Genomic DNA, 56330 nt, shown 5'->3' with positions numbered 1-56330 from the left:
GCGGGCGTGCAGATGGCGTTCACCGAACCGATCCGCATCGACGACGTGGTCATCATCGAAAAGGAATGGGGCCGGATCGAGGAGATCCGCCTGACCTATGTCGTCGTGCGCATCTGGGACGAGCGGCGGCTGGTGGTGCCGGTGTCGAAGTTCCTCGAATCGAGCTTCGAGAACTGGACGCGGACCACCAGCGGGCTCCTGGGATCGGCGTTCTTCTGGCTCGATCCGACGACGAACATCCCCCGGCTGCGCGCGAAGTTCGAGGAACTGGTGCAGGCCGATCCGCTGTGGGACGGGCGCGCGTTCGTGTTGCAGGTGACGGATACCAAGCCCGACGCGATCGAGGTCCGCATCCTCGCCACCGCATCGGACGCGGCGCGCGCGTTCGACCTGCGCTGCTCGCTGCGCGAGGGGATGCTGGCGTATATCCGCGACGAGATGCCCGAGGCGCTGCCGAAGCGGCGGCTGGTGGTGACGGATACCGACTGACCGATCCCGTTCGTCCCGAGCGAAGTCGAGGGACGTGCCGCAAGCGCATTGCAGCGTGTCTCGACCTCGCTCGACACGAACGGTCGGTAGTTTCAACCCGACAAAGGCCGCGTTACCCCTTCTTCGCCGCGATGAACGCATCGACGTTGCGGCCGAGCACCGTCATCGGCACCCCGCCGCCCTGCACGACCAGATCGTTGAACGCCTTGAAGTCGTAGCGCGGTCCCAGCGCCGCCTTCGCCTTCTCGCGCAGGCGGACGATCTCCGAATGGCCGACCTTGTAGCCGCAGGCCTGCCCCGGCCATGAGCAGTAGCGATCGACCTCGCCCGACACCTCGTCGACGCTCGATCCGTTGGTGGCGGCGAACCAGTCGATCGCCTGTTGCCGCGTCCAGCGCTTCGCATGCAGCCCGGTGTCCACCACCATCCGGCAGGCGCGGAACGCCAGCGACTGGAGATAGCCCAGCCGCCCGACGGGATCGCCGTCATAGGCGCCCAGCTCGTCGCCCAGCTGCTCGGCATAGAGCGCCCAGCCTTCCGAAAAGGCGTTGAACCCCATCAGCGAGCGGATCAGCGGCAGGCGGAAGGTATATTCGCCCTGCCACACATGGCCGGGGATCGCCTCGTGATACACCAGAGTCGGCAGCGAATAGCGGGTCCAGATGCCGGTGGTGCGCAGGTTGATCCACATGCGGCCCGGCGTCTTGCCGTCGATCGATCCCGCGCCGCCGTATGCGCCGGGCGCGCCCGCTTCCTCGACCGGGGGGATGCGCTTCACCTCGACATTGCCCGGCGCCAGCGTGTTGAACGCGCGCGGCATGCGGGCGCGGATATCGGCGAGGCGGTTCTGCACCAGCGCCATGATCTGCGCCCGTCCGGCATCGCCGTCGGGAAACACGAAGCGCGGGTCCTTGCCGAGCGCGGTCATCCGTTCGCCGACCGATCCCTGCGTATAGCCGAGCTTGCGCAGGATCGGGTCCATCTGCCCCTGCAACCGCGCCAGTTCGTCGCGGCCCTGTGCGTGCACTTCGTCGGGGGTCAGCGGCGTGGTGGTGGAGGCGCGCAGCGCCCATGCGTACCAGCGGTCGCCCTGCGGACGCGCCCACATGCCCGCGTCCGACGTGGCCTTCGCCCGGTCGGCACGTACCGCCGCGATCTGCCGGTCGAGCGCCGGACCCACCTTGTCGCGGGCGATGGCGGTGGCGCGGGCGGTCCAGTCGCCCGGAATGTCCTTCGTCCGCCGGGCGAGCGAGGTCACGATGTCCCAGCCTGCCGGATCGCCCTCGCGCGACTTGGCGAGCTGCACCAGCGTCTTGTCGAGCAGGAAGTCGGGGGCGACCACGCCCATCGCCGATGCCGCGCGCATCCGCCCGGTCTCGCCGTCCAGTTGCGCGGCATAGCTGTCCAGCCGCGCCAGATAGGCGTCGGCGTCGGCCTTGGTCGCGATGGTGTGGTCGCTGTCGAGGAAGCGCGGCACGTCGAGATACGCTCCGACGTTCTGGATCACCACATAAGGGGTGTTGCGCCACCCGCCGACCGCCACGTCGCCATAGGGCAGGGCGAAGCCGTCGAGCGCGGTCTCGAATGCGGTGCGTACCACGTCCACGTCGGTACGGGTCGACGGCGACAAGGCGTCGAGGTCCATCGCCTGCAATGTCGCGACATGCGCCCGCAGATGTTCGGCCAGCCGCCGCTGCCCCGCCGCCGACCGATCGCCAAGCCTTGATTTCAGCGCCGCCCGCCTGCCGGTATCGATTCCGAGGCCGGTCGCGCTCTCGGGCGAATCCTGCAACCAGCTTTCCGCGATGGCGGTCAGCTTGGCCTCCGCCGCGCGATCCCCCGGGGTGCCTGCGGCCTTGGCGGCGGTCTGTGCGCGGGCGGGGAGCGCAGCGGCAAGCGTCGATGCGGCGGCACCGGCGATCAGGTCGCGGCGGGTGAGGTCCATGCGGGTTCCTTCGGGCAAGATCGTTCGCGGCGATACTTGTCCGCCGGACGCCCCGCGTCAATCGGCGGGGGCGACCTGCACCACCGCGCCGCTGACCCCGGTGATCCGCACCCGGCGACCTGCGGGCAGGTCCGGGCCGCGCGCGATCCATTCGCTGTCGCCGACGCGCACCCGGCCATGACCATGCTCGATCGCGACGATCACCACCACTTCCTGTCCGATCAGTCGTGCGCCGCGATCGTTGAGGAGGGGGTCGGCGCTCTCGACCGGATAGTCGGCATACCAGCGCCGCCCGACCAGCACCGTCACCACGCTCCACGCGCCGAACACCGCCAGTTCGACCGGCAGCGTCAGTTCGGGGAACAGCAGCGCGAGCAACCCGGTGATCGCCGCCGCCAGCGCGACGAACACGAGGAACACGCCCGGCACCACCAGTTCGGCCACGCCCAGCGCGACCGCCAGCAACAGCCAGAGGTACCCGCCGTCGATCATCGGTCGAACGGACCGGCCGGGCGCTCGGTGCCGCCGGTCGAAGGCACGCTGCGGGTCGTCGGCGTCGGCCTGGGCGGCGTCGGCGCGGTATCGCCCATCGCTTCCTTGGCAAGCTGGCCGATGCCGCCCAGCGTCCCGATCAGCTGCGTCGCCTCTACGGGGAACAGGATCGTCTTGGCATTGGGGCTGGTGGCGAACTTGCCGACCGCCTCGACATATTTCTGGGCGATGAAATAGTTGATCGCCTGCGTGCCCCCCGCCTCGATCGCGTCGCTGACGACCTGCGTCGCCTTCGCCTCCGCCTCGGCGGCGCGTTCGCGCGCTTCCGAATCGCGGAACGCCGACTCACGACGCCCCTCGGCCTCGAGGATGCGCGCCTGCTTCTGCCCTTCGGCGCGCAGGATTTCGGAGGCGCGGGCGCCTTCGGCCTCGAGGATGTTGGCGCGCTTCTCGCGCTCGGCCTTCATCTGGCGGCCCATCGCGTTGACGATGTCGGCAGGCGGGCGGATGTCCTTGATCTCGACGCGGGTGATCTTCACCCCCCACGGGTTGGTCGCATGATCGACGACGCCCAGCAGCCGCGCGTTGATCTCGTCGCGCTTCGACAGCGTCTCGTCGAGGTCCATCGATCCCATGACCGTGCGCAGGTTGGTGGTCGTGATCTGCTGGAGCGCGACGTACAGGTCGGACACCTCATAGGCCGCCTTGGCGGGATCGAGCACCTGGAAGAACACCACGCCGTCGGTCGACACCATCGCATTGTCGCGGGTGATGATCTCCTGCCCCGGGATATCGATGACCTGCTCCATCATGTTGATCTTGCGACCCACGCGATAGAAGAACGCCGGGTAGAAGTTGAACCCCGGCCGCGCGACCGCGGTGAAGCGGCCGAAATGCTCGATCGTATATTGAAACCCCTGGTTCACGATCTTCACGCTCGCGAACAGGTACAGCAGCACCAGCAGGACCAGCCCTGCGATCACGCCCAGCAACATCGCATCGTCTCCTGCCTTGCCTCTATCGGGTGCAACCTAGCATAGCATGGCCATGGACCAAGCCCTTCCCCCCCGATCGCTGCTGTTCGTTCCCGCATCGCGCCCGCGCATGATCGCCAAGGCGGCGGGGCTGGCCGCCGACCTGATCGTCCTCGACCTCGAGGATGCGGTGCGCGCCGACGAGAAGGATGCCGCACGCGCCGCGCTGGCGGAGTCGCTGGCGCTGCTCGGCGACCGGGCGGCGGGGGTGCGGATCAACGCGCTCGACACGGCACAGGCGGCGCACGACCTTGCGGCGGTGGCGACGCGCGACGTGCTGCTGGTCGTGCCCAAGGTCGAGGATGCCGCCACCCTCGCGCCGCTGGCCGGGCGACGGCTGCTGCCGATGGTCGAGACGCCGAGGGGTATTCTGGCCGCGCCTGCCGTCGCCGCCGCAGCCGGAGTCGTCGGGCTGATGATCGGCACCAACGATCTGGCCGCGACGCTGCGCCTGCCGCCGGGGAATCCGCGCGCGGCGCTCTCGCTCTCGCTCCGGATGGTAGTGCTGGCGGCGCGCGCGGCGGGCGGTTGGGCGATCGACGGGGTGTATAACGCGCTCGCCGATCCGGACGGGCTGGCGCGCGAATGTGCCGAGGGCCGGGCGCTGGGGTTCGACGGCAAGTCGCTGATCCATCCCGATCAGGTCGCAGTCGCCAACGCCGCCTTCGGCCCCGGCGAGGCCGAACTGGCCGAGGCGCGGGCGCTGGTCGCCGCCGCGACCGGGGGTGCCGAACGCTTCCGCGACACGATGGTCGAGGATCTCCACGTGGAAACGGCGCGGCGGTTGATCGAACGCGCGCGTTGACGCTTGCCCGTCACGATTCGCTTCGATAGTGGGGCGCATGTCGCACCGCACGATCTCCGCCGCCGTCGTTGCCCTGCTGGCCTCGACCGCCGCCTCCGCCCAGACGATCACCCCTGCCGACCTGCGTGGCCATGTCGCCGTGCTGGCCAGCGACGCCTATGAGGGGCGCGAACCCGGCACCGCCGGGGGCGAGCGGGCCGAGGCCTATGTGTTGCAGGCGTTCGCCGCCGCCGGGCTGAAGCCGGGCGCGCCGGACGGGCGCTGGCGACAGGAGGTGCAGATGGCGGAGTATCGCGCCGCGACGATCGGCGCGACCGTCACGCGCGGCGGCAAGCCGGTCGCGCTCGCCGCCAGCCAGATCGCGGGCGTGGGCCTGACGCCCCGTACGGCGATCACCGGCGCGCCGCTGGTGTTCGTCGGTCGCGGCGCGCCCGACCAGTTGCGCGGTACCGATCTGAAAGGGGCCGTGGCGGTCGTGATCGGCGGTACCGCTCCCGACGCGCCTGCCGTTCCCCCCGCCGAGCGCAATGCGGCGTTGCAGGCGGCGGGGGTCGTCGGCGTGCTGACGATCGCGCCCGCGACCGCCCCGTGGACCGATATCGCCGAAGCCTATTCGCACCTTACCCTCTCCGGCCCGGTCGTCCGGCCGGGCTTCAGCGGGATCGTTCCCGCCGATCTCGCCCCGCTGCTGCTCGGCCAGAGCGCGGCGGACCTGCGCAAGGCGGCGATCGCGCCCGGCTTCCGCCCGGTGCCGGGCAATGCGACGATCGACATCGCCGCGACCGGCACCGCGCGCCGCTATACCACCGCCAACATCGTCGGCATGATCCCGGGCAGCGAGCGCCCGGACGAGGCGGTGCTCCTCTCGGCGCATTGGGATCATATCGGCATCTGCCGCCCCGAGGGCGCGCCCGACCGCATCTGCAACGGCGCGGCGGACAATGCCAGCGGCACCGCGATCCTGATCGAGGTGGCGAAGGTGCTGGCGAAGCAGGCCCCGCCCAAGCGCAGCGTCTATTTCGTCGCGACCACTTCGGAGGAAAAGGGCCTGATCGGCGCCGACGCCTATGCCGCGGCCGTCGCCGAAACCCCGCTGAAGATCGTCGCCAACCTCAACATCGATACCTCGGCAATCGTGCCGAAGGGCATGCCGGTGGCGATGGTCGGGCGTGGCAACCACCCGGCGATCGACGCGATCGTCGACCAGACCGCGCGCGCGATCGGTCGCGGCGTGGATACCGATACCGAGGCGAACATCATGGTCCAGCGACAGGACGGCTGGGCGTTCGGCAAGCGCGGCATCCCCGCCGTGATGGCCACCGGATCGGTCAGCGACATGAAGCGCCTCTTCGCCTATCTCGACGGGCCGTATCACAAGCCGAACGACGACCTGTCGAACATCGACCTGACCGGCGCGGCGGAAGATGCCGACCTGCATGTGGCGCTCGCCCGCGCGCTCGCCGATCCCGCCCGCTATCCCACCCCCGCCGCCGCCCCGGCCACCCAGAGCAAGTAAAGAAGCGACATCCATGGACATTACCCTCGGCCTCACCTTCGACGACGTGCTGCTGGTTCCGCAGGAATCCGACGTGCTGCCCAGCCAGGCCGATCCGCGCACCCGCGTCGCGCGCGATCTGGCACTGAACATCCCGTTCCTGTCGTCGGCGATGGACACCGTGACCGAGGCGGACATGGCGATCGTCATGGCGCAACTGGGCGGGATCGGCGTGCTCCACCGCAACCTGACGATCGAGGAACAGACCGCGGCGGTGCGCGCGGTCAAGCGGTTCGAGAGCGGGATGGTCGTCAACCCGATCACCATCGCCGCCGACGCCCCGCTCTCCGCCGCGCGCGCGCTGATGCAGCGCCACCGGATCAGCGGCATCCCGGTGGTCGAGGGTTCGGGCAGGCTGGTCGGCATCCTGACCAACCGCGACGTGCGCTTTGCCGAGAACCCGAACCAGCCGGTCGCCGAGCTGATGACGCGCGACAACCTCGCCACCGTCCGCATCGGCGTGTCGCAGGAGGAAGCGCGCCGCCAGCTCCACCAGCGCCGGATCGAGAAGCTGCTGGTCGTCGACGACGCCTACCACTGCGTCGGCCTCATCACCGTCAAGGACATCGAAAAGGCCGTCACCTATCCCAGCGCGACCAAGGACGGCGCGGGCCGCCTGTGCGTCGCCGCCGCCACGACGGTCGGCGAGAAGGGTTTCGAGCGGACCGAGGCGCTGATCGAGGCGGAGTGCGACCTGATCGTCATCGACACCGCGCACGGCCACAACCGGCAAGTCGCCGAAGCGGTTCGGCGGGTGAAGGCGATCGCGCCCGGTGTACAGGTGATTGCGGGCAACGTCGCCACCGGCGAGGCGACGCGCGCGCTGATCGATGCGGGCGCGGACGGGATCAAGGTCGGCATCGGTCCGGGCTCGATCTGCACCACCCGCGTCGTGGCGGGCGTGGGCGTGCCGCAGCTGACCGCGGTGATGGACGCGGCGAGGGCGGCGGCGGGCAGCGGCGTGCCGGTGATCGCCGACGGCGGCATCCGCACCTCGGGCGACGTGGCGAAGGCACTGGCGGCGGGCGCTTCGGCGGTGATGATCGGATCGCTGCTGGCGGGTACCGAGGAAGCACCGGGTGAGACGTTCCTGTACCAGGGCCGCGCCTACAAGAGCTATCGCGGCATGGGGTCGGTCGGTGCGATGGCCAAGGGGTCGGCGGATCGCTATTTCCAGCAGGATATCAAGGACCAGCTGAAGCTCGTGCCCGAGGGGATCGAGGGGCAGGTGGCGTTCAAGGGTCCGGCGAAGGACGTGATCCACCAGCTGGTCGGCGGGGTCAAGGCGGCGATGGGCTATACCGGGTCGCACACCATCGCCGATTTGCAGGAACGCGCGCGGTTCGTCCGCATCACCAATGCGGGGCTGCGCGAAAGCCATGTCCATGACGTGACCATCACGCGGGAAGCGCCGAACTATCCGACGCGGTAACGGGTTGGACGGATAACGCATCGTCGTCATTCCCGCGCAGGCGGGAATCCATAGCCGCCGGCGTTGCGAATGGAATCGCGAGATCGGCGTTTATGGCCTCCCGCCTGCGCGGGAGTGACGTTTTGGGGGCTGTCGCCGCGGCGCGACTGCCGGATTTGAACCAACGTCGAAGCCTTCGCGCGCTGGATTGATCCATGTTATGTTGTTAGCGTCGCGCGCGGTTTATCAGGAAGGAAGACGATGACACCGGCGGCGCGGACCCAGGCGGCGATCGATCTGGTCGATGCGATCCTCGATGCGGCCCGCTCCGGCGGGGCGGCGGGGGATCAGGTCGCCAAGCGCTTCTTCGCCGCCCGCCGCTATGCCGGGTCGAAGGACCGGCGCGCGATCCGTACCCTTGCCTATGATGCGGTCCGTCGCTTCGGCGAGCCGCCCGAGACGGCCCGCGCGGCGATCGTCGCCATGGCGGACCACGACGCGGCATTGGCCGATACCTTCAACGGCGCGCCCTATGGCCCGCCGCCCATCGCATCCGACGAGCCGCGTGCAGCCGAGGCGATCGCCCCGGCATGGTTGCTGAAGGCCTTTGCGGAGTCCGGGCTGGACGAGGCGGAGGCGGCGGCGCTGCTCGATCGCGCGCCGCTCGACATCCGCGTCAACCGGTTGCGCACCACGCGCGACGCGGTGCTGGCGGAGATCGGCGGCACGCCCGCGCCCGACCTGCCCGACGCCATCCGCCTCGCCCCCGACACGGCGATCGACGGCAGCGACGTCCTGCACGACGGGCGCGGCGAGGTGCAGGATATCGGCAGCCAGATCGTCTCGCTCGCCGCCTGCGCCGAACCGGGCGGCTTCGCGATCGACCTGTGCGCGGGCGGCGGCGGCAAGACGCTGGCGATCGCCGCGCAGATGGCGGGCGAGGGGCGCATCCTCGCCACCGATACCGATCGTCCGCGCCTCTCGCGCCTGCTCCCGCGCGCCATGCGCGCCGGGGTGACGATCGCCGAGCCGCGGCTGATCGATCCGGGCAAGGAGGCGGCGATGCTGGCCGATGTCGCGGGGCAGGCCGACTGGGTGATGGTCGATGCGCCCTGTTCGGGCACCGGTACGTGGCGACGCAATCCGGAGGCGCGCTGGCGGCTGACGCCCGAACGGCTGGCGCGGGTGGTACAGACCCAGGCGCGGTTGCTCGACGTCGCCGCCGATCTCGCCGGACCGGAAGGGACCGTCATCTATGTCGTCTGCTCGCTGCTGGATGCGGAAGGGGCGGGGCAGGTGTCGGCGTTCCTCGACCGGCGGCGCGACTGGCATGCGCTGCCGCTTGCATTGCCGCGCGGGCGCGTCCACGGTCCGGGCATGCGCCTCACGCCCGCCCATGACTCGACCGACGGCTTCTTCGTCGCGCGGCTCGGGCAGCGGCAGGCGGCCTGAGACGGGACCACCGGAGATGTTGATGCGCCTTACCTCGCTTTCGGTCGCAGCCGCGCTGGCGCTGGTATGCGCCGGCACGTCGCTCAGCGGCCAGCGCCCGGACAATCAGATCGACCCGCGCTCGATGGCGCTGCTGCAACAGGGGCGCGCGGCGCAAGCGGCGGGCGATCTGGCCACCGCCACGGGCCTGATCGAGAGCGCGCTGGTGATCGACCCGCGCAACCGCCAGGCGTTCGTGGCGCTGGCCGACCTCGCCGGGCGGCAGGGGCTGCCCGGCAAGGCGATCCGGCTGTACCGCGAGGCGCTGGCGCTCGAACCCAATGACGTCGCCGCGCTGAAAGGCGAGGGCGAGGCGCTGGTCCAGAAGGGCGCCGTCACCAAGGCACGCGAGACGCTGGCGAAGCTCCAGAAGGTGTGCGGCACGACCTGCCCGGCGGCGGGGGAACTGGCGGCGGTGATCGCCAAGGGGCCGCCGGTGACCGCCACCGCGCAGCAGGTCCCAGCCGCGGTGCCGGGGACGCCGCCCGCCACGCAACAGTAACGAGCTTTCGGGAGAATGACGATGCGGACGGCGCTGACGATCGGAACCCTGCTCCTCGTCGCGCCGGTCGCCGCGCAGGACGCGCCGGATCGGATCCAGTTCATCCAGGTGGTCGGCACCGCCACCGTCTCCACGCCGCCCGACCGGGCACGGCTGATCTATTGGGTGAACGGCGAGGGCAAGACCGCCGATGCCGCCAGCGCCGCGCTGGCAGCGAAGAACAGGGCGATCGGCGACGGGCTGCGCACCCTGCTCGGCCGCGATACCGAGGTGACGGCGGGCGAGGTCAGCATCATCGAGGTGCGTGCGCCCGAATGCGACAACGGCAACGGCTATAACCGCAGCCCGCGCCTCAGCGAGGGGGCCTGTGCGGTGATCGGCCATATCGCCACCCTCTCCGGTGCGGTGAAGACCCCGGCGGTGGACAAGGCGGCGACCGCTGCCGGTCTGGCGGCCCGGCTCGGCGCGCGGGATGCGCGGGTGCAGGGGTTCGAGCTGAGCGACCGGGCGTCGGCATTGCGCCGGGCGACCGCCGCCGCCGTCGCCGACGCACGCGCGCGGGCCGAAGCGCTCGCGACGGGGGCGGGGGTGCGGCTGGGCGATCTGCTCACGCTCAGCGATCCGAATGCGTCGGGCGACGAGATCGTCGTGCACGGCAGCCTCGCCAACGCGCGCATGGCGGGTCCGCCCGCACCGCCCGCACCCCCGCCGGTCGAGATCGCGATCAAGCCGCGCCCGATCGAAACCCAGGCGCGGGTCAACGCCCGCTTCGCGATCCTGCGGTAGCGGCGCAACCCTGCTTTCCACCGTTCGTGTCGAGCGCAGTCGAGGCACCGGGCGGGACGCGCGGGGCCCGTCCCTCGACTTCGCTCGGGACGAACGGGAAGTCGGGGGCGCGGCCCGCTACCCCAGCGCCCGCGCCAGCGCGACGAATTCGGCGACGCCGACCGTCTCCGCGCGCCGGGTCGGGTCCATCCCGATCGCTTCCGCCGCCGCCAATGCGCCGGGCACCCCCTTCAGGCTCTGGCGCAGCATCTTGCGCCGTTGTCCGAACGCGGCGGCGGTCAGCGTCTCCAGCGTGCGCAGCCGCACGCCTTCGGGCGCAGGCGTCGGCACGACATGGACCACCGCCGACATGACCTTGGGCGGGGGGGTGAAGGCGCTGCGGTGCACCGGCATCGCGATCCGCGCGGTGCTGCGCCACTGGGCAAGGACCGCGAGGCGCCCATAGGCGTCGTCGCTCGGGGTCGCCACGATCCGGTCGGCGACCTCACGCTGGAACATCAGCGTCAGACTCCGCCACCACGGCTCCCAGTCCGCCGACAGCCAGCCGACGAACAGCGCGGTCCCGACGTTGTAGGGCAGGTTGCTGGCGATATGCGGTTGTCCCTCGAACAGCGCGCGCGCGTCGATCTCCAGCGCATCGCCCTCGATCAGCCGCAGCCGACCGGGAAACGCCGCGCCCAGTTCCTCGAGCGCCGGGATGCAGCGCCGGTCGCGCTCGATCGCCGTAACCTTCGCCCCGGCCAGCAGCAGCGCACGGGTCAGGCCGCCGGGACCGGGGCCGACCTCCAGCACCTCGGCGTCGTGCAGGTCGCCCGGCACGCGGGCGATGCGGCCGAGCAGCTGCTGGTCGAACAGGAAATTCTGCCCCAGCGCCTTGTTCGCCGACAGGCCGTGGCGCTGGATGACCTCGCGCAGCGGCGGCAGGTCCGTGACGGGGGCGACGCTCATCGCACGGCGGCGCGGCGGGCGGCGGCTTCCCCGGCCATGCGGATCGCGGCGATCATCGCGCCCGGCTCGGCGCGGTCCTTGCCGGCGATGTCGAACGCGGTGCCATGATCGGGCGAGGTGCGCACGATCGGCAGCCCCAGCGTGATGTTCACCCCATCGTCGAAATGCAGCGTCTTGATCGGAATCAGCGCCTGGTCGTGCGTCGGGCACAGCGCCGCGTCGTACCGGGCACGCGCGCGCGGGTGGAACATCGTGTCGGCGGCCAGCGGCCCGACGATATCGAGCCCCTCCTCGCGCAGCTGCCGGATCGCGGGGGCGAGCACGTCGATCTCCTCGCGCCCGATCGCGCCGCCTTCGCCCGCATGCGGATTGAGGCCCGCCACGACAAGGCGCGGCGTGGCGATGCCGAAGTCCTGCATCAGCCCGCGCGCCGTGGCCCGTGCGCGGGCGACGACCAGTTCGACGGTGAGCAGGCGCGGCACATCGGCCACCGCCTCGTGAATCGTGATCGGTACCACCCGCAGCGTCGGCCCGGCCAGCATCATCACCGCATTTTCCCGCGCGATGCCGCAGCGTTCGGCGACGAATTCGGTCTGCCCCGGATAGCTGAAGCCGATACGGTACAGCTCGCCCTTGGCCACCGGTCCCGTCACCAGCCCCGACGCCGCATCGGAGCGGGCCAGCCCCGCCGCCAGTTCGAGCGATTGCAGCGCGCAGCGTGCGCCGTCGATATCGGGCGTCCCCGGCACGATCGTGCCGCCGTCGACCACCGACACCACCGGCAGCGCGCGGGCGAACACGGCCGCCGCGTCGCGCGGATCGTCGATCCGCTCGACCGGGCCGTCCCATACCGCCGATACCGCGCGCACGTCGCCGACCGCGAAGAAGCACGGCAGCCGATAGGGTTCGCGCGCGGCCCATGCCTTGCCGATGATCTCCGGGCCGATCCCGGCAGGATCGCCCATCGATACTGCCAGCGGCGGAAGCGCGGCGCCCGTCATGTCAGCGATATTCGATCACCGCGTCGCGCCGCAGGTCGCGCATCATCCGCTGGGCGCGCAGGTTGACGCGCTCCTGCTGCAACCCTTCCTGGATCTGGTCGGCGCTGGGGATGCCCGCGCTGCGCGGATCGTCGCGACCGCACACGATCAGCACGCGGATGCCGTCCTTGGGCGAACCGAACGGCGGCGTCGCCTGTCCGACGTTCAGCTTCAGCACGATCTCCTGAAGTGCTGGCGGCAGGCTGCGGATCACGACCGAGTCGTTGTCGACCACCTCGGCGGCCTGCGCCTGCGCGATCTTGGTCGCGTCGCCGCAACCGCGGATCGCCTGGGTAGCCTTGGCGAAGGCGGCGGCGCGCTCGGTCGCCTGCGCCTGGCTGGTGCCGGGCGGGAAGGGCAGGGTAAGCTGGCGCAGCGCCACGCGCGCGTCGCGCGGATCGGCGGTCAGCACCTGTCGCTTGTCCGCGAGGTAGAGGATCGAATAGCCGCCCGGCACCTCGATCGGCCCGGCGATCTGGCCGACCTGCATCTGCTGCGCCGCGCGCGAGAGCGGTTCGGGCAGCATGTTGAGCCGCACCCAGCCGAGATCGCCGCCGACCGCGCGGGTCGACGCTTCGGAGAAGTTGCGCGCGAAATACTCGAACGGCGCGCCCTGGCGGATCTGTTCGATGATCTTGCCCATCGCCGCCTGCACCTCGCCCGCGCGGTCGGGCGTGGCGGAGATGTAGATTTCGCGCAGGCTGTATTCGGCGGTGCCCTTCGATTCCTCGAGGCGCTTCTGGATCGCGGCGACCTCTTCCTCGCCGACGTTGATGAACGGCTCGACCTGCTTGCGCAGCAACCGGCTCCACGCCAGCTCGCCCTCGATCTGGCGGCGCAGCGACCGGTCGGACGACCCGACCGAGCGGAGATAGGCGCGCAACTGGTCCGGCGTGCGCTGGAAACGCTGCTTGGCGAGGCGGTTGAAGCTCTGTTCCAGTTCCTGCGGCGTGACGGTGATGTCCTTCGACTTCGCCTGCTGGATCTGCAGCGTCTCGTCGATCAGCTGCCGGACGACCTGCGCGCGCAGCACCTCGCGGTCCTCGTCGCTCAGCTTGAAGTCGTTGAGCGCGACGATCAGCGCCATGCGCTGGTGCACGTCCGTACCGGTCAGCACCGTGTCGTTGACGATCGCGGTCGGCTTGCGGATGTTGGGATCGACCTTGCCGAAGATGGTCGGATTGCCCGGCAGGTTCAGATTGGCGCCGGGCACCTGCTGCCCGTCGCTCACCGTCTGCGCGGCGAGCGCGGCGGTGGCGGCCAGCGCAGCGAAAGCGGCGACCGAGCGGCCGATACGGGTCACGTTCACGATGTTCCTGGTCACTTGGTCCTGCTATCCCATCCGCGCGTCATGCCCGCGCCTGCCGTACCATTCGGGCGAAAACATGGCCCGCCCCGGCTGAACCCAGCCTTATCTATCGCCCCAAATTCTTGAAAGCCAGCGTGACGAGATAGCTGTTGCCGCTGCGCGCGTCGCCGATCCGCTGGTAATCGCGCTTCCACGTCAGGCCGAGCCGCAGGCAGTCGTCCTCATATTGCGCGCCGATGCGGTGGCGGATCGGGTCGAACCCGTCGGACAGCGACAGCGCATCCTCCGACCGGTCGGTCAGGTCGACGGTGGCGGAAGCGAACGCCGACCAGAACGGCCCGAACGCCACGCGCCCGGCGGCGCGCACCTCCTCGCGGTCCTGCAAATCCTCCAGCTCGTCGATGTCGCGGTTGAGCCGGAGATAGCCGACCTGCACATAGGTCCGCCGCGATCCGATCGTCGCGTCCAGCTCGTTGCGGCGGATCTTGAGGCCGTCCTTGTCCAGCCGGTAGCGGTGGGTGAAGGTCACGAACTCGCGCAGGCGGATATCGGTGCGCCCGACAAAGTCGGAGAAGCGGTCGTCCAGCCCGGTGCCGCTCGGCAGGATGCTCGCGCGCTCGCTGGTGCGATAGCTCTGCCCGATGGTGGCGGTCAGCGCGAGGCCGGGCAGGTCGAGCGCATAGTCGAGGCCATAGGTGACGCGCGACGAATCCTCGAACCGGTCGTATCCGGCGAAGCGGTTGAGCGCGAAGAGGTTGGAATCCTCGAGGTCGACGGCACGCGCATCCTCGTTCGGCACCGCCAGATTGGCGATCCTGGGCGACGCGACCAGTTGCACGCGCGGGCTGATCCGCTGCGTGCCCCGCCCGACCGCGCCGACGAACGGCCAGCGGATATCGACCGCCGCCGCCGCGATGCCGCGCGGGGTGAAGCCTTCGGTCCCGCGATAGGCGAGCACCGCGGTATCGATCGTGTCGTGCGCGTTATACGCATCGGCCCGGCCATAGGCGGTGAAGGTCACTTCCTGCCCGAGCGGGGTGTAGCGCGTCAGATCCCAGCGCGCCGCGACGAACGCGCGCTGCGTATCCTGCCCCTCCGACCGGCCGATCGCCAGCGTGTTGAGCTGCACCTGCGCGACGCCGCCGAGCAATCCCTCGAACCGCCGCCGATAGTCGAGTTCGGGCAGCGCGACCGGCTGCATCCCCTGATCGTCGCCGACGCGCAGCGTCTGCACCGCCCAGCCGCTGATCGACAGCATCGAATTGCGGTCGATCCGCTCGACGGTGACGTTGTTGCGCAGGCGATCGTCGCGCGAGATGTCGTAGCGGCGCAGGAACGTCTGGTCGGTGGTATAGCGCAGCGATGCCGACACGCTCCATGCGGGATCGAACTGGAACCGCCCGGTCGCATCGAGATAGCCGCGGAACGATTGCTGCGTGCCTTCCGGCACGATGCCGAGCACGAGGTCGTCGCTCCGGCGGCTGGCGGTGGCATAGCCGGTGACGCGATACGCACCCTTGTCGGTCAGCGCGCGATATTCGGCCTGGAGCATCGGCAGCACGGCGGTGAAGACGTGCGGCGTGATCGTCAGGTCGCGGTTGCGTGCGATGCTGAAGTAATAGGGAACGGCGACCTCGACCCCGTTCACCCGGTCGAGCCGGATCGAGGGGGCGAGCAGCCCCGAATCGCTGTTGTCGCCGATCGAATGCGAGAAGGACGGCAGCGGGATCGTCGGCAGCCCGAATATCGTCAGCCCCGCGCCGGTATAGCGGATGCGCTGGCGCTGCGGATCGTACCGGACCCTGAGCGCGGTGATCTTCCACGACGGCTCCTTGGGACAACCCGCCGAGGTCGTGACCGCGCAGGGGGTATAGGCCGCGCTCTCGACCGTCACGACGCCGTTCTCGGAGCGGGTGCCGCGCCTGGCGGCGATCCGCCCGCCTTCGTCGAGCACCACCAGCATGTTGTCGACCACGCCGTCCTTCAGCGTATCGGTCAGCTCGATCCGGTCGCCATAGGCGATATCGCCCTGCGGGTTGGTGACGGCGATGTTGCCGGTCGCCACCACCTGTCCGGTCTTGCGGTTCCACGTCACCCGGTCGGCGCGCAGACGGTTGCCCTCGCGCAGCAGCCGCACCTCACCGCTGGCGGTGACGACATCGGCGTTGCTGTCATATTCCAGCAGGTCGGACGAGAAATCGATCTGGTCGGATGCGGGCGGCGTCGGCAGCGCGCTTTCGGGCGGGGGCGGGGCGGCGGGGCGGTCCTGCAAATCCTGCGCATACGCCGGACCGGCGGCGGCGAGCAGGCTCAGGCCAAGGGCGATCGACCCGAACGAACGCTTCACTAGTCGAACTTCCCCAATATCGTTGCCCGGCCATGCGCGTGGCGCTGCGCCCGCCTATCGCATCGTGCGCCGGGAACCGCAATCGCCGTCCGTCCGCTTTACGCGGGCCGGACCATCCGCATAAGAACGCGGTTCGCACCGGAATTGGTGTTGCAAAGGAAGTCCATGTCGATCTCGATCCAGTTCGCCGCCGCCCGCGGCACCGCGCCCGCCCTCGTCCTGCCGATCGCGAAGGGCGGCATCGACCGTATCGCCGACGCCGGGCTCGACCCCGCGGTCGCGACGCTGGCGCAGGGTGCCGCCGCCGCGGGCCGGTTCGACGGCGAGGCGGGATCGATCGCCGAGATCTTCGTGCCGGGTGAGGGCGGTGCCGCCGACCGGCTGATCCTGCTCGGGATCGGCGACGGCGACGGGCCTGCGCTGGAGAAGGCGGGCGGCGCGCTTACCGGCCGGTTCCTGCTGTCCGGCATCGCCGAGCTGACCGTCGACTTTACCGGCACGGCGGCGGATGCGGCGGGCATCGCCCGCTTCGCCGCGACCGCCGCACAGCGTGGCTGGCGGCAGGACGCCTATCGCACGAAGCTGCCCGAGGCGTCGAAGCCGACGCTGGCTACGATCACCGTGGTCGGCGCGCCCGAGGGCATCGACGATGCGTTCGTCGCGGCGGATGCGATCACCCGGGGGCTCGACCTCACCCGCACCCTCGTCACCGATCCGCCGAACCTCCTCTACCCCGAGACCTTCGTCGAGAAGTGCCGCGAACTGGCGGACCTCGGCGTCGAACTGACCATCCTCGACGAAGCGCAGATGGGCGAACTCGGCATGGGCGCGCTGCTCGGCGTCAGCCTTGGGTCGGAGAAGGAAGCGCGCCTGCTCGCGATGCGCTGGCACGGCAAGGGCGGCGACACCACCGACCTCGCGCTCGTCGGCAAGGGCGTGACCTTCGACACCGGCGGCATTTCCTTGAAGCCCGGCCCCGGCATGGAGGACATGAAGTGGGACATGGGCGGCGCGGGCGCGGTCGCGGGCGCGATGAAGGCGCTGGCGTCGCGCAAGGCGAAGGCCAACGTCGTCGGCGTGGTCGGCCTCGTCGAGAACATGCCCGACGGCAAGGCGCAGCGCCCCGGCGACGTCGTGACCAGCATGTCGGGCCAGACGATCGAGGTGCTCAACACCGACGCGGAAGGTCGCCTCGTGCTGTGCGACGTGCTGACGTGGGTGCAGCGGACGCACCGGCCGGGCACGATCGTCGATCTCGCCACGCTGACCGGCGCGATGATCATCAGCCTCGGCAACGAGCATGGCGGGATGTTCGCCAACGACGACTCGCTTGCCGACCAGTTGCTGGCGGCATCGAAGGAGTCGGGCGACCTGCTGTGGCGTTTCCCGCTGTCGCCTGCATACGACAAGCTGCTCGATTCGCCGATCGCCGACATGAAGAACATCGGCCCGCGCGGCGCGGGATCGATCACCGCCGCGCAGTTCCTCAAGCGCTATATCGAGGACGGCGTGCGCTGGGCGCATCTCGACATCGCGGGGATGGTGTGGGCCGACAAGCCCGGCAACCACCACGACAAGGGCGCGACCGGCTTCGGCGTGCGGCTGCTCGACCGGTTCGTGAAGGATAATTTCGAGTAACGCCGCAGAACTTCGTCATTCCCGCGCAGGCGGGAATCCATATACGCTGGCGTTGCGGACAGAAGCGCCACGTCGGCGGCAATGGGTTCCCGCCTGCGCGGGAACGACGGGATTGGCCGTATGAAAGTCGACTTCTACCACCTGACCCGTACCCCGCTCGACCGGGTGCTGCCGCGCATCGCCGCGCGGCTGCACGACGACGGGCAGCGGTTGCTGCTGCTCTCGGGCGACGCCGAACAGCGCCGCGCACTCGACACCGCGCTGTGGACCTTTGCCCCCGACAGCTTCCTGCCGCATGCAGAAGCGGGCGCGGGGGACGACGCGCGACAGGCGGTGCTGATCGCCGCCGAACCCACCCCCGCCAACGGCGCGCGCAACGTCGCGATCGTCGACGGGCGCTGGCGCGACGAGGCGCTGGGGTTCGACCGCGCCTTCCACCTCTTCGGCGAGGAGCATATCGCCGCCGCGCGCGCCGCGTGGAAGGCGCTGGCCAGCCGCGACGGCATCGAGCGCCGCTACTGGCGGCAGGGCGACGGCGGCTGGGAACAGGCCGCCTGAGCCTTGCCAGTCGTCCGGCGCGCCTCTAGGGAGCCGCGGACCATCACAATCCAACGCAGGAGCCGCGACCGCCATGGCCGCCACCCGTACCTTTTCGATCATCAAGCCCGACGCCACCCGCCGCAACCTGACCGGCGCGGTCACGAAGATGCTGGAGGAAGCAGGGCTCCGCGTCGTCGCCTCCAAGCGCATCCAGATGACCCGCGAGCAGGCCGAGGGCTTCTACGGCGTGCACCGCGAGCGTCCGTTCTTCAACGATCTGGTCGAATTCATGATCTCGGGTCCGGTGGTCGTGCAGGTGCTGGAAGGCGAGAACGCCGTGCAGGCCAACCGCGACATCATGGGCGCGACCAACCCGGCGAACGCCGAGCCGGGCACGATCCGCAAGGAACTGGCTGAATCGATCGAGGCGAACTCGGTCCATGGTTCGGATTCGGAAGAGAATGCGAAGATCGAGATCGACTTCTTCTTCAAGCCGGAAGAGATCGTCGGCTGATGTGACGGGGTGCCTGCTTCCTTGAGGGAGCAGGCACCCCTCCAATCTTCCGTTCGGTTCGAGCAGCTTCGAGCACAGTCGAGAAGCGTCCGTCGAGAACGGGTTGCCCCAAGCAACCGCTGCTCGACCAGCTCGAAGCAAACGGGGCGGGAAGGCCGCCGGGCGGGCCTACCCCGCCAGCCGCCCCAGTTCCTGCGCCCACAGCGTATCGAGCCGCCGCGCGACCCCGCCGGTCGCCGCCTCGCGCCGGGCCAGTGCCTTGAGCGCGAACGCCCGCCCGCCGACCATCCGGCCATGCGTCGCGAATACCAGATCATAGATCGCGCTCGACCGCCGTTCGGTATCGCCGTCGAACCACACCGCGGTGATCGCCACCGGCAACCGGCCTTCCAGCGCATCCTTGCCGCCGTCGGTGATCGAGAGCACCGGGCCACGCACCCAGTCGGCGGGGATCGCGATGTCGCCGACCGCACTCTGGTCCGCGACCTTCAGCGCCGGGGGGAACGTCACCTCGATCCGCTCGATCCGCCGGTCGGGGGCGGACAGCGCGAGACCGTCGCCCTCCACCTTGGCCGTCAGGGCAAGTGCCGCCTTCGCCTTCTGCGCCGACACGCCCGCCGCCGCGCGCTCGGCTTCGGCGGTGCGGCGTTCGGACACGTTGTTCCACAGCGTCAGTGCGCCGATCACCACGCCCGCCACCGCCACGCCCTCCGCCAGCGTGATCCAGCGGCGGCGCTCGGCGCGCGCCTCCTCGGCGTCGCTCACCGCCCGCCCGCCTCCAGCAGGTCGCGCGGCGCGGTCAACTCCCATGCGCGGGCGATGCGATCGTCGATCAGGGTCCAGTCGGTATCGCCGTCGATCGCGACCCCGGTCCAGTCGTCCTCCTTCAGCAGCAGCGTATCGCCGTCGATCCGCGCGAAGGGTGCACCCTCGACCCGGAACTCGGCACCGTCCCCGCTCGCCTCGACGCCGGGCAGGCGCATCGCCGTCGCCCGGACCTTTGCCGCCGTCTCGCTCATCGCGTCACAAACTCCGCCAGCACCTGTGGATACAGCCGGTGTTCGGCCACCAGCACCCGCGCGGCAAGGCTGTCCGCCGTGTCGCCGGGCAGGATCGCAACGCGCGCCTGGCCCAATACGCTCCCGGCGTCGAGTTCCTCGGTGACGACATGGACCGAACAGCCCGCCTCGGCATCGCCCGCCGCGATCGCGCGGGCGTGGGTGTCGAGCCCCTTGTACTTCGGCAGCAGCGAGGGGTGGATATTGACGATCCGGTCGCGCCACGCCGCGACGAAGCCGGGGGAGAGCAGCCGCATATAGCCCGCCAGCGCCACCGTCTCGACCCCCGCCGCACGCAATGCGCCGTCGATCGCCGCTTCATACTCGGCCTTGGGAATACCGCGCGGGCTGTGGGCGAAGGTCGCGATGCCGCGCCCGGCTGCATGGGCGAGTCCCGCCGCGTCGGGCTTGTCGGATGCGACCAGCACGACTTCGTACGGGCAGCCGGGCGCTTCCGCCGCCGCGACCAGCGCCGCCATGTTCGATCCCCGTCCGGAGATCAGGACGCCGACCCGGTGCTTAGGCGTGGTCGGCATGCCGCGCCCCTCCGACCCCTTCGTCATTCCCGCGAAGGCGGGAATCCATAGACGCCGCCGTTTCGATTCCAGCCGCCACGCCAGCGCATATGGATTCCCGCCTGCGCGGGAATGACGAGGTTGTGCAAACTTCCGCGTCAACCAAGATGCGTCGCGCTCCATCCGGCACGGGCGCTCCACGTGCCCGCGCTGCCGTGCACGGTGCAGCCCTTGTCGCCCGCCTCGACCGTGCCGATCCGCACCACGTTCTCGCCCGCCGCCGCAAGGTCTGCCGCGACGGCGTCCGCCTCGTCCGCCGACACCAGCACCGCCATGCCGATGCCGCAGTTGAAGGTGCGCGCCATCTCCTCCGGCTCGATATTGCCCTGCGCCTGCAGGAACGCCATCAGCCGGGGCTGCGCCCATGCATCGGCATCGACGCGGGCATGCGCGCCTTCGGGCAGCACGCGCGGGATATTCTCGAGCAACCCGCCGCCGGTGATATGCGCGAGGCCATGGATGCGCCCCGCGCGCAGCAGCGGGAGCAGCGGCTTCACATAGATGCGCGTCGGCGCCATCAGCGCGTCGATCAGCAGCACGTCGGCATCGAACAGCGCGGGGCGATCCAGCTTCCACCCCTTGTCCGCCGCGAGTCGCCGCACCAGCGAGAAGCCGTTGCTGTGCACGCCCGACGAAGCGAGGCCGAGGATCACGTCGCCCACGCCCACCTTGTCGCCGGTGAGCAGCTGCTCGCGCTCCACCGCGCCGACGCAGAAACCGGCGAGGTCATAGTCGCCCTCGGCATACATGCCCGGCATTTCCGCCGTCTCGCCGCCGATCAGCGCGCAGCCCGCCTGGCGGCAGCCCTCGGCGATCGAGGCGACGACCCGCTCGGCGGTGTCCGCCACCAGCTTGCCCGAGGCATAATAATCGAGGAAGAACAGCGGCTCGGCACCCTGCACGATCAGGTCGTTGGCGCACATCGCCACCAGATCGATGCCCACCCCGTCGTGCGCGTCATGCTCGATCGCCAGTTTCAGCTTGGTGCCGACGCCGTCGTTGGCGGCGACCAGCAGCGGGTCCCTGAACCCCGCCGCCCTGGGGTCGAACACCCCGCCGAACCCGCCCAGTTCGGCGTCGGCGCCGGGACGCCTCGTGGATTTCGCCAGCGGCCCGATCGCGCGGACAAGGGCGTTGCCCGCCGCGATCGAAACGCCCGCCTGTGCGTAGGTATAGCCGCCGCCGCGGTCGCCTTCGTTGCTCATGGATTGGGCGGTTACCGATATCCCGCTTGGATTTCCACGCCTGCTTCGTCAAAAGGCGCGGATGACTTCGCTCGACCCCCGCCGCCTGCTTGTCGCCGCCGTCCTCGGCACGGTCGTGGCCGGCGCGGTCGTCGCACAGGGCGGCGTCGCCGCGGTCGACAGCTCGGGCAGCTTCGAGGTGAGCGGCGTGCGCGTCGATGTCGCCGCGCCCAGTGCCGAAGCCGCGCGCACCGCGGGCTGGCGGCTGGCGCAGCGCAAGGGCTGGCAGATGCTGTCGCAGCGGCTGACCGGATCGGCGCAGACGCTGCCCGACGGCACGCTCGATTCGCTGGTCAGCGGCATCGTGGTCGAAAGCGAACAGATCGGGCCGCAGCGCTATGTCGCGCGGCTGGGCGTGCTGTTCAATCGCGGGCGCGCCGCGTCGATCCTCGGCATCGCGGGCGTGTCCGAACGCTCGCCCGCCATGCTCGTCGTGCCGCTGATCTGGGAAGGCGGCACCGGCACCGCGTTCGAGCGGGCCACGCCGTGGCAGGCGGCATGGGCGCGCTTCCGCACCGGGGGCAGCGTGATGGATTATGTGCGGCCCAGCGGCACCGGCGGCGATGCGCTGCTGCTGAACGCCGGACAGGTCACGCGGCGCGGGCGTGGCTGGTGGCGCACGGTGCTGAACCAGTATGGCGCGTCCGACGTGCTCATCCCGCAGGTGCGGCTGGAGCGGCAATGGCCCGGCGGCCCGGTCGTCGGCACCTTCACCGCGGGCTATGGCCCCGACAACCGGCTGATCGGCCGCTTCGCGCTGCGGGTGGAGCAGGGCGACGCCGTGCCGCAGCTGCTGGACGAGGGCGTCCGCCGCATCGACGCGCTGTACCAGCAGGCGCTGCGCAGCGGCGCGCTGCGCCCCGACGTGGCGCTCAGCGCGCCGCCGCCCGGCACCCCCGCCACCCCGGTCGAGGATCCGCTGGACGCGACCGACCCGACGCTGACGCTCGACCCGACCCAGCCGAGCCCGCTGCCCGGCCCCGGCGAACCGCTCGTCACCCTGTCGGTACAGGCCGATACGCCCAACGCGGCCGCCGTCGATTCGGCGGAGTCGGCATTGCGCTCGGTTCCCGGCGTGCGCAGCGCGGCGACCACCAGCCTCGCGCTCGGCGGCGTATCGGTGCTGCGCGTCACCTTCAGCGGCGACGCCGCGGTCCTCGCCGCCGCGCTGGAGGGTCGCGGCTGGCAGGTGCAGCAGGGCGAGGGCGCGCTGCGCATCCGTCGTCGCGCGGCCGCACCGGCACCCGCGCCCTCGCCCTCGCCCTCGGGCACGCCGACGGGATGACGACGCCCCCCGGCGGCCCCGCGCAGCTCAGCTTTCCGCTCGAGCTTCCCCCCGGCGCGCGCGAGGACCAGTTCCTCGTCAGCCCGTCGAACGCGCAGGCGGTCCAGTATCTCGACAACTGGGGCCTCTGGCCGTTGCCGGTCGCGATCCTCACCGGCCCGCGCAAGTCGGGGCGGACGCTGCTGGCGCGGATGTTCGCGGGCCGCAGCGGCGGCATGATCGCCGACGATGCCGAACTGGCGAGCGAGACCGACCTGTTCCACGCCTGGAACCAGGCGCAGGCGGAGGGGCGGCCGCTCCTGATCGTCGCCGATGCGACCCCGCCGGTGTGGCGGATCGCGCTGCCCGACCTGCGCTCGCGCATCGCCGCCACGCCGGTCGTGCGGCTGGACGCGCCCGACGAGCTGCTGATCGAAACGCTGCTGCAACATCTCTTCGACAGGAAGGAGCTGACCGCCGCGCCCGATCTGGTGCGCTGGCTCGCCCGCCGCGTCGACCGGAGCCACCTTGCCGTGCTCCGCGTTGTCGAGGCTCTGGAGGAAGATGCCATGTCGCGTTCGACGCGCCAATTGACCGTTCCCGCCGTGCGCGCCGCGCTCGGTCGCACCTCGCTCATCACGGACCCCGCCGCATGACCGAACAGGCCGCCCCCGCCGCCGCGGGCACGACCGTCGCCGCCGTGCCCGAGGCGCGCTATTTCAATCGCGAGCTGTCGTGGCTGGGCTTCAACCGCCGCGTGCTGGACGAGGCGTGCAACGCCGACCACCCGCTGCTCGAACGGCTGCGCTTCCTGTCGATCTCGGCGACCAATCTCGACGAATTCTTCATGGTCCGCGTCGCGGGACTGAAGGGGCAGCAGGCGCAGGGCGTCGGCCATGAATCGCCCGACGGCCTCACCCCCCGCCAGCAGCTGGAGGCGATCATCGCCGATGCCGCGCAGCTGGTCGACAGCCAGCAGCGCATCTGGCGCGACATCGCCGCCGAACTGGCCGCCGCCGACATCGCGGTGCTGGGGCAGGGCGAGATCGCGGGCGATGCGGAAGTGTGGCTGGAACGCTATTTCCGGGAGCAGGTGTTCCCGGTGCTGACCCCCCAGGCGCTCGATCCGGCGCATCCGTTCCCCTTCATCCCCAACCTCGGCTCGGCGCTGCTGTTCGACCTGATCCGCCGTTCGGACGAGGCGGAGGTGCGTGAGGTCGTGCTGCTGCCCCCCGCCATGCCGCGCTTCGTGCGCCTGCCGGGCAAGACCGCGCGCTATGTCGCGATCGAGACGATCCTGCGCCATTTCTCGGGCCTGTTCTTTCCCGGCTACGACGTGCGCGCCTCGGCGGCGTTCCGGGTGATCCGCGACAGCGACATCGAGCTGGAGGAGGAGGCGGAGGATCTCGTCCTCTACTTCCGCACCGCGATCAAGCGCCGCCGCCGCGGCCGCGTGATCCGCCTGGAGATCGAATCGGGCATCTCCGACGAGCTGGTCGAGCTGCTGCGCGACGAGATGATGGGCAGCGACGCGGTCGTCACCGAAACCGGCGGCTTCCTCGGCATCGGCGACCTGTCGATGCTCGTGGCGGAGGATCGCCCGGACCTGAAATTCCCGCCCTTCAGCCCCCGCTTCCCCGAGCGCATCCGCGAATATGGCGGCGACTGTTTCGCCGCGATCCGCGCCAAGGACATCGTCGTCCACCACCCGTATGAGACGTTCGACGTGGTGATCGCCTTCATCAAGCAGGCGGCGGCGGACCCGGACGTGGTGGCGATCAAGCAGACGCTCTACCGCGCGGGCAAGCAGTCGGCGATCGTCGCCGCGCTGGTCGCCGCGGCTGAAGCGGGCAAGTCGGTGACTGCCGTGGTCGAGCTGAAGGCCCGCTTCGACGAGGAACAGAATCTCAACCTCGCCTCGGTGCTCGAACGCGCCGGGGTGCAGGTGGTCTACGGCTTCATCGAGTGGAAGACCCACGCCAAGATATCGATGGTCGTCCGGCGCGAGGAGCAGGGCTATCGCACCTACTGCCATTTCGGCACCGGCAACTATCATCCCGTAACCGCACGCATCTATACCGATCTCAGCTTCTTCACCGCCGATCCGGTGATCGGGCGCGATGCGGCGCAGGTGTTCAACTACATCACCGGCTATGTCGAGCCGCAGGCGCTGCAACAGCTCGCCATTTCCCCGCGCGACCTGCGCAACCGGCTGGAGGCGCTGATCGAGGGCGAGATCCAGACCGCGCGTTCCGGCGGCGAGGGGTCGATCTGGCTCAAGATGAACTCGCTGGTCGATCCGGCGCTGATCGACAAGCTGTACGAGGCATCGGCGGCGGGCGTGCAGATCGACCTGATCGTGCGCGGCATCTGCTGCCTGCGCCCCGGCGTGCCGGGCATGTCGGACAATATCCGGGTGAAGTCGGTGGTCGGGCGGTTCCTCGAACACAGCCGCATCTACTGCTTCGGCAACGGGCAGGCGCTGCCCAACGACGACGCGCTGGTCTATGTCTCCTCCGCCGACTGGATGCCGCGCAACTTCGACCGGCGCGTCGAATATCTCCTGCCGATCAACAATCCTACCGTGCACGACCAGGTGCTCGACCAGGTAATGGTCGCGAACCTGCTCGACACCGAACAGACATGGGAGCTGAAGGCCGACGGCAGCTATCGCCGCGCGGCCAAGGGCGAGCGGCCGTTCAACCTGCATCGCTATTTCATGACCAACCCGTCGCTGTCGGGACGCGGCGCGGCGATCGAGAGCGGCGAGGCGATGATCCCGAAGAAACTGTCGCTCCGGGCATGGCGTGCCGCACGCGGGGCGATCGCCTGATGGGGTTCGGCCGGTCGAAACCGTCGTCCGCCCCGACCGCGCACAGCGCGATCGTCGACATCGGCTCGAACTCGATCCGGCTGGTCGTCTATGGCGGTCCGGCGCGCATCCCCGCCATCCTGTTCAACGAGAAGGTGCTGGCGGGGCTCGGCCGTTCGCTCGCCCAGACCGGTACGATCGATGCCGAGGCGATGACGACGGCCCGCGCCGCGATCCGGCGCTTCGCGTGGCTGACGCGCGAGATGGCGGTACCGGTCGTCCGCACCGTCGCCACCGCCGCGGTGCGCGATGCCCGCAACGGCGCCGAACTGATCGCGGTGGCGGAGGATGCCGGGCTGACCGTCGAAACCCTGCCGGGCGAGGAGGAGGCGCAGGCCGCCGGATACGGCGTCCTTTCCGCCATTCCCGATGCCGACGGCATCGTCGGCGATCTGGGCGGGGGCAGCCTCGAACTCGTCCTCGTGTCGCGCGGGAAGCTCGGCGAACGGGTGTCGTTCCCGCTCGGCGTGCTGCGCATCGGCGCGATCCGGGACAAGGGGCCGAACGAACTCGACCGCACCGTCGCCCGGCTGGTGGCCGACACCGGCTGGAAGGGGCAGGGCAAGGGGCTGCCGCTCTACCTCGTCGGCGGATCGTGGCGTGCGCTGGCGCGGTTCGACATGCATCTGACCGGCTATCCGCTGCCGATCGCGCACGGCTATCCGCTGTCGCTCGACCGGATCGGGCAGCTCCGCAAGATATTGTCGGCTACCCCGCGCGCCGACCTGAAGCTGGTGCCCAATCTGTCGGGCGGGCGGGTGCCGACGCTCGACAATGCCGCCGCGGTCCTCGCGTCGGTCGCGCGGCACTTGGGATGCGCCACGACGATCATCTCCGCCTATGGCCTGCGCGAAGGGCTGCTCTACGCCGCGCTCGATCCGGCGATCCGTGCCGAAGACCCGCTGCTCGTCGCCGCACATGACGAAGGCGCACGGCAGGGGCGCTTCGCCGAGCATGGCGACCTGCTCCACCGGTGGATCGCGCCGCTGTTCCCGGAAGACGATGCAGCGGCGGTCCGGCTGCGCCATGCCGCCTGCCTGCTCGCCGACGTGGGCTGGCATGCCAACCCGGAGTTCCGCGCGGAACGCGGCGTCGAGATCGCGCTGCACGGCAACTGGGTCGCGATCGACGCCGCCGGGCGCGCGATCGTGGCGCAGGCGCTGCACAGCTGCCTCGGCGGCGGCGGCGACACCCCCGAACCGCTCGGGCGGCTCGCCCCGGCGGCGGCACTGGCGCGCGCGAAACGCTGGGGGCTGGCGATGCGGCTGGGCCAGCGGCTGAGCGGCGGTGTCGCCGCGCCGCTGCAACGCACGTCGCTCCGCCGTGCGGGCGGGCGGATCGAGCTGGTCGTGTCGCCTGCTGATGCCCCGCTCTATGGCGAGGCGGTGCAGAAGCGCCATCGCGCGCTGGCAACGGCGCTGGGCGGGGAAGCGGCATTGGCGACCGGCTGACTTCCCTACAGGGCGGCGATCGTGCGGAGGGGGGTGGCTGCTCCTTGAACCGTCTACCCACCACGTCCACCGTTCGTCTCGAGCCCGGTCGAGACACCGGGCGCTGCGGCTGCGGCATGTCCCTCGACTTCGCCCGGGACGAACGGCGGTGTTACAGGGTGTGACTTTCCGGAGCCTGACATCGTCAGGCGGCCCCGTTCCTGCTGCGTAGGGACTGAGCGCAGGCGAGGAGGATCAGTCCCACGCGGTCCTTCGACACGCCATTTCGACAGGCGCAATGGCTACTCCGGACGAACGAGTACGCCCCATGTCATTGGAGTACAGGCCCGGTCGACATCCAGTTTCTACCGTCACCCCGGACTTGTTCCGGGGTCCACCGAACCGCAAGCGCCGCCGACAGAGGCTCGAACCGCACCGATTGCCGCGCCGTGGACCCCGGAACAGGTCCGGGTGACGAATATAATTGCTTCGTCGTTGACGCACGGCACCCGATCGCTGAACGTCGCCCCCTCCGGCAACGCATCCTCAATGCCGATTTGGCGCAACCTTCGCCAACTTCCCACTATCCGCAGCGGAAGCGGGTGACGTTGTTGCCGGCGTCGACCTCGATGTTCAGCCGGTCGGGGCGGTAGTCCATCGTGACGGGGCTGTTCGGACGGATCACCCGCACCGAGCGCGCGCCGACCTTCGCCTGCGCTTCCTGTTGCAACGCCGGGGTAAGCGGCTTGCCGACCAGCGACGCCGCCGCCGCGATCCGGCACGGCGTCTGCGGCTCCTGTACCGCCGCCTCGTCGCCCGGCGGTACCGGCGGGGAGGGCGGCATCACCGCCACCGGCGGCGCCGGGCGCGGCCTCGGCAGCGGCGGTGCGTCCGGTGCCACCGGCGCGCAGCCCGCCAGCATCAGTCCTGCCCATGCGATTCGCTTCATTCGACGACCTCCGCCCGTGTCATCTTCAGTCTTCCGCCCAGCACGGTGAACCCGAGCTGACCCTCGACCAGCGCCAATGCGTCGCGCCCGAACTGCTCGAACCGCCAGCCGGTCAGGATCGACAGCCCCTCGCGCTGCCCCGCCGCCAGCGCCTCCAGATCGTCCGACCGGGCGAGGAGGCGCGCCGCGACCTTGATCTCGTTCGCGCGGATCTTGAGCAGCAGTTTCAGCAGGTCGGCGACGAGCGCCCCTTCCTTGCCGAGCGCGGGCTTGCGTTCATCGCGGCCCGGCATCTCGGCCGCGCTCAGCGGCTTCGCCTCGGCCAGTGCGGTCATCATCCGCGCACCGATGTCGTTATGCGCCCATGCCGCCGACAGCCCGCGCACCTTCGCCAGATCGGCCTGCCTGCGCGGCGGATTCGCGGCAAGGTCGGCGACGGTCTCGTCCTTGACGATGCGTCCGCGCGGCAGGTCCTTGCCCTGCGCCTCCAGCTCGCGCCACTTGCCCAGCGCCTTCAGCCGCCCGAGCACCTCGGGCTTGCGGCTGTTGACGCGGATGCGCTGCCACACCTGTTCCGGATCGTTGAAGTAGTTGGCCGGATCGGCGATCCGCTCCATCTCCTCGTCCAGCCACAGCCCGCGCCCGGTCTTGCGCAGCTTCGCCAGCATCTTGGGGAAGATCACCGAGAGATGCGTCACGTCGGCAATCGCATAGTCGATCTGCCGGTCGTCCAACGGGCGGCGCGACCAGTCGGTGAAGCGCGCGCCCTTGTCGACGGTGATCCCGAGATAGGCGTCGACGAGGTTGGAATAGCCGACCTGCTCGCCCTGGCCCAGCGCCATTGCCGCCACCTGCGTGTCGAACAGCGGGAAGGGGGTCTTGCCGGTCAGGTTGTAGACGATCTCGATATCCTGCCCGCCCGCATGAAAGACTTTCAGCACCGCGTCATTGTCGGTCAGCAGCTGGAGCAGCGGGGTCAGGTCGATGCCGGGTACCATCGGATCGATGGCGGCGGCTTCCTCGGTATTGGCGATCTGGATCAGGCAGAGTTCGGGCCAGTAGCTGTTCTCGCGCATGAACTCGGTATCGACCGCGACGAAATCGGACTTGGCGAGGCGGGCGCAGAGGGCGGCGAGCGTCGCGCTGTCCTCGATCAACGGATGGATATGCATCCCGCCCGCATAGCAGCCCCGTGCGCCTTGACAAAAGGGGGTTGGAAGGGGAAGCGGCCAACCGTCCATTCCACCGTCATCCCCGCGGAGGCGGGGATCCATACACGCGAGGTCCGCGTGGATGCCGCAAGGTCGGCGTTTATGGATTCCCGCCTGCGCGGGAATGACGGAACAGCAAGGTCAGAATGCAATGCACGCCTATCGTACCCATAACTGCGGCCAGCTTACGGGCGCGAACGAAGGCGATACCGTCCGCCTGTCGGGCTGGGTCCATCGCAAGCGCGACCATGGCGGCGTGCTGTTCATCGACCTGCGCGACCATTACGGCATTACCCAGATCGTGGCGGACAGCGACAGCCCGGCGCTGGCGCTGCTCGAATCGGCGCGGACCGAATCGGTGCTGACGATCGACGGCACGGTCAAGCTGCGCTCCGAAGCGACGAGGAACCCCAACCTCGCGACCGGGGCGATCGAGATCTACGCCCGCGCCGCGACGCTGCAATCGGCGGCGCAGGAACTGCCCATGCCGGTGGCGGGCGAGGCGGAATATCCGGAAGATATCCGCCTGCGCTATCGCTTCCTCGACCTGCGCCGCGAGCGGCTGCACGCCAACATACTGCTGCGCTCGAACGTCATCGCCTCGCTGCGCCGCCGGATGATCGACCAGGGCTTCACCGAATTCCAGACACCGATCCTGACCGCGAGCAGCCCCGAAGGCGCGCGGGATTACCTCGTCCCCAGCCGCGTCCATCCCGGCAAATTCTATGCGCTGCCGCAGGCACCGCAGATGTTCAAGCAGCTGCTGATGGTCGCGGGCTTCGACCGCTATTTCCAGATCGCGCCCTGCTTCCGCGACGAGGACGCGCGTGCCGATCGTAGTCCGGGCGAATTCTACCAGCTCGACTTCGAGATGAGCTTCGTCACGCAGGAGGACGTGTTCGCCGCGATCGAACCCGTGCTGCACGGCGTGTTCGAGGAATATGCCAACTGGCAGGGTAAGGGCCGCACCGTGTCGCCGTTGCCGTTCAAGCGCATCCCGTACCGCGAATCGATGCTGAAGTACGGCAACGACAAGCCCGACCTGCGCAACCCGCTGCTCATCACCGACGTATCGGACCTGTTCCGCGGATCGGGCTTCGGCCGCTTCGCCTCGATCGTCGAGGCGGGCGACGTGGTGCGCGCGGTGCCTGCGCCCGGGACCGCGGACAAGAGCCGCAAGTTCTTCGACGACATGAACGCCTGGGCACAGTCCGAAGGCTTCGCGGGTCTCGGCTATGCCACCCGCAAGGGCGGCGAATGGGGCGGCCCGATCGCCAAGAACCATGGCGACGAGGGCATGGCGAAGATCGCCGAGGCGCTCGGCCTCGGTCCCGACGACGGCGTGTTCTTCGCGGCGGGCAAGGAAGCGCAGGCAGCGAAGCTGGCGGGCCTCGCGCGCACCCGCGTCGCCGAGCAACTCGGCCTGATCGACGACAAGCGGTTCGAGTTCTGCTGGATCGTCGATTTCCCGATGTTCGAGTATGATGAAGACGCGAAGAAGGTCGATTTCAGCCACAACCCCTTCTCGATGCCGCAGGGCGAGATGGAAGCGCTGGAGACGATGAACCCGCTCGACATCCTCGCCTATCAGTATGACATCGTCTGCAACGGCGTGGAGCTGTCGTCGGGCGCGATCCGGAACCATCGCCCGGAGATCATGTACAAGGCGTTCGAGATCGCCGGGTACAGCCAGGCGGATGTCGACACCAATTTCGCGGGCATGATCAACGCCTTCAAGTTCGGCGCGCCGCCGCACGGCGGATCGGCGCCGGGCGTCGATCGCATCGTCATGCTGCTGGCCGACGAGCCGAACATCCGCGAGGTCATCACCTTCCCGATGACGCAGAAGGCGGAAGATCTGATGATGGGCGCGCCCAACTATGCGACGCCCAAGCAGTTGCGCGAACTGAACATCCGCGTGACGGTGGACGGCCCGAAGGAGTAAATCCTCCCCGGTACGGGGAGGGGGACCGCCCGCGAAAGCGGGTGGTGGAGGGGGGTTGCCTGCTCCACCATCGCTGCGTCTGCGGCGATCCCCCGCCACCAGCCTGGGGCTGGTCCCCCTCCCCGAGAACGGGGAGGAGTTTTACTTCAGGCGTTCTCGAACTTCTCGCCTTCGAGCACGCTCAGCCGCCCGTCGTCGATCGCGAAGACCGCACCGTGCAGCTTGAGCTTGCCCGACTCGACCCGTTCCCTGACGAACGGGAAGGTCATCAGGTTCTTCAGCGACACCTTCACGCCTTCCTGCTCCAGCGCCTTCTGCCCCTCGGGCCCGGTGCCGTGCTCGGCGACGACCTTCTCGCGCGCTTCGTCGAGCAGGTCGATCCAGTGGGCGACGAACCCGCCTTCGCCCGGCTTGGTGTTGGCCAGCGCCTGCGTCAGGCAGGCGTTGACGCCGCCGCATGCGCCATGGCCGAGGACGAGGACTTCCTCGACCTCCAGCTTCGTGACCGCGAATTCCAGCGCGGCGGATACGCCGTGCCGCCCGCCGTCGTCCTCGAACGGGGGGACGAGGTTGGCGACGTTGCGCACCACGAAGATCTCGCCGGGCCGCGCGCCGAAGATCGTCGCCGGATCGACGCGGCTGTCGGAACAGGCGATCACCATCACCTTGGGGTTCTGCCCGGTGGCGAGTTCGCTCCAGCGCGCGCGTTCCTGCTGCCACTCGGTGCCGCGGAAACGGTAGTAACCCTCTTTGAGGTCGCTGAAGTGCATCAAGGATTCTCCATCATAGATTATACGCTTCCCTCGGCCCTCAAGACGCATGGCGCGCGCGAACGTTGCAGGCGGTTGTTCGTTTCCCTGCGGATCGCTATCTGGGCCCCATGAACGAGATGTCGCCGCTCCCCCGCCCGCAGCGTGAACGCAAGCCCGACTGGATTCGGGTGAAGGCCCCGACCGGCAAGGTCGTGGCGGAGACGCGGGCGCTGATGCGGTCGAAGAGCCTCACGACCGTCTGCGAGGAAGCGGCCTGCCCGAACATCGGCGAATGCTGGTCGAAGAAGCATGCGACGGTCATGATCCTCGGCGACACCTGCACGCGCGCCTGCGCCTTCTGCAACGTGAAGACCGGCATGCCGCGCAAGGTCGATCCGATGGAGCCGCAGCATGTCGCCGAAGCCGCGGCGTCGATGGGGCTGAACCACATCGTCATCACCTCGGTCGACCGCGACGACCTGCCCGACGGCGGGGCGAGCCAGTTCGTCAAGGTTATCGAAGCGATCCGCGCCGCCAACCCGACGACGACGATCGAGATTCTGACCCCGGATTTCCGCAACAAGCACGAGGCGGCGGTCGAGGCGATCGTCGCCGCGCGGCCCGACGTGTACAACCATAACCTCGAAACCGTGCCGCGGCTGTACCCGACGATCCGCCCCGGTGCGCGCTATTACGCCTCGCTGCGGCTGCTGGAGAGCGTCAAGAAGCTCGACCCGTCGATCTTCACCAAGTCCGGCATCATGCTGGGCCTGGGCGAAGAGCGGCTCGAGGTGCATCAGGTGATGGACGACATGCGTTCGGCCGACATCGATTTCCTGACGATGGGCCAGTATCTCCAGCCGACGCCGCGCCACGCCAAGGTGATCGATTTCGTGACGCCCAAGGCGTTCGACGCCTATGCCGCGATCGCCCGCGCCAAGGGGTTCCTGCTGGTCGCATCGTCGCCGCTGACGCGGTCGAGCTATCACGCGGGCGATGATTTCGAGCGGATGCGCGCGAACCGCGACGCCAAGCTGGGCGTTGTCCGCGCCTGATGCCGAAACATACCGAAACCCGCCATCTGCCCTACAGCCCGGAGCAGATGTTCGACCTCGTCGCCGACGTGGGCCGCTACGGCGAGTTCCTGCCGTGGGTCAACGCGATCCGCGTGCGTTCGTCGAGCGAGACGGAGATGGTCGCCGACATGATCGTCGGCTTCAAGGGCCTGCGCGAGAGCTTCACCTCGAAGGTGCAGAAGGAGCGGCCCGATCATATCCGCGTCGACTATCTCGACGGGCCGCTCAAATATCTGAACAACGACTGGCGCTTCAAGCCGGACGGGCAGGGCGGCACGCTGGTCGAGTTCTGCGTCGATTTCCAGTTCAAGAACCGCGTGTTCGAGATGCTGGCGGGGCAGGTGTTCGACCGCGCGCTGCGCAAGATGATCGGCGCATTCGAGGATCGCGCCGCCGCGCTTTACGGCGATTCGGGCACCGGCTCGTCGGGCGCTTCCTCGGGCGGCAGCAGCAGTTCGAGCGCGCACAGCGCCGCCTGAAGCCGGATACCGCCGCGGCCCAGATCGCCGAAGTGGCGCAGGTCGGCGACGACCTTCGCCGGATCGCCGCCCTTTTCCGCGCGGGCGAAGACCACGGTGCCGACCGGCTTCTTCTCGCTGCCGCCGCCCGGCCCCGCGACGCCGGTGATCGCCACCGCGACATCGGCGCCGGACGCCTCCAGCGCACCCTGCGCCATGCTCCACGCCGTCGCCACCGACACCGCGCCGAAGGTTTCGAGCACGTCGGAGCTGACCCGCACCTGCGCCACCTTCGCCTCGTTGGAATAGGTGACGAAGCCGGTGTCGAACACCTCCGACGATCCCGGTATCTCGGTGATCGCGGCGGCGACGAGGCCGCCGGTGCAGCTTTCGGCCAGCGTCACCCGGCGTCCGGCGGCGCGATTGGCCTCCACCACCCGGCGGGCGGCGGCGACGAGTTCGGTGGGGAGGAGGGTGTCCATGGGGCTTCAGTTCCGGGCGCGGGTGCCGCACAGCGGCAGGCGCATCTGGGGTTTGGGGCTGTCGGCGTCGATCTGGGCGAACAACACGACCAGTCCGGCGACGTTGCGCGGCGGCAGCGACTGGACGAGCGTTGCGGCACGCTCGATCCGCGGGCAGTCGGCGGGATCGACGTTGCCGACCACCATCGGCGCGATCAGCGAGGCGACGATCGGCGCCGCGAAGGACGAATCGAGCAGCTGGATCGCCTGTGGCGCGGTGAGGCGCGACAATGCCGCCTTCGCCTGCGGCCATGCGCCCGCCGTTTCCGCTTCGTAGCGGGCGAGGAACGGCCCGCTGGTCCGCCGGATCAGTGCGGTCGGCGGCAGCGCGGAGGCGCAGCGGTTGCCCGCCTGCCGGATCAGTTCCGGCGCGACGAACAGCACCAGCGCCTCGGCCTCCGCCGGGGTGACGCACGACGCCGGGGTCTGCGCCTGCGCGCTGCCGCAGGCGAGCAGCGCGAGGGCGGCGGCGATGCGCCTCATGCCGGCACCCGCACGGTCGCGATCGCCTGTGCGGCGATGCCTTCCTGCCGCCCGGTGAAGCCCAGCCGCTCGCTGGTCGTCGCCTTGATGCTGACCTGCCGCTCGCTCAGGCCGAGGATGTCGGCGATCCGGGCGCGCATCGCGGCGCGGTGCGGGCCGATCTTGGGTGCCTCGCAGATCAGCGTCAGGTCGACGAAATCGATGATCCCGCCGTCGTCCCGCACCAGCGACGCAGCATGGGCGAGGAACTGGTCCGACGCCGCCCCGCGCCAGCGCATGTCGCTCGGCGGGAAGTGCGTCCCGATATCGCCCGCGCCGATCGTGCCGAGCAGCGCGTCGGTGATCGCATGCAGCGCCACATCGGCATCGCTATGCCCCGACAGCCCGCGATCGTGCGGGATCAGCACCCCGCCGAGCCACAGTTCCTCGCCCGCCTCGAGCCGGTGGACGTCGTAGCCGGTGGCACTGCGCGAGATCAGCGTCGGCGCGATCCGCGCTTCGGCGGCGGCGAAGTCGGCGGACCAGGTGATCTTGTCGAGCATCGTGTCTCCTTCGACGGTCGCAACGTCCAGCCCGATCGCGCGGAGCATCTGGGCATCGTCGGTCGCCTCCACGCTTGCATCCCATGCGACATGGGCCTCGCGGATCGCGGCGGTCGCGAACGCCTGCGGCGTCTGGACCCGGACCAGCCCGGCACGCGGCACCACGTCGCCGAGCATGGCGTCGCCCTGCGCCAGCGTATCGGCAACCGGCAGCACCGGCACCGCGCCGGGCGCATGATCGAGCGCGGCGAGCAGGCGGTCGATCACCGCGGCGGGCACGAACGGACGCGCGGCATCGTGGATCAGGACGCGCGCGGCATCGCCGATCGCGGCGAGGCCCACCGCCACGCTCTCCCGCCGGGTCGCCCCGCCGATCACATAGGATACGTCGCCCAGCGCTTCGGCGAGGGCAGTTTCCTGCCCCGCGCCGATCACCACCACCACCCGGTCGATCCCCGGATGCGCGGCCAGCGCGGCATGGGCATGCGCCACCAGCGGACGGCCGCCGAGGCGCGCGAACTGCTTGGGGACGGTCTGGCCCGACCGGCTGCCGCTGCCTGCGGCGACGAGGAGGGCGATGGTGGGTCCATTGTGCATCGCCGCCGCCTAGCGCAAGCCGCCGCGGCCCGCCAGCCTTGCCCTGCACCCCCGCTTGGGGTAAGGGCTGCCCAATTTTCAGGCAGTTTCCCATGACCCTATCCCCCATCCGCGTCGGCGATGTCGTGATCGACACGCCGGTGATCCTCGCCCCGATGACCGGCGTCACCGACCTGCCGTTCCGCAAGATGGTGCGGCGGCACGGATCGGGGCTGAACGTCACCGAGATGATCGCCAGCCAGGCGGCGATCCGCGAGACGCGCCAGTCGATCCAGAAGGCGATGTGGGACCCGGCGGAGGAGCCGGTGTCGATGCAGCTCGTCGGCTGCACGCCCGTCGAGATGGGCGAGGCGGCGAAGCTGGCCGAGGACAAGGGCGCGGCGATCGTCGACATCAACATGGGCTGCCCGGTGCGCAAGGTGACGAACGGTGATGCCGGATCGGCGCTGATGCGCGACCTGCCGCTCGCCGCCGAACTGATCGCAGCGGTGGTGAAGGCGGTGAAGGTGCCGGTGACGGTCAAGATGCGCATGGGCTGGGACCATGCCAGCCTCAACGCCCCCGAACTGGCGCGCATCGCCGAGGATCTGGGCGCGAGGATGGTGACGGTCCATGGCCGCACCCGCAACCAGATGTACCGCGACCATGCCGACTGGGCGTTCGTCCGCCGGGTGAAGGATGCGGTATCGGTGCCGGTTATCGTCAACGGCGATATCTGTTCCGTGGAGGATGCGAGGACCGCACTGGCCCAGTCCGGCGCGGACGGGGTGATGATCGGGCGCGGTGCCTATGGCCGCCCGTGGCTGCTGGCGCAGGTGATGGCCGCGCTGTCGGGCGGGACCGAACCCGCCGACCCGTCGATCGAGGAGCAATATCACCAGATCGTCGAGCATTATCACATGATGCTGGAGCATTATGGCGAGGAAGTCGGCGTCAACATGATGCGCAAGCACATCGGCTGGTACACCAAGGGGCTGCACGGGTCCGCCGAGTTCCGCAACAAAGTGAACCAGCAGGCCGATTCGCGGATCGTGCTGGCGATGCTCGCCGACTTCTACGCGCCATGGTGCTCGCGCGCGGCGGCGTGACGGCGCGCAGCGAGCCGCCGTCCTTCGCCGACATCTTCGCCCAGTTGCCGGTCGCGGCGCTGGTGCTGGACGAGGCAGGATGTATCGCCCATGCCAATGGCGCGGCGGAGTTGCTGCTCAACCTGTCCGACCGGGCGATGCGCGGGCTGTCGCTGGGGCAGATCGTCGCGTTGCCGCCGGGCTATGGCGACCAGCGCGACGGGCACGGCTTCGCCAGCTATGAATGCGAATTGAAGCTGAAGCGCGGCGGGCGGCTGCGCGCCGATTTCCATGAGACCCCGGCGGGACATGGCTCGGGCTGGCGGATCGTGATGCTCTACGGCATGCGCGCGATGCAGGCAGCGCCACGCGCGGCGGGCGCGCGGGCGGCGGCGGGGGCGGCGGCGATGCTGGGGCATGAGATCAAGAACCCGCTGTCGGGCATCCGCGGCGCGGCCCAGTTGCTGGCCGGCGAGGTGGACGACCGCGCCGTGCTGACCGACCTCATCATCACCGAGGTCGACCGGATCGCCGCGCTGATCGACCGGATGCAGGATTTCACCGACGATCGCCCGCGCGACCTGACCGTACAGAATATCTATCCGGTCATCGCCCATGCGGTACAGCTGGCCACCGCCGGGTTCGCGCGCGGAATCGCGATCGAGGAGCGCTTCGACCCCTCGCTGCCGCCGGTGCGGATCGATCGCGACGCCTTCGTCCAGGTGCTGGTCAACCTGCTCAAGAACGCCGCCGAGGCGCTGGGCGACACGCCCGATCCGCGGATCGTCGTCGGCACCGCCTATCGCCACGGCATGTCGCACGGCATCGACGGCGGCCCCCGTCGCGCCGTGCCGATCGAGCTGACGGTCAGCGACAACGGCCCCGGCGCGCCGCGCGACATCGCCGACCATCTGTTCGAGCCGTTCGTGTCGGGCAAGCGCGAGGGGCGGGGATTCGGATTGCCGATGGTGGAGAAGCTGGTGCGCGAGATGGGCGGGATCGTCGGCTATGCCCGCGAAGGAGAGCCGGAAGTGACCGTGTTCCGTATCCGGCTGCCCCGCGCATGACGCAGCCTGCCCGCATCCTGCTGTGCGACGACGATGCCGCGATCCGCACCGTCGTCGCGCAGGCGCTGCGCCGCGAGGGGCATATCGTGCAGGCGGTGGCGACGCTCGGCCAGTTGCGCGCGCAGCTGCGTGCCGAATCGCCCGATGTGCTGGTGACGGACGTGGTGCTGCCCGACGGCGACGGGCTGGAGACGGCGGGCGCGCTGGCCGCCGAGCATCCCGACCTGCCGATCATCGTCCTGTCGGCGCAGAACACGCTGACCACCGCCGTCCGCGCGACCGAGGCGGGGGCGTTCGACTATCTGCCCAAGCCGTTCGACCTCGATACGCTGGCGCTGGCGGTGCGCGGCGCGCTGGCGCGCAGGCGGCGGGTGGCGGATGTCGCGCCGACCGATTCGATCGATGCCTCGCTGCCGCTGATCGGGCGGTCGGCCGCGATGCAGGACGTGTACCGGGTGATCGCGCGCGTCGTCGCGACCGACCTGACCGTGCTGGTCACGGGCGAATCGGGCACCGGCAAGGAACTGGTCGCCCGCGCGATCCACGATCTCGGACGCCGCGCCCGTGCGCCGTTCATCGCGCTCAACATGGCGGCGATCCCGCGCGAACTGATCGAGGCCGAGCTGTTCGGTCACGAGCGCGGCGCCTTCACCGGCGCGGCGCAGCGGTCGGCGGGCAAGTTCGAGCAGGCGGCGGGCGGCACGCTGTTCCTCGACGAGATCGGCGACATGCCGATGGACGCGCAGACCCGGCTGCTGCGGGTGCTGCAATCGGGCGAGTTCACCAGCGTCGGCGGCGCGCGCGTGATCCGCGCCGACGTGCGGATCGTGGCGGCGACCAACAAGACGCTGGCGGCGCAGGTGCAATCGGGCCAGTTCCGCGAGGACCTGTTCTACCGGCTGAACGTCGTGCCCATCGCGCTGCCGCCCTTGCGCGAACGGCGGCAGGACGTGGCACTGCTGGCGCGGCATTTCCTCGACCGGGCGGCGCAGGAGGGACTGCCGCGCAAGACGCTGTCGAGCGAGGCGCTGGCGCTGCTGGAGGCGCACGACTGGCCGGGCAATGTCCGCGAGCTGGAGAACCTGATGCGCCGCTCGGCGGTGCTGGGCCGCGACAGCGAGATCGAGGCGAGCGAGTTGCGCGGCGCGCTGGGCGAGGCGGCGTCGCGCGCCGCCGCCCCGGCCGATATCGACCTGTGCGAGGCGGTGCGCGGCTGGCTGCGGCGGATCGCGCGCGAGGAGCCTGCCACGCTGGAGAACGGCACGCTCTACGACCGGCTGATCGCCGACGTCGAACGTCCGTTCATCGAGGCGATGCTCGACCGCCACGGCAACAACCAGCTGCGCGCGGCGCGGGCGATGGGGCTGAACCGCAATACGCTGCGCAAGCGGCTGGACGATCTCGGCATCGATCCGTCGCTCCGCGCCTTTCACGGCGACCGCTGAGCGATCCGCCAAGCGATTTGACGTGCGTTGCGGCGCGAATGTTGTAAAACGGCAACTATGGTTGCAGGTTTGACGGAAGCGGATCGCGCCCCACGCAGTTCGGCGCGCTGGTTTCCGGCGATCGAAATCGCGGTGCTCGCCGCGTCGCTGTCGATCGGGATCGGCAGCTACCTGTTGCTCGACGGCAGCCCGGCGACGCGCGACCGGTTGCCCTCGGCATGGGCGATGGCTGCGCTGCTCGTCGCGAACCTCATTCCGGCGATGGCGCTGCTGGTGCTCGCCGGACGGCGGATCGCGATGCGGCGCGCGGCCCGCTCCGAGATCGGCGGCACCGGCACGCTCCACGTCCGGCTGGTGGCGCTGTTCTCGATCCTCGCCAGCGTGCCGATGCTGCTGGTGACGGTGGTCGCGTCGTTCCTGTTCCAGTTCGGCGTGGAATTCTGGTCCTCGTCGCGCGCGCGCGGCATCTTCGAGAATGCGCAGTCGGTGGCGCAGTCGGCCTACAACGACTTCCTGACCGCCGTGGACAGCGAGAATGTCGCGGTCGCCTCCGACATCCGCCGGATGCTGCTGAACAACCGCTATCCCGTCGACAGCGACGCCTTCCGCATCACCTATCAGCAGAGCATCATCCTGCGCAGCCTGACCGAATCGGTGCTGTTCGAGATTCCGGCGGACGGTCGCCCGGTGTCGCTCGCCTCCGCGACGATCTACGAAGGGCCGCTGCGCTGGAGCCTCGATCCCGCCTCGATCGCCGCGCTGCGCCGGGGCAAGCAGAGCTTCGTCAGCGTCCGCGACGGCAAGGTGCAGTCGGTCGCGCGGGTGCTCGACACGCCGTACATGGTCTATTCGGGGCGCGACATCGACCTCGCCAAATATGTCGAGCGGCGCGACCGGACGCGGGCGACGCTCAGCGATTACAACGCGCTGCTCGACCGGTCGCGCGTGGTGCAGCTGCAGCTCAACATCGCGCTGTTCATCGTGTCGCTGCTGATCGTCGGGCTGGCGGTGTTCGTGGCGCTGGCGGTGGCCGACCGGCTGGTCCGACCGGTCGGCGCGCTGGTCGGCGCGGCGCGGCGCATCGCCGACGGCGACCTGTCGGCCCGCGTCGCCGAACCCGGCACCCGCACCAGGGACGAGATCGGCACGCTCGCCAGCGCGTTCAACAGCATGACCGAACGGTTGCAGGAACAGACCGGCGAACTGGTCGCCGCCAATGCCCAGATCGACAGCCGCCGCGCCTTGATCGAGGCGGTGATGTCCGGGGTCAGCGCCGGGGTCGTCTCGGTCGGGCGCGACGGGATCATCCTGCTCGCCAACAGCTCGGCCACCGCGCTGCTGCGCACCGGGACCACGCCGCTGGCCGGGCGTCCGCTCGCCGAGGTCGCGCCCGAACTCGGCCAGTTGCTGGCGGGCGACACGCAGGATGCGATCATCCAGCTGGCGACCGGCGGCGAGGCGAAGACGCTGGCGGTGCGCATCACCCGCGACGACGGGCAGCATATCCTGACCTTCGACGACATCACCCAGCAGCTGCTCGACCAGCGGCGCGCGGCATGGTCCGACGTGGCGCGGCGCATCGCGCACGAGATCAAGAACCCGCTGACCCCGATCCAGCTCGCCGCCGAACGCTTGCAGCGCCGCTATGGCGCGAAACTGACCGCCGACGACGGCACCTTCGCCCGGCTGACCGAGACGATCGTGCGGCAGGTCGGCGATCTGCGGCGGATGGTCGACGAATTCTCGTCCTTCGCGCGGATGCCGAAGCCGGTGTTCCGCCGCGAATCGATCGCCGAACTGGCGCGCCACAGCCTGTTCCTGCACGAGGTGGCGCATCCCGACATCGATTTCGTGCTGGAGGCGGACGGTCCGGCGACGCTGGTCTGCGACCGGCGGCAGATGGCGCAGGCGCTGACCAATATCGTCAAGAACGCGACCGAGGCGGTCGCCGCCCGTACCGACCCCGCGACGCGCGGCCGCATCGCGATCGCCATCGGCGAAACCCCCGACGGCCATATGCGGATCGACACCAGCGACAACGGCATCGGTCTGCCCGCCGAGCGCGACCGGATCGTCGAACCCTATATGACGACGCGCAAGGGCGGCACCGGACTGGGGCTGGCCATCGTCCGCAAGATCGTCGAAGAACATTTCGGAACCATATCGTTCGCCGACCGTCCCGGTGGGGGAACGGTGGTTTCGATCACCCTCGATCCGGTGATGCTCGCGGCGCTCGAAAACGGCACCGCGCGCGAGGATGAGAATATGCAGGAGGTTACGACGCGCCACCCGATGCTTACCCGGACCGGAACGATATCATGAAGCTCGACATACTCGTCGTCGACGACGAAGCCGACATCCGCGAACTCGTCGCCGGCGTGCTGGAGGACGAGGGCTATGAAACCCGCAGCGCCGCCGACAGCGATGCCGCGCTGGAGGCGGTGGCGATGCGCCGCCCGTCGCTGGTGCTGCTCGACGTGTGGTTGCAGGGATCGCGGCTCGACGGGTTGGAACTGCTCGACGAGCTGAAGGCGCGCGATCCGTCGCTGCCGGTGCTGGTCATCTCCGGGCACGGCAACATCGATACCGCGGTGTCGGCGATCCGGCGCGGCGCGGTGGATTTCATCGAAAAGCCGTTCGAGGCGGAGCGGCTGCTGTTCCTCGTCCAGCGCGCGACCGAGACCGAGCGGCTGCGGCGCGAGGTGGCGTCGCTGCGCGCCTCGGCGGGCCGCGAGGACGACCTGACCGGCAGCTCGACCGCGATCAACGCGGTCCGCGCGACGCTGAAACGGGTGGCAGGAACCGGCAGCCGGGTGCTCATCACCGGCGGGGCGGGCGTGGGCAAGGAGGTCGCCGCGCGGCTGCTGCACGGCTGGAGCCAGCGGGCGCAGGCGCCGTTCGTGATCGTCAGCGCGGCGCGGATGACGCCCGAGCGGGTCGACGAGGAGCTGTTCGGCGTGGAGGAAGGCGGCAACCTCGTCCGCCCCGGCCTGCTCGAACAGGCGCATGGCGGCACGCTGTTCCTCGACGAGATCGCCGACATGCCGATCGCGACGCAGGCCCGCATCCTGCGGGTGCTGACCGACCAGAGTTTCACCCGCGTCGGCGGTACGCGGGTGGTGAAGGTCGACGTGCGCGTCGTCTCGGCCACCGCGCGCGACCTGCAACAGGAGATCGTCGACGGCAATTTCCGCGAGGATCTCTATTACCGGTTGAACGTCGTGCCGGTGCAGATTCCGTCGCTCGCCGAACGGCGCGAGGACATCCCGCCGCTGGTCGAGCACTTCGTGGCGCATTACGCCAACGAACGCCGCGTCGCGACGCCGGAGGTGGCGGCGGATGCGATGATCGCGCTGCAAAGCTATGAATGGCCGGGCAATGTCCGCCAGTTGCGCAACGTGGTGGAGCGCACCGTCATCCTCGCGCCCGGCAACCGCATCGCCCGGATCGACATCGACCTGCTCCCGCCCGAGGTGCTCGGATCGGCGGGCGACGGCACCGGCGGGGCGAGCGCCAGCGCGATCATGGGATCGCCGCTGCGCGAGGCGCGCGAATCGTTCGAGCGGGAATATCTGCGCGTCCAGATACGCCGCTTCTCGGGCAATATCTCGCGCACCGCGACGTTCATCGGGATGGAGCGATCCGCGTTGCATCGCAAATTGAAGCTGCTCGGCATCACGGAAACGCGGGGCGACGAATAGCGGCCATTGCCGCGGTGCAACCCGCGTCCTAGATTAGGGCTCCGCGTCGTGAGGGCGCGGCAATCGGGCGTCGGATACCGGCGCTATGCGGGGCAACGCTCCGCCAAGAACAAGGGCAAGCCATGGCCGAACGACAGGGGTCGCTTCAGGACCTGTTTCTCAATTCGCTGCGCCGGTCGAAGACGCCGGTAACGATGTTCCTCGTCAAGGGGGTCAAGCTCCAGGGAATCGTTACCTGGTTCGACAATTTCTCGGTGCTGCTGCGCCGCGACGGCCAGTCGCAGCTGATCTACAAGCATGCGATCTCGACGATCATGCCGTCCGGCCCCGCCGATCTGGCGGCGGTCATTCAGGCCGCGGCCGAGCATAGCTCGAAGAATGCGCCGCTGCAGGAAATTTTCCTGAACGCCGTGCGCAAGGCGCAGGAGAACGTCACGATGTTCCTGGTGAACGGCGTGATGCTGCAGGGGCAGATCGCGGCGTTCGACCTGTTCTGCATGCTGCTCCAGCGCGACGGCATGTCGCAGCTGGTCTACAAGCATGCGGTGTCGACGATCCAGCCTGCCAATCCGCTGAACCTTGCGGAGGAACAGGCATCGGGGGCGGAAGAGGCTTGAGCACGGGTTTCGACCGCGACGCACAGGAGTTCGCCCGTGGCGCCAGCGCGATCGTCGTCCTGCCCGACATGGGCGGGTCGGCGCGCGATGCCGATGCGCGGCTGGAAGAGACGGCGGGCCTGGCACTCGCCATCGGCGTGGAGGTGCGCCACCGCGTGCCCTTCCGCGTCCGTGCGCCCAAGCCCGCGACGCTGATCGGCAGCGGGCAGGTGGAGCAACTCGCCGCGATCGTCCGCGACGAGGAAATCCAGCTGGCCGTGTTCGACGCCGCGCTCACCCCGGTGCAGCAGCGCAACCTCGAGACGCAGCTCGGCTGCAAGGTGATCGACCGCACCGGGCTGATCCTCGAGATCTTCGGCGAACGCGCCCGCACCGCCGAAGGGCGGTTGCAGGTCGAACTGGCGCACCTCGACTATCAGGCGGGGCGGCTGGTGCGCAGCTGGACCCACCTCGAACGGCAGCGCGGCGGCTTCGGCTTCCTCGGCGGGCCGGGCGAAACGCAGATCGAGGCCGACCGGCGGCTGATCCGCGACCGTATGGCACGGCTGCGGCGCGAGCTGGACAGCGTGTCGCGCACCCGCACCCTGCACCGCGACCGGCGGCAGCGTGCGCCATGGCCGGTGGTGGCGCTGGTCGGCTACACCAATGCGGGCAAGTCGACGCTGTTCAACCGGCTGACCGGGGCAGGGGTGATGGCGGAGAACCTGCTGTTCGCCACGCTCGACCCGACGCTCAGGCAGGTATCGCTGCCCGGCATCGACAAGGCGATCCTGTCCGACACGGTGGGCTTCGTGTCCGAATTGCCGACGCAGCTGGTCGCGGCGTTCAAGGCGACGCTGGAAGAGGTGGTGTCCGCCGACCTGCTGGTCCATGTCCGCGACGTGGCGCATCCCGACACCGCGGCACAGGCGGCGGATGTCGAGGCGGTGCTGGCCGAGATCGGCGTGGACGAAACCACACCCCGGATCGAGGCGTGGAACAAGCTCGACCTGCTGGGCGAGGACGACCGGATCGAGATGCTGGGCGAGGCGGCGCATCGCGACGATGTCGTGGCGCTGTCCGCGCTGACCGGGGAGGGGGTCGATGCCCTTGTCCGGACCATCGGCGACCGGCTGACCCAGGGGCACCGGCGCTATCGCATCGCGCTGGCCCCGGAGGATGGGGCGAGTGCGGCATGGCTGCACGCGCATGGCGAGGTGACCGATCACTGGATGGACGAGGCGCGGGCGATGTACGACGTGCGGATGGCCCCGGCGGACTATGACCGGTTCCTGACCCGATAGGGCGGGGCAGGCGGGTCCGCAGGAGTCCGGAAAACGGGCACCGGGACTCGCCGGGCAGTTTCAGCATGCTATGTATCGGGCAGCGCCGGATCGACTCCGGCAGCCGCCGACGGGCGGCTGCCGCGATCGGGGGTCAGGGCAGGGGGCCTGCCTTCGCCTTTTCCCATGCCCGCTCCTTGTCGTCCAGCGACCGGGCGGCGAAGTGCGGGTCGCCGGCTTCCATCGCCGCAAAGCGCCGCTCGAACTTGGCATTGGCGGCCCGCAACGCCGCCTCGGCATCGACGCCCAGATGCCGTGCCCAGTTGACGACCGAGAACAGCAGGTCGCCCACCTCCTCGGCCCGCTCGGCCTCCGCAGCCTCCGCCACCTCCCGCAATTCCTCGTCGATCTTGGCGCGCGGCCCCGCCGCATCGGGCCAGTCGAACCCGACCCGCGCCGCCCGCTTCTGGAGCTTCTCCGCCCGGGTCAGCGCGGGCAGCCCGACCGCTACCCCGGCCAGCGCGCCGTCGTGGCCCGGCCTGGCGCGACGCTCCTCGGCCTTGACCTGTTCCCACAGGTGATGGCCACCCTCCGCCGTGTCGCCGAAGATATGCGGATGCCGCCGCTCCATCTTGTCGCTGATCGCGTCGACGACGTCGCGCAGACCGAACAGCCCGGCTTCCTCGGCGATCCGGCTGTGGAACACGACCTGGAGCAACAGGTCGCCCAGTTCATCCTTCAGATCGGCGACGTCACCACGTTCGATCGCGTCGGCGACCTCATAGGCTTCCTCGATCGTGTAGGGCGCGATCGTCGCGAAGGTCTGTACCTTGTCCCATTCGCAGCCATGGTCGGGATCGCGCAGACGCGCCATGATCGCGACGATGCGGCCAACGGTGTCGCCGGGTTCGACGGGAGGTTTGGCGGTCGTCATGCCCATGTTCGGTACGGCTTCCCTGTGTTCCTGCGATCCGGAAAAGACATAATCGTCGCGGGATGGAAAGGACACCCTCCGGTAGCAGCGGGGGCGGTGCGGCGCCACCGCCGTTGGCGCAAGCCGTCTTCGCGGCGCCCTGCTCCCGACCGCCGCGTTCAGCTTCTTCCGCGCCATGACGGCGGGTGCAGGCGGGCTGCGCCGGACCCGGACGGACACCATGGCTACGCCATAGCCCTCCAAATCCCGCTTTGCGCGCCCTCTACCGCTTGATCGAAAGGGTGGCCCCATATAGTATGCCGCCTTATGGTTCCACTCGCTCGGAAATATGCTGCGCTGCTGGCTCGATCGGCTGACCAGCCGAAGGCCGCTACAGACGGCATGCGAACCTGCTTCGAGCTGTTGTCGCTGGCGGCAGCCATCGACCGCGACTGCGCCGTCCGCCTCGGCGAGCACGATCTGTCGGAAGGCAAGTTCGTCCTCCTGTTCCTCCTCGACGATGCGAAGGACGGTCTCTCGCCGCATGAACTGGCCGAGCGAGCGGGCGTCACGCGCGGCACCGTCACCGGCCTGCTCGACGGGCTGGAACGGTCGGGGTTCGTCCGGCGCAGCGCGAACGATGTCGACCGCCGCAAGCTGACGGTGCGACTCACCGCCAGCGGCGCCGCACTGGCCCGGCGGGTGACGGACGAGCATGGCCGCTGGATCGGGACGCTGTTCTCCGATCTCACCGAAGCCGAGCGCGACACCGTGCAGCAACTGCTCACGAAGGTCTTCGCTCGCACCGTCGCCGGCACGCGGCAGGCAGGCTCCGATGGCCGGTGAACAGGACGGCCGTCGTGCGGCTATCGACGCCGGCGTGATCGAAACGCGCAACCTCGCAGAGGTTCTCGCGGTCGATTTCGGCAACCTGCTCCGCCAGATCGTTCCCGCGGATGCCGGTCTGGACGATGGCGACGTCATGCGGCTCGCCAGCCTCGGCATTGCCGCCCGGATGGCCGCGGCCGGGCGAATCCTGCTCGACCGGCTCGGGCCGCAAGCGGTCGAACCGTTGGCGCGGCACCCGAGCGACACGGTGCGCGGCTGGGCATGTTTCCTGATCGGCGCGCAGGCAATGCCCTTGCCTGCGCGTCTGGCGGCGATCCGCCGCTTCGCGGACGACCCGCATTTCGGCGTCCGGGAATGGGCTTGGCTCGCGGTGCGACCGGCTATCGCCGCCGACATCGAGGGCGCGATCATGCTGTTGGCGGACTGGACGAGCGATCCTTCCGATCGTGTCCGGCGCTTCGCGTCGGAGGCGACCCGGCCGCGGGGCGTCTGGTGCGCCCATATCACTACCCTGAAGTCCGATCCGTCGCCCGGCCGCCGCCTCCTCGAACCGCTCCGCGCAGACCCGTCCGCCTATGTCCAGGACTCCGTCGGAAACTGGCTCAACGACGCTGCGAAGTCGCGGCCGGACTGGGTTCGCGGCCTCGTCGCGGAATGGCGCAAAGGCGATCCGCCGCCCGCCACCCAACGGATCGCGCGGCGGGGACTGCGCTCGATCGACAAGCCCACGGTCAGGCAGCGCTCGCCGCGCTCGTGAAGGGCATCGCCGCCTCCGGGTGGCGCGACTTCTTCAATACCACCCATGCAGCCGGACCTGTGACGGGAATAGCCGAGCACCTGTCCCAACTCGCACGGCTGCAGGGCCCGCTGGACGGAGGCTCCCTACCGACCCGGCAGTGAAATCCGGGAGGGAAAACGGTGGCGGAAGAGGTGGGATTCGAACCCACGGAACGGTTGCCCGCTCGCCGGTTTTCAAGACCGGATCCTTAAACCACTCGGACACTCTTCCGTGATCGTGCGACGGCGCTGCCTAGAACCGGGACGGCGCACGTTGCAAGCCCCCGCGTCGCACATCGGGGGTTCATCCCGCCCGAACCATGTGCCAAGACGGTGGTCCGCGAAGGCTGGGAGTGGTGCGTTGCGTATTCCAAGGGCAGGTTTCGCCATATTGCTGGCCATGGCGACGGGGGCATCCGCCGCCGCGCAGGACGAGGCGGGGTTCCAGGCCTATCTGCGCGAGGTCGGCGTGCGCGCCCGCGCGGAAGGCGTGCGGCAGGCGACGATCGACGCCGTGCTGCCGACGCTGACCTACAACCCGCGTGTGGTCGAACTCGATCGGCAGCAGCCGGGCAGTTCCAATACCACCACCGTCTCGCGCTTCGCGCCCTATCGCGCGCGCCATGTCGATGCGGCGCGGATCAATCGCGGGCGCGCCGCCTATCGCGCGCAGCGCCCCCGGCTGGCGGCGATCGAGCGCGAGACCGGCGTGCCCGAGGAGATCATGGTCGCGATCTGGGGCCATGAGACCAACTACGGCGGCTATACCGGCAATTTCGACCTGCCGCGCAGCCTCGCCACGCTCGCCTATGAAGGGCGTCGCCGTGCGCTGTTCGAGCCAGAGTTCATCGCGACGCTGAAGATGATCGACCGCGGCGTGCCGCGCGACCGGCTGAAGGGCAGCTGGGCCGGGGCCTTCGGCTATCCGCAGTTCCTGCCGTCGATCTATCTGCGCCTCGCGCGCGACGGCGACGGCGACGGGGTGGCCAACATCTGGTCGAACGAGGCGGATACGCTGGCGTCGATCGCCAACTACTTCGTCGATGCCGGATGGCGGCGCGGCGAGCCATGGGGCTTTGCGGTGCGGATTCCCGCCGGGTTCGACCGGTCGATCCTGCGCCCGCGCTCGCTGTCGCCGCGCTGCCCGCGCGTGTTCGACCGGCACAGCCAGTGGCGGACCTTAAGCGAATGGCGCGCGCTGGGCGTGGTGCCGGACGACGCCCGGCGCTATCCCGACACGATCCAGGCGACGCTGATCGAGCCCGACGGGCCAGGCCAGACCGCCTATCTGCTGACCGGCAACTACCGGGTCATCCTCGACTACAACTGCTCCAACTATTATGCGCTGTCGGTCGGGCTGCTCGCGGACGAAGTGGCGAAATGACGATCCTGCCGCCGCTGGTCCTGCTCGCCGCCGTCGCGCAGGACGCGCCGCCGGTCAGCCCCGCGCGGCTCGACGACGTCGGCATGGCGTCGCGGGTGGCGGGCGGGCCGGGCGTGTTCGTCGTCCATCGCAGCCTCGCCCCCGGCAGCTTCGCCGAAGTGACCTCGGTCGATACCGGCACGACCATCCTTGCCGAGGTGCGCAGCGGCGCCGCCCTGCCGCCCGACCGGGTGGCCGAACTGTCCGCCGCCGCCGCCGCCGCGCTGGGGCTGGCCGATGCGCCGCTCGTCCCGGTCCGCGTCCGCCCGATCGTGCCGACGCCGCAGGACCAGACGGTGCTGCGCGCGGGCGGCGTGGTGCGACGGCTCGACAGCCCGCAGGCGCTGCTGGCGGCGCTGCGCCGACGCCTGCCGGTGATGACGCCGCCGACACGCGAACTGATCCGGACGAGCGTCGCCCCGCCCAAGGCGCTCGTCGAGACACCGCCGCCCGCGCCCCGTCCTGCGCCACGCCCCACCCCCGCGCCACAGCCCGCAGGCCGCTGGTTCGTGCAGGTCGCTGCGCTGTCCGACGCCACCCGTGCACAGGCGCTGGCAAAATCGATCGCCGGCGTTGTGCGGCGCGTGGGCACGCTGTACCGGGTGCAGGCTGGCCCGTTCGCCACCCGTGCCGCTGCCGATACCGCCCGTGCCTCGCTCGCAAGGCGGGGGTTCGGCGACGCACGGACCACCCAGCAAGACTGACGCCCAAAGACCAGATGGAACCCGTACCCCATGCGTAAGATCGCCCTTTCGAGCATCGCCGCCATCGTCGTCGCCAGCCCGGGCATCGCCGCCGCCCCGACGTTCGAGACGCCCGCACCGGTTGCGTTCATGACCGATCTGTCGTCGGGCGCGGTGCTCTATGCCAAGGACGCCGACCGGCGCATGCCGCCCGCGTCGATGGCGAAGATGATGACCGCCTATGTCGCGTTCGACCTGATCAAGAAGGGCGAGCTGAAACTGTCCGACACCGCGCTGGTCGCGCCGGAAACGTGGCAGAAGTGGCACGGGCCGCAGGCGGGATCGACGATGTTCCTGTCGCCGAACGAGAGCGTCAGCGTCGAGAACCTGCTCTACGGCATCGTCGTCCTGTCGGGGAACGACGCCTGCGTCGTGCTGGCCGAGAAGATCGCGGGTTCGGAGGAAGCGTTCGTCGGGCTGATGAACCAGCGCGCCAAGGAACTGGGCCTGACCAACAGCCATTTCGGCACCTCGAACGGCTGGCCCGACGAAGGCCGCACCTATGTGACCGCGCGCGATCTGGCGAAGCTGGCCGCCGCGACGATCGAAAACCACCCGCAGCTGTACAAGCAGTTCTACTCCAAGGAGAATTTCACCTGGGGCAAGACGTTGGGCAGCGGCAGCGCGATTACCCAGGCGAACCGCGATCCCCTGCTCGGCAAGGTGCGCGGCGCGGACGGCCTCAAGACCGGCCATACCGAGGAGGCGGGGTTCGGCTTCACGGGTTCGGCGCAGCAGGACGGACGGCGGCTCGTCATGGTGCTGGCCGGGCTGACCAGCTTCAACCAGCGCGCGTCCGAATCGGTCAAGTTCATGAACTGGGGCTTCGGCGCATGGCGCGCGCGCCCGATCGTCGCGGCAGGCAAGCGGGTCCAGACCGCCGAGGTCCAGCTCGGCAACGCATCCGAAGTCGGCCTCGTCGCCCCGCGGGCGCTGACCGTGACCATGCCCGCGGGCACCAACAGCCCGATCACCGCCAAGGTCGTCTATAACGGCCCGATCAAGGCGCCGATCGCCAAGGGGCAGCACATCGCCGACCTCGTGATCGCCTCGCCCGACACCGGCGAGCAGCGCATGCCGCTGGTCGCGGAAACCGACGTTGCCGAGGCAGGCTTCTTCGGCCGGGTCTGGGCAGGGCTGACCGGCCTGTTCGCTTGAGCAGCGGGCGCTTCCTGACGCTGGAAGGCGGGGAAGGAGTCGGGAAATCGACCCAGGCCCGCGCGCTCGCGGCTGCGCTGGAGGCGCGCGGGATCCACACGGTCCTGACCCGCGAGCCCGGCGGCAGCGAGGGGGCGGAGGCGATCCGTGCCCTGCTGATGCAGGGCGACGTACGCCGCTGGAGCGCCCATGCCGAGGCGCTGCTGTTCGCCGCCGCGCGCGCCGATCATGTCGAGAAGGTGATCCTGCCGATGACCGCGGCGGGCAGCTGGGTGATCTGCGACCGCTTCCTCGACAGCACGCGGGCGTACCAGGGCGCGCAGGGGATCGACGACGCCGCGATCCTCGCGCTGCACGGCTTTGGATCGCGCGGGCTGCTGCCCGATCGCACGCTGCTGCTGACCCTGCCCGACGGCGAGGGCGATGCCCGCGCCCGCGCCCGCGACGGGGCGGATGCCGATCGCTTCGCCGCGCGCGATGCGGATTTCCACCGATCGGTCGTGGCGACGTTCGACCGGATCGCCGATACCGAGTCCGATCGCGTGCGCCGCATCGATGCGTCCGGCACGCCTGAGGCGGTGACCGCGCGGCTGCTGGACGCGATCGCCGACCTGCTGCCGTGACCGGACTGGTCGGCAACGCCGCTGCGCGCGCCGCCTTCGCCGCAGCGGTCGCGGGCGGGGCGCTGCATCATGCGTGGCTACTGACCGGGCCGGAGGGCGTCGGCAAGGCCAGCTTCGCGCGCGCGGCGGCGGTGGACCTGCTGGCGGGGCGGGAGGGACGTGAACGGACCGAGGCGATGATTGCCGCCGATGCGCATCACGGGTATCGCGAACTGGTCCGCCTGCCCAAGGATCCCGACAAGCCCGATCAGGACATCGCGCGCAGCATCGTCATCAAGCAGGTGCGCGCGCTGCAACCGCTGTTCGCGCGCTCGCTCGAGCCGGGCGAGCGCCGCGTGGTGCTGATCGATGCGATCGACGATCTGGAGCGCGCCGCCGCCAATGCGCTGCTCAAGAATCTCGAGGAGCCGCCGGTCGGCACGGTCTTCCTGCTCGTCAGCCATGCGCCGGGGCGGCTGCTGCCGACGATCCGCTCGCGCTGCCGCCAGTTGCGCTTCGATCCGCTGGGCGATGCGGAGGTGGCGCAGGTGCTCCGCGCCCATGACCCCGAGGTGCAGGACGACGAGATCGCCGCGCTGGTCGCGGTGGCGGATGGATCGCCCGGACGCGCGCTGGCCTTTGCCGGGCTGTCGATCGCCGCGCTCGACCGCGATCTGGCGGCGATCGCGGCGGACGGCGATCCGGCCAACCGCGTCCGCACCCGCCTTGCCAAGGCGCTGTCGGGCAAGGCGGCGCACCCGCGCTATCTCGCCTTCCTCGACCGCGCGCCGGCCCTGATCGCGGCGGCGGCGCGCGAGCGCACCGGCCCGGCGCTCCGCGACGCGCTCGACGCCTATGACCGGGCGCGCGCGCTCTCGGCGATGGCGCCCGCGCTGTCGCTGGTCGCGGAGACGACGGTGTTCGAGATGGCGGGCCTCGTCGCGCGCCTCGCGCCCGATCGGCGGGACGGCTGAACCGGCTTTCCTTCGTACCCGCCACGCCGTACAGCCTGCGCCATGTCCGATCCCTTCTACATCACCACCGCGATCCATTATCCCAACGGGCGGCCGCACATCGGCCACGCCTATGAGATGATCGCCGCCGACGCCATCGCCCGGTTCCAGCGCCAGGCCGGACGCGACGTGTTCTTCCAGACCGGCACCGACGAACACGGCCTGAAGATGGTCAAGACCGCCCGCGACCGCGGCGTCGAAGTGCGCGCGCTGGCGGACGAGATGTCGGGCTATTTCCGCGAGATGGCGGGCACACTGAACATCTCGTGCGATCGCTTCATCCGCACCGTTGAGCCGGAGCATTATGCCGCGTCGCAGGCGATCTGGCAGGCGATGCAGGACAATGGCGACCTGTATCTCGACCGGTACGAGGGCTGGTACTCGGTGCGCGACGAGGCCTTCTACGAAGAAAAGGAACTGGTCGACGGCGAGGGCGGGGTCCGCCTGTCGCCGCAGGGTACGCCGGTCGAATGGACCGCCGAGGAGACGTGGTTCTTCCGCCTGTCGAAATACCAGCAGCCGCTGCTCGACCTCTATGCCGCCAACCCCGACTTCATCCAGCCCGAAAGCCGCCGAAACGAGGTGCTGCGCTTCGTCGAGGGCGGGCTGACCGACCTGTCGGTATCGCGCACCAGCTTCGACTGGGGCGTACCGGTGCCGGACAGCCCGGGGCATGTGATGTACGTCTGGGTCGATGCGCTGACCAACTATCTGACCGGCGCGGGCTATCCGGACGCGACCAACCGCTACTGGCCCGCCGCGCTGCACCTGATCGGCAAGGACATCGTGCGCTTCCACGCGGTGTACTGGCCCGCCTTCCTGATGTCGGCGAAGCTGCCGCTGCCGGAGAGGGTGTTCGGCCACGGCTTCGTGCTCGCGCGCGACGGGACCAAGATGTCGAAATCGGCGGGTAATGTCGCCGATCCGATGCAGCTGGCGCAACTCTATGGCGTGGATTCGCTGCGCTACTACCTGCTGCGCGATGTCAGCTTCGGGCAGGACGGCAGCTATTCCGACGAGGCGATCGTCGCCCGCGCGAACAGCGATCTCGCCAACAGCTTCGGCAATCTGGCGCAGCGAACCCTTTCGTTCATCGCGAAGAATCTGGGCGGCGCGCTGCCCGAGGACGGGCGCGGCGACGCGGCCGACACCGAACTGCTCGCCACCATCGGCGAGGCGACGGACACGTTCCGCGCCCACTTCGCCAACTTGCAGCTCTCCCAGGCGCTCGAAGCATGGATGCGCGGCGTCTTCGCCTGCAACCAGTATATCGACGTGCAGGCCCCGTGGTCGCTGCGCAAGACCGATCCGGAGCGGATGCATGCGGTGCTCGGCACGCTGGTCCGCGCGATCCGCGATCTGGCGGTGACGATCGCGCCTGTGGTGCCTCGATCGGCGGAGGAACTGCTCCGGCAGCTGGGCCAAGGCCCGAAGCTCCATGCCGCGCTGGGCGACGACGGCTGGTATCGCGCCCAGCGCGAAGGGGGCTTCCGCATCGCACCGCCCACCCCCATCTTCCCCCGACTGGCGATCGCGGAGACCGAACCGGCATGAAACTGGCCGACAGCCACTGCCACCTGAACTACAAGGGCGTCTTCGAGCAACAGGACGACGTGCTGGCCCGTGCGCGCGGGGCCGGGGTGGCGGCGATGCTGAACATCGCGACGCGCGAATCCGAATGGGACGCGGTGATCGCCACCGCCGAGCGCGAGCCGGACGTGTGGGCCACGGTCGGCATCCACCCGCATGAGGCCGACCAGCACCCCGATGTCGATACCGCCAGGCTGGTCGAGCGCGCACAGCACCCGCGCGTCGTCGGCATCGGCGAGAGCGGCCTCGACTATTATTACGACCATAGCGACCGCGGCGCACAGGCGCGCAGCTTCCGCGCGCATCTGGCCGCTTGCCGCGAAACCGGGCTGCCGATCGTGGTGCACACCCGCGACGCGGAGGAGGACACTGCCGCGATCCTGCGCGAGGAACTGGGGAAGGGGGCCTTCCCCGGCGTGCTCCACTGCTTCACGGGATCGGCGGAACTGGCGCGGATCGGCCTCGACCTCGGCTTCCATATCTCGATTTCGGGGATCGTCACCTTCAAGAGCGCGCAGGCGTTGCAGGCGGTCGCGCGCGACCTGCCGCGGGACCGGCTGCTGATCGAAACCGACGCACCGTTCCTCGCGCCGGTGCCGCATCGCGGCAAGCCGGGCGAACCCGCGTTCGTGGCGGACACCTGCCGCTTCCTCGCCGGTTTGCGCGGCGAGGCGCCCGAGGAACTGGCCGCGGCGACCCACGCGAATTTCCACCGGCTGTTCGCGAAAACGCTGGCGTGAAGGTCCGCATCCTCGGCTCGGGCACCTCGTCGGGAGTGCCACGGATCGGCAACGACTGGGGTGCCTGCGACCCGGCCGAGCCGCGTAACCGGCGCACGCGGGTGTCGGCCCTGGTCGAACATGACGGCACCCGCATTCTGATCGACACCGGTCCGGACATGCGCGCGCAATTGCTCGACGCCGATGTCGGCGAAGTCGACGCGGTGCTGTGGACTCATGACCATGCCGACCACTGCCACGGCATCGACGATCTGCGGCAGCTGTTCCACAATCGCGGCACGCCGGTGCGCGGGTTCGCGCGGCCCGCAACGCTGGAAAGCCTGAAGCGCCGGTTCGACTATGCCTTCGCGGGCAGGGCGGGCTATCGTCCGACGATCGTCGCTGCCGACCTGAGCGACGCGATGGCGATCGGCCCGATCGATATCCGCTGCACCGATCAGCCGCACGGATCGATCACCTCCGCCGGGCTGCGGTTCGACGCGGGCGGGAAGTCGGTCGGATATGCTACCGATTTCAGTGCAGTAACGCCCGACATGCACAAGCTGTATCAGCATGTCGACGTGCTGATCGTCGACGCGCTGCGGGTGGCGCCGCACCCGACCCATCCGTCGCTGGCGGAAGCGATCGCCTTTTCCCGTGCATGCGGAGCCGGTCGTACCATATTGATCCATATGGACAATTCGATGGATTATGCGTCGCTGGTCGCCGCGCTGCCGCCGGGGTTCGAGCCGGGCTATGACGGGATGGACATCGTCCCGTGACCGGCGACCGTCTGCCGTGGATCGTGCTGGGCCTGCTGATGCTGATGCTGCCCTTGTCGTCGCTCATCGCGCGGCGTCCGTCGGCGGGCGTCGTGGTGCGCAACCTGCTGGGCTGGGTGGCGGTGTTCGGCATCCTGTATGTCGCGTTCGCGCATCGGGTGCAGCTCGGGCAATGGGCGTCGGACCTGTCGCGGCGGATCGGCGTGGAGGAGCAGACGGTCGACGGTGATACGGTGCGCATCCGCCAGTCGCCGGACGGTCATTTCTGGGCGAACGTTCGCCTGAACGGCGTCGAGCGGCGGATGCTGATCGACAGCGGCGCGACGACGACCGCGATCTCCGAGGAAACCGCGCGCAAGGCGGGCATCACGATCCGCCGGGTGCCGCCGGTGATCCTCAACACCGCCAACGGCGCGATCGAGGCGTCGCGCGGCAGGGTCGAGACGTTGCGACTGGGATCGCTCGAGACGCGCGACCTGCCGGTGGTGGTATCGCCGACGTTCGGCGCGTTCGACGTGATCGGCATGAACTTCCTGTCGCGGCTGGACAGCTGGCGGGTCGAGCGGGGCATGCTGGTGCTTGAGGGCAGCGACGGCCGGAGATCACCGCCAAAAGCGCCGTGATTTTACATAATGTGTATTATCGAACTTCGTATCTGTAGGTGCTAAGTAGAAATGACACTCCTCCGCTAGATAGAAAAGGCACAACGAGTGCCAGCGGGTCGCCGGTGTCATGGCCATCCTCGGCAGCGAGGATGTGCAAGCGATGACGGTGCTGAC

The 56330-nt window shown here is 69.6% G+C and carries 53 protein-coding genes and 1 tRNA gene (1 of these 54 running past the window's edge); 35 read left to right on the top strand and 19 right to left on the bottom strand.

Annotated elements, in window-relative coordinates:
* On the top strand, positions 1-489 hold the end of the coding sequence (locus ABLE43_RS13990) for a mechanosensitive ion channel family protein (RefSeq protein ID WP_348979051.1). It extends 576 nt beyond the left edge of the window; only the last 489 of its 1065 coding nucleotides appear in the window; its start codon lies beyond the left edge, outside the window; it ends in the stop codon at positions 487-489.
* Between the two features lie 112 nt (positions 490-601).
* Here ABLE43_RS13990 and ABLE43_RS13985 read toward each other — a convergent pair whose 3' ends face one another.
* The 3 genes from ABLE43_RS13985 to ABLE43_RS13975 are packed head-to-tail and all read right to left on the bottom strand — an operon-like array spanning position 602 to position 3921.
* Positions 602-2434, bottom strand: coding sequence for a DUF885 domain-containing protein (locus ABLE43_RS13985; RefSeq protein WP_348979050.1), 1833 nt, complete (start codon positions 2432-2434; stop codon positions 602-604).
* A 57-nt stretch (positions 2435-2491) separates the two neighbouring features.
* Entirely contained in the window at positions 2492-2926 is a 435-nt protein-coding gene (locus ABLE43_RS13980; protein ID WP_348979049.1) for an NfeD family protein, read from the bottom strand.
* A complete protein-coding gene (locus tag ABLE43_RS13975; RefSeq protein WP_348979048.1) occupies positions 2923-3921 on the bottom strand; it encodes an SPFH domain-containing protein in 999 nt (332 codons plus the stop codon). Before ABLE43_RS13975 ends, ABLE43_RS13980 begins: the two co-directional genes overlap by 4 nt.
* A gap of 52 nt (positions 3922-3973) precedes the next feature.
* Between ABLE43_RS13975 and ABLE43_RS13970 the strand changes: the two genes are divergently transcribed.
* From ABLE43_RS13970 to ABLE43_RS13945, 6 genes are all read left to right on the top strand, one after another.
* The gene (locus ABLE43_RS13970) at positions 3974-4765 is read left to right on the top strand and encodes an HpcH/HpaI aldolase/citrate lyase family protein (protein WP_348979047.1); all 792 of its coding nucleotides are present in this window, start codon (positions 3974-3976) and stop codon (positions 4763-4765) included.
* Positions 4766-4802: 37 nt separating this feature from the next.
* The gene (locus ABLE43_RS13965) at positions 4803-6281 is read left to right on the top strand and encodes a M28 family peptidase (RefSeq protein ID WP_348979046.1); all 1479 of its coding nucleotides are present in this window, start codon (positions 4803-4805) and stop codon (positions 6279-6281) included.
* Positions 6282-6294: 13 nt separating this feature from the next.
* A complete protein-coding gene (guaB, locus tag ABLE43_RS13960) occupies positions 6295-7752 on the top strand; it encodes an IMP dehydrogenase (RefSeq protein WP_348979045.1) in 1458 nt (485 codons plus the stop codon).
* Positions 7753-7992: 240 nt separating this feature from the next.
* Complete coding sequence (locus tag ABLE43_RS13955) at positions 7993-9183, top strand: RsmB/NOP family class I SAM-dependent RNA methyltransferase (RefSeq protein WP_348979044.1); 1191 nt, start codon at positions 7993-7995, stop codon at positions 9181-9183.
* A 22-nt stretch (positions 9184-9205) separates the two neighbouring features.
* Positions 9206-9724: a tetratricopeptide repeat protein gene (locus tag ABLE43_RS13950; RefSeq protein WP_348979043.1), complete on the top strand. Its 519-nt coding sequence runs from the start codon at positions 9206-9208 to the stop codon at positions 9722-9724.
* 15 nt (positions 9725-9739) lie between these two features.
* Positions 9740-10510 (top strand): SIMPL domain-containing protein, encoded by a 771-nt coding sequence (locus tag ABLE43_RS13945; protein WP_348979042.1) that lies wholly within the window; start codon positions 9740-9742, stop codon positions 10508-10510.
* Between the two features lie 117 nt (positions 10511-10627).
* Here the strand turns inward: ABLE43_RS13945 and rsmA are convergent, their stop codons facing one another.
* The 4 genes from rsmA to ABLE43_RS13925 all read right to left on the bottom strand — a co-directional run bounded on the left by rsmA (position 10628) and on the right by ABLE43_RS13925 (position 16154).
* Positions 10628-11458, bottom strand: a complete 831-nt coding sequence (rsmA, locus tag ABLE43_RS13940) for a 16S rRNA (adenine(1518)-N(6)/adenine(1519)-N(6))-dimethyltransferase RsmA (protein ID WP_348979041.1) — start codon at positions 11456-11458, stop codon at positions 10628-10630.
* On the bottom strand, positions 11455-12459 hold the full coding sequence (pdxA, locus tag ABLE43_RS13935; RefSeq protein ID WP_348979040.1) for a 4-hydroxythreonine-4-phosphate dehydrogenase PdxA: 1005 nt from the start codon (positions 12457-12459) through the stop codon (positions 11455-11457). The genes rsmA and pdxA overlap by 4 nt, the downstream gene beginning before the upstream one ends.
* Position 12460: 1 nt before the next feature.
* Positions 12461-13822, bottom strand: a complete 1362-nt coding sequence (locus ABLE43_RS13930; RefSeq protein ID WP_348979039.1) for a peptidylprolyl isomerase — start codon at positions 13820-13822, stop codon at positions 12461-12463.
* 91 nt (positions 13823-13913) lie between these two features.
* Positions 13914-16154, bottom strand: coding sequence for an LPS-assembly protein LptD (locus ABLE43_RS13925; protein ID WP_348979038.1), 2241 nt, complete (start codon positions 16152-16154; stop codon positions 13914-13916).
* A 171-nt stretch (positions 16155-16325) separates the two neighbouring features.
* Here ABLE43_RS13925 and ABLE43_RS13920 point away from each other — a divergent pair, with 171 nt between their 5' ends.
* The 3 genes from ABLE43_RS13920 to ndk all read left to right on the top strand — a co-directional run bounded on the left by ABLE43_RS13920 (position 16326) and on the right by ndk (position 18846).
* Entirely contained in the window at positions 16326-17792 is a 1467-nt protein-coding gene (locus ABLE43_RS13920; protein ID WP_425475275.1) for a leucyl aminopeptidase, read from the top strand.
* A 120-nt stretch (positions 17793-17912) separates the two neighbouring features.
* The gene (locus ABLE43_RS13915; protein ID WP_348979036.1) at positions 17913-18350 is read left to right on the top strand and encodes a DNA polymerase III subunit chi; all 438 of its coding nucleotides are present in this window, start codon (positions 17913-17915) and stop codon (positions 18348-18350) included.
* A gap of 73 nt (positions 18351-18423) precedes the next feature.
* Positions 18424-18846: a nucleoside-diphosphate kinase gene (gene ndk / locus ABLE43_RS13910; RefSeq protein WP_348979035.1), complete on the top strand. Its 423-nt coding sequence runs from the start codon at positions 18424-18426 to the stop codon at positions 18844-18846.
* 168 nt (positions 18847-19014) lie between these two features.
* On the opposite strand, the gene ABLE43_RS13905 is transcribed toward ndk, so the two are convergent.
* From ABLE43_RS13905 to purM, 4 genes are all read right to left on the bottom strand, one after another.
* Positions 19015-19611, bottom strand: coding sequence for a hypothetical protein (locus ABLE43_RS13905; RefSeq protein ID WP_348979034.1), 597 nt, complete (start codon positions 19609-19611; stop codon positions 19015-19017).
* The gene (locus ABLE43_RS13900) at positions 19608-19865 is read right to left on the bottom strand and encodes a hypothetical protein (protein WP_348979033.1); all 258 of its coding nucleotides are present in this window, start codon (positions 19863-19865) and stop codon (positions 19608-19610) included. The genes ABLE43_RS13905 and ABLE43_RS13900 overlap by 4 nt, the downstream gene beginning before the upstream one ends.
* Positions 19862-20440: a phosphoribosylglycinamide formyltransferase gene (purN, locus tag ABLE43_RS13895; protein ID WP_348979032.1), complete on the bottom strand. Its 579-nt coding sequence runs from the start codon at positions 20438-20440 to the stop codon at positions 19862-19864. Before purN ends, ABLE43_RS13900 begins: the two co-directional genes overlap by 4 nt.
* 137 nt (positions 20441-20577) lie before the next feature.
* On the bottom strand, positions 20578-21684 hold the full coding sequence (gene purM, locus ABLE43_RS13890) for a phosphoribosylformylglycinamidine cyclo-ligase (RefSeq protein ID WP_348979031.1): 1107 nt from the start codon (positions 21682-21684) through the stop codon (positions 20578-20580).
* Positions 21685-21745: 61 nt separating this feature from the next.
* On the opposite strand from purM, the gene ABLE43_RS13885 reads away from it, so the two are divergent.
* From ABLE43_RS13885 to ABLE43_RS13870, 4 genes are read left to right on the top strand one after another with little or no spacing between them, the layout of a single operon-like run.
* The gene (locus tag ABLE43_RS13885; RefSeq protein WP_348979030.1) at positions 21746-23008 is read left to right on the top strand and encodes a heavy-metal-associated domain-containing protein; all 1263 of its coding nucleotides are present in this window, start codon (positions 21746-21748) and stop codon (positions 23006-23008) included.
* Complete coding sequence (locus ABLE43_RS13880; RefSeq protein ID WP_348979029.1) at positions 23005-23643, top strand: P-loop NTPase family protein; 639 nt, start codon at positions 23005-23007, stop codon at positions 23641-23643. The genes ABLE43_RS13885 and ABLE43_RS13880 overlap by 4 nt, the downstream gene beginning before the upstream one ends.
* A complete protein-coding gene (locus tag ABLE43_RS13875; protein WP_348979028.1) occupies positions 23640-25820 on the top strand; it encodes an RNA degradosome polyphosphate kinase in 2181 nt (726 codons plus the stop codon). Before ABLE43_RS13880 ends, ABLE43_RS13875 begins: the two co-directional genes overlap by 4 nt.
* Entirely contained in the window at positions 25790-27310 is a 1521-nt protein-coding gene (locus tag ABLE43_RS13870) for a Ppx/GppA phosphatase family protein (RefSeq protein ID WP_425475273.1), read from the top strand. Before ABLE43_RS13875 ends, ABLE43_RS13870 begins: the two co-directional genes overlap by 31 nt.
* Before the next feature lie 562 nt (positions 27311-27872).
* Here the strand turns inward: ABLE43_RS13870 and ABLE43_RS13865 are convergent.
* Together ABLE43_RS13865 and rnd are read right to left on the bottom strand one after the other, a co-directional pair.
* Positions 27873-28238, bottom strand: a complete 366-nt coding sequence (locus tag ABLE43_RS13865; RefSeq protein WP_348979027.1) for an I78 family peptidase inhibitor — start codon at positions 28236-28238, stop codon at positions 27873-27875.
* Complete coding sequence (gene rnd, locus ABLE43_RS13860) at positions 28235-29410, bottom strand: ribonuclease D (RefSeq protein ID WP_348979026.1); 1176 nt, start codon at positions 29408-29410, stop codon at positions 28235-28237. The genes ABLE43_RS13865 and rnd overlap by 4 nt, the downstream gene beginning before the upstream one ends.
* Before the next feature lie 190 nt (positions 29411-29600).
* Here rnd and aspS point away from each other — a divergent pair, with 190 nt between their 5' ends.
* Positions 29601-31394, top strand: a complete 1794-nt coding sequence (gene aspS, locus ABLE43_RS13855) for an aspartate--tRNA ligase (protein WP_348979025.1) — start codon at positions 29601-29603, stop codon at positions 31392-31394.
* 146 nt (positions 31395-31540) lie between these two features.
* Here the strand turns inward: aspS and ABLE43_RS13850 are convergent, their stop codons facing one another.
* Entirely contained in the window at positions 31541-32167 is a 627-nt protein-coding gene (locus ABLE43_RS13850; protein WP_348979024.1) for a carbonic anhydrase, read from the bottom strand.
* A gap of 107 nt (positions 32168-32274) precedes the next feature.
* Between ABLE43_RS13850 and lipA the strand changes: the two genes are divergently transcribed.
* Both lipA and ABLE43_RS13840 read left to right on the top strand, forming a co-directional pair.
* The gene (gene lipA / locus ABLE43_RS13845; protein WP_348979023.1) at positions 32275-33201 is read left to right on the top strand and encodes a lipoyl synthase; all 927 of its coding nucleotides are present in this window, start codon (positions 32275-32277) and stop codon (positions 33199-33201) included.
* Positions 33201-33701 carry a type II toxin-antitoxin system RatA family toxin gene (locus ABLE43_RS13840; protein WP_348979022.1) on the top strand — a complete coding sequence of 167 codons (501 nt, stop codon included), beginning with the start codon at positions 33201-33203 and terminating at the stop codon, positions 33699-33701. The genes lipA and ABLE43_RS13840 overlap by 1 nt, the downstream gene beginning before the upstream one ends.
* Here ABLE43_RS13840 and ABLE43_RS13835 read toward each other — a convergent pair.
* The 3 genes from ABLE43_RS13835 to ABLE43_RS13825 are packed head-to-tail and all read right to left on the bottom strand — an operon-like array spanning position 33623 to position 35823.
* Positions 33623-34162, bottom strand: coding sequence for a CinA family protein (locus ABLE43_RS13835; protein ID WP_348979021.1), 540 nt, complete (start codon positions 34160-34162; stop codon positions 33623-33625). The two genes, ABLE43_RS13840 and ABLE43_RS13835, sit on opposite strands and share 79 nt — an antisense overlap.
* Positions 34163-34168: 6 nt before the next feature.
* Positions 34169-34684: a hypothetical protein gene (locus ABLE43_RS13830; protein WP_348979020.1), complete on the bottom strand. Its 516-nt coding sequence runs from the start codon at positions 34682-34684 to the stop codon at positions 34169-34171.
* Positions 34681-35823 carry a bifunctional 2-C-methyl-D-erythritol 4-phosphate cytidylyltransferase/2-C-methyl-D-erythritol 2,4-cyclodiphosphate synthase gene (locus ABLE43_RS13825; protein WP_348979019.1) on the bottom strand — a complete coding sequence of 381 codons (1143 nt, stop codon included), beginning with the start codon at positions 35821-35823 and terminating at the stop codon, positions 34681-34683. Before ABLE43_RS13825 ends, ABLE43_RS13830 begins: the two co-directional genes overlap by 4 nt.
* A gap of 92 nt (positions 35824-35915) precedes the next feature.
* Between ABLE43_RS13825 and dusB the strand changes: the two genes are divergently transcribed.
* From dusB to hflX, 7 genes are all read left to right on the top strand, one after another.
* Positions 35916-36911, top strand: a complete 996-nt coding sequence (dusB, locus tag ABLE43_RS13820) for a tRNA dihydrouridine synthase DusB (RefSeq protein WP_348979018.1) — start codon at positions 35916-35918, stop codon at positions 36909-36911.
* The gene (locus ABLE43_RS13815) at positions 36887-37957 is read left to right on the top strand and encodes a two-component system sensor histidine kinase NtrB (RefSeq protein WP_348979017.1); all 1071 of its coding nucleotides are present in this window, start codon (positions 36887-36889) and stop codon (positions 37955-37957) included. Before dusB ends, ABLE43_RS13815 begins: the two co-directional genes overlap by 25 nt.
* A complete protein-coding gene (gene ntrC / locus ABLE43_RS13810; protein ID WP_348979016.1) occupies positions 37954-39402 on the top strand; it encodes a nitrogen regulation protein NR(I) in 1449 nt (482 codons plus the stop codon). Before ABLE43_RS13815 ends, ntrC begins: the two co-directional genes overlap by 4 nt.
* Before the next feature lie 69 nt (positions 39403-39471).
* Positions 39472-41724 carry a sensor histidine kinase NtrY-like gene (locus ABLE43_RS13805; RefSeq protein WP_348979015.1) on the top strand — a complete coding sequence of 751 codons (2253 nt, stop codon included), beginning with the start codon at positions 39472-39474 and terminating at the stop codon, positions 41722-41724.
* The gene (ntrX, locus tag ABLE43_RS13800; protein WP_348979014.1) at positions 41721-43103 is read left to right on the top strand and encodes a nitrogen assimilation response regulator NtrX; all 1383 of its coding nucleotides are present in this window, start codon (positions 41721-41723) and stop codon (positions 43101-43103) included. Before ABLE43_RS13805 ends, ntrX begins: the two co-directional genes overlap by 4 nt.
* Before the next feature lie 74 nt (positions 43104-43177).
* Positions 43178-43720, top strand: coding sequence for an RNA chaperone Hfq (gene hfq, locus ABLE43_RS13795; protein ID WP_348979078.1), 543 nt, complete (start codon positions 43178-43180; stop codon positions 43718-43720).
* Positions 43717-45003 (top strand): GTPase HflX, encoded by a 1287-nt coding sequence (hflX, locus tag ABLE43_RS13790; RefSeq protein ID WP_348979013.1) that lies wholly within the window; start codon positions 43717-43719, stop codon positions 45001-45003. The genes hfq and hflX overlap by 4 nt, the downstream gene beginning before the upstream one ends.
* Before the next feature lie 133 nt (positions 45004-45136).
* On the opposite strand, the gene mazG is transcribed toward hflX, so the two are convergent.
* Positions 45137-45916 (bottom strand): nucleoside triphosphate pyrophosphohydrolase, encoded by a 780-nt coding sequence (gene mazG / locus ABLE43_RS13785; protein WP_348979012.1) that lies wholly within the window; start codon positions 45914-45916, stop codon positions 45137-45139.
* A gap of 381 nt (positions 45917-46297) precedes the next feature.
* Between mazG and ABLE43_RS13780 the strand changes: the two genes are divergently transcribed.
* Together ABLE43_RS13780 and ABLE43_RS13775 are read left to right on the top strand one after the other, a co-directional pair.
* Entirely contained in the window at positions 46298-46741 is a 444-nt protein-coding gene (locus ABLE43_RS13780; protein WP_348979011.1) for a MarR family winged helix-turn-helix transcriptional regulator, read from the top strand.
* A complete protein-coding gene (locus ABLE43_RS13775; RefSeq protein WP_348979010.1) occupies positions 46731-47501 on the top strand; it encodes a HEAT repeat domain-containing protein in 771 nt (256 codons plus the stop codon). Before ABLE43_RS13780 ends, ABLE43_RS13775 begins: the two co-directional genes overlap by 11 nt.
* 162 nt (positions 47502-47663) lie before the next feature.
* Here ABLE43_RS13775 and ABLE43_RS13770 read toward each other — a convergent pair.
* Positions 47664-47753, bottom strand: a tRNA-Ser gene (locus tag ABLE43_RS13770).
* 168 nt (positions 47754-47921) lie between these two features.
* Here ABLE43_RS13770 and ABLE43_RS13765 point away from each other — a divergent pair.
* Genes ABLE43_RS13765 through ABLE43_RS13725 form a run of 9 tightly spaced genes read left to right on the top strand, consistent with a single transcriptional unit; the run spans position 47922 to position 56174 of the window.
* On the top strand, positions 47922-48905 hold the full coding sequence (locus tag ABLE43_RS13765; protein WP_348979077.1) for a lytic murein transglycosylase: 984 nt from the start codon (positions 47922-47924) through the stop codon (positions 48903-48905).
* The gene (locus ABLE43_RS13760; protein ID WP_348979009.1) at positions 48902-49648 is read left to right on the top strand and encodes an SPOR domain-containing protein; all 747 of its coding nucleotides are present in this window, start codon (positions 48902-48904) and stop codon (positions 49646-49648) included. Before ABLE43_RS13765 ends, ABLE43_RS13760 begins: the two co-directional genes overlap by 4 nt.
* Before the next feature lie 30 nt (positions 49649-49678).
* Positions 49679-50845, top strand: a complete 1167-nt coding sequence (locus tag ABLE43_RS13755) for a D-alanyl-D-alanine carboxypeptidase family protein (protein WP_348979008.1) — start codon at positions 49679-49681, stop codon at positions 50843-50845.
* Positions 50842-51468: a dTMP kinase gene (gene tmk / locus ABLE43_RS13750; protein ID WP_348979007.1), complete on the top strand. Its 627-nt coding sequence runs from the start codon at positions 50842-50844 to the stop codon at positions 51466-51468. The genes ABLE43_RS13755 and tmk overlap by 4 nt, the downstream gene beginning before the upstream one ends.
* Positions 51465-52421 (top strand): AAA family ATPase, encoded by a 957-nt coding sequence (locus tag ABLE43_RS13745; protein WP_348979006.1) that lies wholly within the window; start codon positions 51465-51467, stop codon positions 52419-52421. Before tmk ends, ABLE43_RS13745 begins: the two co-directional genes overlap by 4 nt.
* A 42-nt stretch (positions 52422-52463) precedes the next feature.
* Positions 52464-54014, top strand: a complete 1551-nt coding sequence (gene metG, locus ABLE43_RS13740; protein ID WP_348979005.1) for a methionine--tRNA ligase — start codon at positions 52464-52466, stop codon at positions 54012-54014.
* Complete coding sequence (locus tag ABLE43_RS13735; RefSeq protein WP_348979004.1) at positions 54011-54790, top strand: TatD family hydrolase; 780 nt, start codon at positions 54011-54013, stop codon at positions 54788-54790. The genes metG and ABLE43_RS13735 overlap by 4 nt, the downstream gene beginning before the upstream one ends.
* Positions 54787-55551 carry an MBL fold metallo-hydrolase gene (locus ABLE43_RS13730; protein WP_348979003.1) on the top strand — a complete coding sequence of 255 codons (765 nt, stop codon included), beginning with the start codon at positions 54787-54789 and terminating at the stop codon, positions 55549-55551. Before ABLE43_RS13735 ends, ABLE43_RS13730 begins: the two co-directional genes overlap by 4 nt.
* On the top strand, positions 55548-56174 hold the full coding sequence (locus ABLE43_RS13725; protein ID WP_348979002.1) for a retropepsin-like aspartic protease family protein: 627 nt from the start codon (positions 55548-55550) through the stop codon (positions 56172-56174). Before ABLE43_RS13730 ends, ABLE43_RS13725 begins: the two co-directional genes overlap by 4 nt.
* Positions 56175-56330 lie beyond the last annotated feature (156 nt).

The organism is Sphingomonas silueang (genome assembly GCF_040049155.1).
GTDB lineage: Bacteria > Pseudomonadota > Alphaproteobacteria > Sphingomonadales > Sphingomonadaceae > Sphingomonas > Sphingomonas silueang.
This window is presented reverse-complemented; position numbering and strand designations above follow the sequence as displayed.

What these genes read in the sequence shown, in the direction of transcription:
- ABLE43_RS13900 (WP_348979033.1), bottom strand. Translation starts at nt 19,865, where the DNA reads ATGAGCGAGACGGCGGCAAAGGTCCGGGCGACGGCGATGCGCCTGCCC.
- ABLE43_RS13760 (WP_348979009.1), top strand. Translation starts at nt 48,902, where the DNA reads ATGACGATCCTGCCGCCGCTGGTCCTGCTCGCCGCCGTCGCGCAGGAC.
- dusB (WP_348979018.1), top strand. Translation starts at nt 35,916, where the DNA reads ATGACCCTATCCCCCATCCGCGTCGGCGATGTCGTGATCGACACGCCG.
- ABLE43_RS13975 (WP_348979048.1), bottom strand. Translation starts at nt 3,921, where the DNA reads ATGTTGCTGGGCGTGATCGCAGGGCTGGTCCTGCTGGTGCTGCTGTAC.
- ABLE43_RS13825 (WP_348979019.1), bottom strand. Translation starts at nt 35,823, where the DNA reads ATGCACAATGGACCCACCATCGCCCTCCTCGTCGCCGCAGGCAGCGGC.
- ABLE43_RS13735 (WP_348979004.1), top strand. Translation starts at nt 54,011, where the DNA reads ATGAAACTGGCCGACAGCCACTGCCACCTGAACTACAAGGGCGTCTTC.
- ABLE43_RS13950 (WP_348979043.1), top strand. Translation starts at nt 9,206, where the DNA reads ATGCGCCTTACCTCGCTTTCGGTCGCAGCCGCGCTGGCGCTGGTATGC.
- aspS (WP_348979025.1), top strand. Translation starts at nt 29,601, where the DNA reads ATGCACGCCTATCGTACCCATAACTGCGGCCAGCTTACGGGCGCGAAC.
- rsmA (WP_348979041.1), bottom strand. Translation starts at nt 11,458, where the DNA reads ATGAGCGTCGCCCCCGTCACGGACCTGCCGCCGCTGCGCGAGGTCATC.
- ABLE43_RS13835 (WP_348979021.1), bottom strand. Translation starts at nt 34,162, where the DNA reads ATGGACACCCTCCTCCCCACCGAACTCGTCGCCGCCGCCCGCCGGGTG.
- ndk (WP_348979035.1), top strand. Translation starts at nt 18,424, where the DNA reads ATGGCCGCCACCCGTACCTTTTCGATCATCAAGCCCGACGCCACCCGC.
- ntrC (WP_348979016.1), top strand. Translation starts at nt 37,954, where the DNA reads ATGACGCAGCCTGCCCGCATCCTGCTGTGCGACGACGATGCCGCGATC.
- lipA (WP_348979023.1), top strand. Translation starts at nt 32,275, where the DNA reads ATGAACGAGATGTCGCCGCTCCCCCGCCCGCAGCGTGAACGCAAGCCC.
- ABLE43_RS13755 (WP_348979008.1), top strand. Translation starts at nt 49,679, where the DNA reads ATGCGTAAGATCGCCCTTTCGAGCATCGCCGCCATCGTCGTCGCCAGC.
- ABLE43_RS13765 (WP_348979077.1), top strand. Translation starts at nt 47,922, where the DNA reads ATGGCGACGGGGGCATCCGCCGCCGCGCAGGACGAGGCGGGGTTCCAG.
- ABLE43_RS13955 (WP_348979044.1), top strand. Translation starts at nt 7,993, where the DNA reads ATGACACCGGCGGCGCGGACCCAGGCGGCGATCGATCTGGTCGATGCG.
- ABLE43_RS13775 (WP_348979010.1), top strand. Translation starts at nt 46,731, where the DNA reads ATGGCCGGTGAACAGGACGGCCGTCGTGCGGCTATCGACGCCGGCGTG.
- ABLE43_RS13865 (WP_348979027.1), bottom strand. Translation starts at nt 28,238, where the DNA reads ATGAAGCGAATCGCATGGGCAGGACTGATGCTGGCGGGCTGCGCGCCG.
- ABLE43_RS13945 (WP_348979042.1), top strand. Translation starts at nt 9,740, where the DNA reads ATGACGATGCGGACGGCGCTGACGATCGGAACCCTGCTCCTCGTCGCG.
- ABLE43_RS13830 (WP_348979020.1), bottom strand. Translation starts at nt 34,684, where the DNA reads ATGAGGCGCATCGCCGCCGCCCTCGCGCTGCTCGCCTGCGGCAGCGCG.
- metG (WP_348979005.1), top strand. Translation starts at nt 52,464, where the DNA reads ATGTCCGATCCCTTCTACATCACCACCGCGATCCATTATCCCAACGGG.
- ABLE43_RS13980 (WP_348979049.1), bottom strand. Translation starts at nt 2,926, where the DNA reads ATGATCGACGGCGGGTACCTCTGGCTGTTGCTGGCGGTCGCGCTGGGC.
- ABLE43_RS13915 (WP_348979036.1), top strand. Translation starts at nt 17,913, where the DNA reads ATGAAAGTCGACTTCTACCACCTGACCCGTACCCCGCTCGACCGGGTG.
- ABLE43_RS13880 (WP_348979029.1), top strand. Translation starts at nt 23,005, where the DNA reads ATGACGACGCCCCCCGGCGGCCCCGCGCAGCTCAGCTTTCCGCTCGAG.
- ABLE43_RS13815 (WP_348979017.1), top strand. Translation starts at nt 36,887, where the DNA reads ATGGTGCTCGCGCGCGGCGGCGTGACGGCGCGCAGCGAGCCGCCGTCC.
- pdxA (WP_348979040.1), bottom strand. Translation starts at nt 12,459, where the DNA reads ATGACGGGCGCCGCGCTTCCGCCGCTGGCAGTATCGATGGGCGATCCT.
- ABLE43_RS13985 (WP_348979050.1), bottom strand. Translation starts at nt 2,434, where the DNA reads ATGGACCTCACCCGCCGCGACCTGATCGCCGGTGCCGCCGCATCGACG.
- purM (WP_348979031.1), bottom strand. Translation starts at nt 21,684, where the DNA reads ATGAGCAACGAAGGCGACCGCGGCGGCGGCTATACCTACGCACAGGCG.
- ABLE43_RS13780 (WP_348979011.1), top strand. Translation starts at nt 46,298, where the DNA reads ATGCGAACCTGCTTCGAGCTGTTGTCGCTGGCGGCAGCCATCGACCGC.
- ABLE43_RS13970 (WP_348979047.1), top strand. Translation starts at nt 3,974, where the DNA reads ATGGACCAAGCCCTTCCCCCCCGATCGCTGCTGTTCGTTCCCGCATCG.
- rnd (WP_348979026.1), bottom strand. Translation starts at nt 29,410, where the DNA reads ATGCATATCCATCCGTTGATCGAGGACAGCGCGACGCTCGCCGCCCTC.
- ABLE43_RS13840 (WP_348979022.1), top strand. Translation starts at nt 33,201, where the DNA reads ATGCCGAAACATACCGAAACCCGCCATCTGCCCTACAGCCCGGAGCAG.
- ABLE43_RS13965 (WP_348979046.1), top strand. Translation starts at nt 4,803, where the DNA reads ATGTCGCACCGCACGATCTCCGCCGCCGTCGTTGCCCTGCTGGCCTCG.
- ABLE43_RS13885 (WP_348979030.1), top strand. Translation starts at nt 21,746, where the DNA reads ATGACTTCGCTCGACCCCCGCCGCCTGCTTGTCGCCGCCGTCCTCGGC.
- ntrX (WP_348979014.1), top strand. Translation starts at nt 41,721, where the DNA reads ATGAAGCTCGACATACTCGTCGTCGACGACGAAGCCGACATCCGCGAA.
- ABLE43_RS13875 (WP_348979028.1), top strand. Translation starts at nt 23,640, where the DNA reads ATGACCGAACAGGCCGCCCCCGCCGCCGCGGGCACGACCGTCGCCGCC.
- purN (WP_348979032.1), bottom strand. Translation starts at nt 20,440, where the DNA reads ATGCCGACCACGCCTAAGCACCGGGTCGGCGTCCTGATCTCCGGACGG.
- ABLE43_RS13870 (WP_425475273.1), top strand. Translation starts at nt 25,790, where the DNA reads ATGGCGTGCCGCACGCGGGGCGATCGCCTGATGGGGTTCGGCCGGTCG.
- guaB (WP_348979045.1), top strand. Translation starts at nt 6,295, where the DNA reads ATGGACATTACCCTCGGCCTCACCTTCGACGACGTGCTGCTGGTTCCG.
- mazG (WP_348979012.1), bottom strand. Translation starts at nt 45,916, where the DNA reads ATGACGACCGCCAAACCTCCCGTCGAACCCGGCGACACCGTTGGCCGC.